This window comes from Streptococcus constellatus, from assembly GCF_902167705.1.
Lineage (GTDB): Bacteria > Bacillota > Bacilli > Lactobacillales > Streptococcaceae > Streptococcus > Streptococcus constellatus_A.
In genome coordinates this window covers 1-57,671 of sequence record NZ_CABHMZ010000026.1, presented here as the reverse complement: position 1 = coordinate 57,671, position 57,671 = coordinate 1, and the positions used below count along the sequence as shown (strand labels likewise).

Below are 57,671 nucleotides of genomic sequence, written 5' to 3'. Positions count from 1 at the left end.
CCGCATACGTCTCAAACTGGACGCTTTGTTTTAGTGCATAATGGCGTTATTGAAAATTATCTAGATATCAAGAATACTTATCTTGCTGGACATGACTTGAAAGGTCAGACAGATACAGAAATTGCGGTTCACTTGATTGGAAAATTCGTTGAGGAAGAGAATTTATCAGTTCTTGAAGCATTTAAAAAAGCTCTTCATATTATCGAAGGCTCTTATGCTTTTGCTTTAATGGATGCAGAGGATGCAGATACAGTTTATGTTGCCAAAAATAAATCACCGCTTTTGATTGGCTTGGGAGAAGGCTACAATATGGTCTGTTCAGATGCTATGGCGATGATTCGTGAAACAAGTGAATTTATGGAAATTCATGATAAAGAATTGGTCATTGTGACAAAAGATAGTGTTCAAGTGCAAGATTATGATGGTAATCCTGTTGAACGTGAAAGCTACACAGCAGAGCTTGATTTGTCTGACATTGGTAAAGGCACTTATCCTTACTATATGCTGAAGGAAATTGATGAGCAGCCAACCGTGATGCGTAAACTCATCCAAGCCTATACGGATGAGAATGAGCAAATTTCAGTAGATCCAGCTATTATCAAAGCTGTTCAAGAAGCCGATCGCTTGTATATTTTGGCAGCTGGAACTTCTTATCATGCTGGTTTTGCGACCAAGCGCATGCTGGAAGAATTGACAGATACACCGGTTGAACTAGGCATTTCTTCTGAATGGGGTTACAGATGGCCATTGCTCAGCAAGAAACCAATGTTTATCCTAATTAGCCAATCAGGTGAGACGGCTGATAGCCGTCAGGTTTTGGTCAAAGCCAATGCTATGGGGATTCCGAGCTTGACGGTAACCAATGTACCAGGTTCAACGTTGTCTCGTGAAGCGACTCACACGATGTTACTTCATGCAGGACCGGAAATTGCAGTAGCTTCCACCAAGGCTTACACAGCGCAAATTGCGACTCTTGCATTCCTTGCGAAAGCAGTTGGAGATGCCAATGGCAATGAAAAAGCGAAGCAGTTTGATTTGGTGCATGAATTATCCATTGTGGCCCAAGCCATTGAGGCGACGCTATCTGAAAAAGACAATATTGACGAAAAAGTGCGTGATTTGCTCGCTACAACACGCAATGCCTTCTATATTGGTCGAGGGCAAGACTATTATGTTGCTATGGAAGCCAGCTTGAAATTAAAAGAAATTTCCTATATCCAGTGTGAAGGCTTTGCTGCTGGAGAGTTAAAACATGGAACGATTTCCTTGATTGAAGACGGTACACCAGTAATCGCCTTGATTTCGTCCGATGAGCAATTGGCTAGCCATACCCGTGGAAATGTGTCAGAGGTCGTAGCGCGTGGTGCAAATGTCTTGACTGTTGTGGAAGAAAATGTAGCAAAAGAAGGAGACGATATTGTTTTAATGTCTGTTCATCCATACCTGTCGCCAATTTCTATGGTCGTGCCAACACAGTTGATTGCCTATTTTGCAACATTGCATCGTGGACTTGACGTAGACAAACCACGGAATTTAGCTAAGTCTGTTACCGTAGAATAGAAAGAAAGGATCATCAAGTACAGTGCTTGGTGATTTTTTTGCCCCATTGAGATAAAGTGGAAATTTGATTTTCATAGATTATGTAAAATATAAACATTTAAACTAGAAAGACTAATATTAAAGCGATTTTTAAAAAAGAAAAACATAAAAATTATGTAAATTTTTTCTAAAAATCTATTGACTTTTTTATTTTTATAGTATATAATTACATTTGTAAACGTAAAGGAATAAAATCCGTTACACTCGTCCAAACAAGATGAAATTCCTAGCTGTGTTCAGTTAAAAGGATTTCATCTCTATTTTGGAAGAGATTAAAAATTATGTAAACTATTGACTGCCTTTTATAAATATAAATCCAAAAGATAGAGTTGCTCACTTTGTCTTATATTTTAAGCAGTTGCAAAAATTATGTAAATTAACAAATGAGGTACAGATATGAATAACAACTACAACAACTTTGATAATATGGATGATCTTTTCAATCAATTGATGGGAAGAATGGGAGGTTTTAATAGTGAAAACCGGCGTTATCTCATCAATGGACGCGAAGTGACACCAGAAGAATTTGCACAATACCGAGCAACGGGAAAACTGCCGAAACAAGCAGTGGAAGGTCAAAATCCGCAAATGCAAACGCAAACGGGCACTCCAAAACAAGATGGCATTTTAGCAAAATTGGGTCGCAATTTGACAGAAGAAGCGCGCCAAGATATGCTTGATCCCGTCATTGGACGCAATAAGGAAATTCAAGAAACAGCTGAAATTCTATCTCGTCGAACGAAGAATAATCCAGTGCTAGTCGGAGATGCTGGGGTTGGTAAGACCGCAGTTGTCGAAGGTTTGGCACAAGCGATTGTCAACGGCGATGTCCCTGCTGCTATTAAAAATAAGGAAATTATTTCTGTAGATATTTCTGGATTAGAAGCAGGTACGCAATATCGCGGCAGTTTTGAAGAGAATATTCAAAATTTGGTGTCTGAAGTGAAAGAAGCTGGCAATGTCATTCTCTTCTTTGATGAAATTCATCAAATCCTCGGTGCCGGAAGTACAGGTGGAGACAGCGGTTCTAAAGGTTTAGCGGACATTTTGAAACCAGCTCTTTCTCGTGGGGATTTAACGGTGATTGGTGCGACGACGCAAGATGAATACCGCAATACCATTTTGAAAAATGCGGCTTTGGCTCGCCGTTTCAATGAAGTAAAAGTAAATGCTCCGTCTGCAGAGGATACTTATAAGATTTTGCAAGGAATTCGTGATTTGTACGAAAAACACCACAATGTTATCTTGCCAGATGAAGTGTTAAAAGCGGCTGTGGACTATTCGATTCAATATATTCCACAACGCAGTTTGCCAGACAAAGCGATTGACCTGGTGGATGTGACAGCGGCTCACTTGGCAGCTCAACACCCTGTTACAGATGTGCATGCAGTGGAACGTGAAATTGCAGAGCAAAAGGCAAAACAAGAAACTGCGGTTGAAAAAGAAGATTTTGAAACGGCTTTGAATGCTAAGATGCGCATTGAAGAGCTGGAAAAGAAAATTGAAAATCATACAGAAGATATGAAAGTGACAGCAACTGTCAATGATGTGGCAGAGTCTGTAGAACGCATGACGGGTATTCCTGTTTCCCAAATGGGCAGCAGCGATATTGAGCGCTTGAAAGAGATGAATGCGCGCTTGAAGACAAAAGTCATTGGACAAAATGAAGCGGTTGAAGCGGTGGCGCGTGCTATTCGGAGAAATCGTGCAGGTTTTGATGAAGGCAACCGTCCGATTGGTAGTTTCCTCTTTGTCGGACCAACTGGGGTCGGAAAAACAGAGCTGGCTAAGCAATTAGCGCTAGATATGTTTGGTACAAAAGACGCGATTATCCGTTTGGATATGTCTGAATACTCTGACCGTACAGCTGTGTCGAAGTTGATTGGTACAACAGCTGGCTATGTGGGCTACGACGACAATAGCAATACGTTGACAGAACGTGTTCGTCGCAATCCATACTCAATCATTTTGCTGGACGAAATCGAAAAAGCTGATCCGCAAGTCATCACGCTGTTACTGCAAGTCTTGGACGATGGCCGTTTGACAGATGGTCAAGGAAATACTGTCAACTTTAAGAATACAGTTATTATCGCTACTTCTAACGCAGGATTTGGCTATGAAAGCTTTACAGGCGATGAAGAAAAGGATATGAAAATTATGGATCGATTGAAACCATATTTCCGTCCAGAATTCTTGAACCGTTTCAATGCAGTCATTGAATTCTCTCATCTTGGTAAAGAAGATTTGGCTGAGATTGTTGAATTGATGCTGGATGAAGTCAATCAAACGCTTGCTAAAAAAGGCATCACTCTGACGGTAACGGATGCCGCAAAAGCTTATCTAGCAGAAGAAGGTTATGATGAAGTCATGGGTGTTCGTCCGCTTCGCCGTGTGATTGAACAACAAATCCGTGACAAAGTAACAGATTATCATCTGGATCATCTGGATGTGAAACATCTTTTGGCAGATCTTAAAGATAATGAATTAGTCATTGAGGAAACAACAGATAATCAAGGTGAAAAATAAATTCCGTTGTTCAAACGCTGAGAAATTTCTCGGCGTTTTTGGCTCCCATATTTTTCACAGTCCAAGAGTGAACAGTTGCTTGTGTAATTCTTGGTCTTTTTGTTACCGCTTACATGGTTTATAATAGGTTTATAAAGAACAAATAAAATAGAAAAAGGAGAGTTAAAATGAACATCATTTTAAACATTCTGAACTGGTTCTCGCAAAACATTTTGCAGAATCCGGCCTTCTTTGTAGGTCTCTTGGTTCTAATTGGCTATGCTCTGTTGAAAAAGCCAGCGCATGATGTCTATGCTGGTTTCATCAAAGCGACAGTTGGTTATATGCTGTTGAACGTTGGTGCTGGAGGTTTGGTAACAACTTTCCGTCCGATTTTGGCGGCTTTGAACTTTAAGTTTAAGATTGGTGCAGCGGTTATTGACCCTTACTTTGGACTAACAGCGGCAAATACAAAGATTGCAGAAGAATTTCCAAACTTTGTCGGAGCAGCAACAACAGCACTTTTGATTGGTTTTGGTGTCAATATCCTGCTCGTTGCTCTTCGGAAAATTACGAAAGTGCGGACGCTGTTCATTACAGGTCATATCATGGTGCAACAAGCAGCAACCGTTTCATTGATGGTTCTTCTCCTTGTTCCTCAATTGCGTAATAGCTGGGGCGTGCTGGCAATCGGTGTCATCTGTGGACTTTACTGGGCAGTTAGCTCCAATATGACAGTAGAAGCAACACAACGTTTAACTGGTGGCGGTGGTTTTGCGATTGGTCACCAACAACAATTTGCTATCTGGTTTGTGGATAAAGTTGCAGACAAATTTGGCAAGAAAGAAGAAAATCTTGACAACTTGAAATTACCAAAATTCTTGTCTATTTTCCACGATACAGTAGTTGCTTCAGCGACGTTGATGTTGGTTTTCTTTGGAGCCATTCTCTTAATCTTAGGTCCAGATATCATGTCAAATGCAAAAGTTATCACATCAGGTACAGTTTACAATCCTGCTAAGCAAGACTTTTACATGTATATCATTCAAACAGCCTTCACGTTCTCCGTTTATCTCTTTGTTTTGATGCAAGGTGTGCGGATGTTCGTAGCAGAATTGACCAATGCCTTCCAGGGTATCTCTAATAAATTGCTTCCTGGTTCATTCCCAGCTGTGGACGTTGCAGCTTCTTACGGTTTTGGTTCACCAAATGCGGTGCTTTCAGGCTTTGCTTTCGGTTTGATTGGACAATTGATTACCATTATGCTCTTGATTGTCTTTAAGAATCCAATTCTGATTATCACCGGTTTCGTTCCAGTATTCTTTGACAATGCAGCGATTGCGGTTTATGCGGATAAGCGTGGTGGCTGGAAAGCAGCGGTTATCCTGTCCTTTATCTCAGGGGTGCTACAAGTAGCGCTTGGTGCTCTCTGTGTGGCGCTTCTCGGTCTTGCTTCTTACGGCGGTTACCATGGAAATATTGACTTTGAATTCCCATGGCTTGGATTTGGTTATCTCTTCAAATACCTTGGTATTGTTGGTTACATTCTTGTCTGTGTATTCTTGCTGGCTATTCCGCAACTTCAATTTGCTAAAGCAAAAGACAAGGAAGCATACTACCGTGGTGATGTTCAAGCAGAAGAAGAATAAAAATAGATTTAAATATTGGAGGAAAATAATATGGTTAAGGTATTAACAGCGTGCGGAAATGGCATGGGTTCATCTATGGTGATTAAGATGAAAGTAGAAAATGCTCTACGTAAACTTGGGCAAACAGATTTCACAGTCAATTCATGCAGTGTGGGCGAAGCTAAAAGTTTAGCTTCTGGTTATGACATCGTCATTGCCTCTCTTCATTTGATTCATGAATTGGACGGACGGACAAATGGCAAATTGATCGGTCTGGATAATCTGATGGACGACAAAGAAATCACTGAAAAACTATCACAAGTACTGGAATGATGCGGCTAGAGGTTTGTCTCAGCCTCGTCGCTTAAGAAATTGATATAGAGGCTTTGGACGTTTGTCCAAGCCTCATTCGCTTAAAAGGATAGGTGAAACTGAAAACGCAGGAAAGTTGAAGTCTATTGTGCTTTTAAAGTAGCAGAGGATTTCTCTTTGCCAATCCGTTTTGAGTTTCCATTTTCTACGAAAGGAAGAAGCCATGAATTTAAAGCAAGCATTGATTGAAAACAAATCCATTCGTTTAGGGCTTTCTGCTTCGACTTGGCAAGAAGCGGTCAAACTTTCTGTTGACCCTTTGATTGAAAGCGGAGCTGTTAAGCCTGAATATTATGATGCAATCATCAAATCCACAGAAGGATATGGTCCTTATTATATTTTGATGCCGGGTATGGCGATGCCACATGCTCGTCCAGAAGCTGGTGTACAAAAAGATGCCTTCTCTTTGGTGACTTTGAAAGAGCCTGTAACTTTCTCAGACGGGAAAGGCGTGAGTGTCTTGTTAGCTCTTGCAGCAACGAGTTCAAAAATTCATACGAGTGTTGCCATTCCGCAGATTATTGCCCTCTTTGAATTGGAAAATTCTATTGACCGCCTATTAGCATGTCAAACAGAAGCAGAGGTTTTAGCCTTAATTGATGAGTCAAAAAATAGTCCTTATTTAGAAGGATTGGATTTAGATAGTTAGTAAATGGTTGTGTTTCAATATATTAGAAAATAGAAAGTGAGAAAATGATGTCAAAACGTCTTCCAAATTTACAAGTTGCACTAGATCATTCAGACTTGCAAGGAGCCATTAAAGCGGCTGTGTCGGTCGGGCATGAAGTGGATGTCATTGAAGCAGGAACGGTTTGTCTCTTGCAAGTCGGCAGTGAGCTGGTAGAAGTGCTGCGCAGTTTATTTCCTGATAAAATCATCGTTGCTGATACTAAATGTGCTGACGCTGGCGGTACGGTTGCTAAAAATAATGCCGTTCGCGGAGCGGACTGGATGACCTGCATTTGCTGTGCGACGATTCCGACTATGCAAGCCGCTCTAAAAGCGATTCAAGAAGAACGTGGCGAGCGCGGTGAGATTCAAATTGAACTCTACGGAGACTGGACTTATGAGCAAGCTCAGACTTGGCTTGATGCTGGAATTTCACAGGCTATTTATCACCAATCACGCGATGCACTTCTTGCTGGTGAAACTTGGGGTGAAAAAGATCTCAATAAAGTTAAGAAATTGATTGAAATGGGCTTCCGCGTGTCTGTAACGGGTGGTTTGAATGTGGACACGCTCAAACTTTTTGAAGGAGTGGATGTCTTTACCTTTATTGCTGGACGCGGCATTACAGAAGCTGAAAATCCAGCAGCAGCTGCGCGTGCTTTCAAAGATGAAATCAAACGAATCTGGGGGTAAGCCATGGCACGTCCGATTGGAATTTATGAAAAGGCGACGCCGAAGCATTTTTCTTGGCGGGAACGGTTAGAATTTGCCAAGGAAATGGGATTTGACTTTGTGGAAATGTCGGTTGATGAAAGCGATGCTCGGCTGGCACGTCTCACTTGGTCCAAAGAAGAACGCCTAGAGCTTGTAAAAGCTATCTATGATACAGGTATGCGGATTCCAAGCATTTGCTTTAGCGGTCATCGGCGCTATCCTTTAGGCTCAGACGATCCTGAGCTAGAAGCAAAATCACTTGAAACGATGAAACAATGTATTGAGTTAGCGCAAGATTTGGGTGTGCGAGTCATTCAATTAGCAGGGTATGATGTTTATTACGAAGAAAAATCCCCAGCCACGCGCGCTCGTTTCTTAAAAAATCTGCGCCGAGCATGTGATTGGGCTGAGCAGGCACAAGTCATGTTGGCTATTGAGATTATGGATGACCCATTTATCAACAGCATTGAAAAATATTTGGCTGTGGCAAAAGAAATCAATTCACCTTATCTTTTCGTCTATCCAGATACGGGCAATGTTTCTGCTTGGCATAATGACCTCTGGAGTGAATTTTATCTTGGTCATCAGGCAATTGCTGCGTTGCACTTAAAAGATACCTATGCCGTGACAGAGCATTCTAAAGGGCAATTTCGCGATGTACCTTTTGGCAAAGGTTGTGTCAATTGGGAAGAAATGTTTGCCGTTTTGAAGAAAACCAATTACCAAGGTCCGTTCTTGATTGAAATGTGGTCTGAAAATTGTGAAACGGTGGAAGAAACCAAAGCCACTATCAAAGAAGCGCAAGATTTCCTTTATCCACTCATTGAGAAAGCGGGGTTATGAAATGTTAGTACCAGAATTACGAGAACGTGTCTATAAAGCCAATATGGAGCTTCCAGAGCATGGTTTGGTGAAATTTACCTGGGGCAATGTCTCGGCGATTGACCGTGAAAAGGGTTTGATTGCCATTAAACCTTCCGGTGTGGCGTATGAAGAATTATCTCCAGAAAATATGGTTGTGACGGATTTGGACGGTAATATTGTCGAAGGAGACTTAAATCCATCGTCCGATTTGCCGACGCATGTCGAGTTGTATAAAGCGTTTCCAGAAGTTGGTGGCATTGTTCATACGCATTCGACAGAAGGCGTGGCTTGGGCGCAGGCAGGGCGTGATATTCCTTGCTATGGCACGACGCACGCTGACACTTTCTACGGGGCGATTCCTTGCGCTCGTGCTCTGACAACTGAAGAAATCAATGGCGAGTACGAAAAAGAAACAGGAAAAGTCATTATTGAAGAATTTGCCAAGCGTGGCTTAGATCCGCTCGCAGTAGCGGGTGTGACCGTCCGCAACCATGGACCATTTGCTTGGGGCAAGGACGAAAAGTCTGCTGTTTATAATGCAGTTGTCCTTGAAGAAGCTGCTCGTATGGCACGCTATACGGAAGCTATCAATCCAACTGTTGCAGAAGTACCGCAAGATCTCAAAGATAAGCATTACTTGCGGAAACACGGAAAGAACGCTTACTACGGACAGAAAAAGTAATTATGAAAAATCAAGGAGGAGGACGACTACCATGATTGAGAATAGTCATGATGTTGGTTCCTCGCCTTGCTTTTCTCATTTTGCTATGAAAAAGCGCTAAAAATGACCAAAATAACGAATAAATTCTTTCAGTCTCATGTGAATGATATGTGAAAAATGTTATAATGGTTTGTAATCCCTTTCAAGGAGTAAATGATGATATTATTGGACCAAACAAGTTGTGACTTACTAAGATACCTCATTCAGTTGGAAGAGCCAGAAACGATTATGACCATTTCACGGGCGACGCATCAATCGCGGAGGAAGATTTATTATCATTTAGAAAAAATCAATGATGCTTTAGCGGAGGCTGGTGAAGTGATTAGTAGCCGTCCGAGAGTAGGGATTGTCTTAACTGCACAGCAAAAGGAATTGTGCCAATCTTTGCTGGAAGGAGTCGATTCTTATAGTTATGTCATGAGCATGACCGAGCGTATGCAGCTGACTGTTCTATATATTTGTGTTGCAAAAGAGCGTGTCACCATTGAAAAACTGATGGAATTGACAGAGGTATCTCGCAATACGGTTTTCAATGATTTGAATGAAATCCGCAATCAATTGGCTTCGGAGCAGTATCAAGTTAATCTCACTTCCACGAAAGCGCAAGGATATTTTTTAAAATGTCATCCGCTCAATAAAATCCAATATGTTCATTCTCTCTTGTACCACATTTTTGTAGAGGGAAACCATAGTTTTGTAACGATTTTAACGGAGAAGATAAAAAACTTTGTCGGTGAAGAAATTCTTCTGTCCGATGACTTACAGGATTTTCTCAATCAAAGAGTGCAAGATGTGGAGCAGGATTTGGGCAAGAAAATCAATCGCCATGAAATCAAATTCATGCTGCAAGTTTTGCCCTATCTACTGTTGAGCTGTCGCAATATGGCTTTGAATGAGGAAGAGCAAGAAGACTTGAAGCGTGAGTTTACCTTGATTCGCAAGCGGATAGAATACCAGGCAGCCAAACATTTGAATCGCAATTTATGGACGACATTTGGCTTTCAGTTAAATGATATTGAGATTTCTCTTTTAGCTGTTCTGTTGCTTTCTTATCGGAAGGACAGGGATATTCATGCAACCAGTCAAGATTTTGTCCAATTAAAAGAAGCAATCGATGAGTTTATTTGGCGGTTTGAAGTCAGTTCGCATTTTGAAATTGAAAATAAAGAAGATTTGTTGCGAAATCTCTTGACACATTGCAAGGCTCTGTTATTTCGTAAAACTTATGGCATTTTGTCTAAAAATCCGCTGACGAGACAAATCAAGGAAAAATATGCGGAGTTGTTTGCAGTCACCAAGTCTTGCTCTGTGATTTTGGAGGAAGCATGGCTCATTTCACTAACCGACGATGAAGTTGCTTACCTTGCTCTTCATATGGGTGGATTTTTAAAGCACAATCATGCTGAAAAACAAGATGCCAAACGAATTTACTTAGTTTGTGATGAGGGAGTCGCTGTGCAGAAATTGCTACTCAAACAATGCTTGTATCATTTGCCGAATGAAGATTTAGGCGCTGTTTTTACGACAGAACAATTCAAAAGCGTTGAAGATATTTTAGATGTGGACTTATTGATTACGACAAATGATGGATTGGAAACCACTCTGCCAACGATACAGGTTCAGCCCATTTTGGATTACGAGGATGTATTGAATATTACTTCTTTTGTGAAAGATCAAGCTCTTTCTACTAAAGGTGTACGATTTAGTTAAGATTTAGAACGACTTTTGTCACAATACCTCAAGGATTCAACTCGCACACAAGAGCTGAAAAATAAAATTCAAAAACTTGTCAACGAAGAATTATTATCAACTTCAACGGAAGAATGAAAGAATAAGATGACTGGCTAGGGATAAAATTCCCTGCTTTTTTAGTTGTGAAAAATAGTCCAATCTTGAACACAGACATGTGCTTTATTTGGTCTTTTTTAATCTATTGAAGGGAGCTATACTAAGAATGTAGAATAAAATATCTTGAGGAGGAACGAACATGCCAAATGTAAAAGAAATCACAAGAGAATCTTGGATTTTATCCACTTTCCCAGAATGGGGAACCTGGCTCAATGAAGAAATTGAAGAAGAAGTTGTGCCAGAAGGCAACTTTGCTATGTGGTGGCTAGGCAACTGTGGTGTCTGGATTAAGACACCTGGCGGTGCAAATGTTGTCATGGATCTCTGGTCCAACCGCGGAAAATCAACCAAAAAGGTCAAAGACATGGTGCGTGGTCACCAAATGGCGAATATGGCAGGCGTACGTAAATTGCAACCAAATCTCCGTGTGCAGCCAATGGTGATTGACCCATTTGCAATTAACGAACTGGACTATTACCTTGTTTCTCATTTTCACAGCGACCATATTGACATCAATACTGCTGCAGCTATCGTCAACAATCCGAAATTAAATCATGTGAAATTTGTCGGTCCTTACGAATGTGGCAAAGTTTGGAAAAAATGGGGTGTTCCAGAAGAACGCATTATGATTATCAAACCGGGTGAAAGCTTCGAGTTTAAAGATATAAAGGTTACAGCTGTGGAATCCTTTGACCGGACCTGCTTAGTGACACTTCCAGTTGACGGTGCGGATGCTCAAGACGGTGAACTGAAAGGGCTTGCTGTAACTGACGAAGAAATGGCGCGTAAGGCAGTCAACTACGTCTTTGAAACACCTGGTGGTACGATTTATCATGGCGCAGATTCTCACTTCTCAAACTATTTTGCCAAACATGGAAAAGATTTCAATATTGATGTAGCGATTAACAACTACGGTGACAATCCAATCGGTATTCAAGACAAGATGACTTCGATTGATTTGCTTCGTATGGCTGAAAATCTGCGTGCCAAAGTCATTATTCCAGTTCACTACGACATCTGGTCTAATTTCATGGCTTCAACAGATGAGATTCTTGCCCTCTGGAAAATGCGCAAAGAGCGCTTGCAATATCAGTTCCATCCATTCATTTGGGAAGTCGGCGGTAAATACACTTATCCGCAAGACAAAGACAGAATTGAATACCACCATCCACGTGGTTTTGATGATTGCTTCGAGCACGATTCAAATATTCAATTTAAGGCTTTACTATAAAAAATTAAGTGGGAATTATCCGTATACATTGCGATATGCGGATAATTTTCATATAATGATAGTGTAGAATATTGCTGCTGAAAGAGTAGTATTATAAAAGGAGAATTCAATGTCAAATTTATCTGTCAATGCCATTCGTTTTTTGGGAATTGATGCTATTGAAAAATCAAAATCTGGGCATCCAGGTGTTGTCATGGGCGCAGCACCGATGGCTTATGACTTGTTTACTAAGCAAATGCGTGTGAATCCAGAAGTACCAAATTGGGTCAATCGTGACCGTTTTATCTTGTCAGCAGGTCATGGGTCTATGTTGCTCTATGCACTTCTTCACTTGTCTGGTTTTCAAGATGTCACAATGGACGAAATCAAGCACTTCCGTCAATGGGGCTCTAAAACGCCTGGACATCCAGAATTTGGACACACGGCTGGTGTAGATGCGACAACTGGTCCACTTGGTCAAGGAATTTCTATGGCAACTGGTTTTGCGCAAGCAGAACGTTTCCTAGCTGCTAAGTATAACCGTGAAGGCTATACGATCTTTGACCACTATACCTATGTCATCTGTGGTGACGGAGACTTGATGGAAGGCGTGTCTGCTGAAGCGGCTTCTTATGCTGGACTGCAAAAGCTAGATAAGCTCATCGTTCTCTATGATTCAAACGACATCAATTTGGACGGAGAAACGAAAGATTCCTTTACAGAAAGTGTTCGTGACCGTTACAATGCTTACGGCTGGCACACAGCTTTGGTTAAAGACGGAACAGACTTAGAAGCGATCAATGCAGCTATTGAAGCCGCAAAAGTTTCTGGCAAACCTTCCTTGCTTGAAGTCAAAACGGTCATTGGTTATGGCGCGCCAAATAAACAGGGCACCAATGCTGTTCATGGAGCTCCTCTTGGTGCAGAAGAAGCAGCTGCTACTCGCAAAGCTCTTGCTTGGGATTATGCACCATTTGAAATTCCAGAAGAAGTGTACGAAGATTATCGTGTTAATGTTGCAGAACGCGGCAAAGCTGCTTATGATGCTTGGGCAAAACTTGTTGAAGAATACAAACAAGCCTATCCTGATTTAGCTGATGAAGTTGCTGCCATTATTGCGGGACAAGACCCAGTTGAGATTCAGTCAGAAGATTTCCCAGTAGTAGAAACAGGTTTCTCGCAAGCCACTCGTAATTCTAGCCAAGATGCTTTGAATGCAGCCGCAAAAGTCCTCCCAACTTTCCTTGGCGGATCTGCTGACCTTGCGCATTCTAATATGACTTACATCAAAGAAGATGGCTTGCAAGACGATGCCCACCGTCTCAACCGCAACATTCAATTCGGTGTGCGTGAATTTGCTATGGGTACTATTTTGAATGGTATGGCGCTTCACGGAGGACTTCGCGTTTATGGCGGTACATTCTTTGTCTTCTCAGATTATGTCAAGGCAGCCGTTCGTTTGTCAGCCCTTCAAGGCTTGCCTGTGACCTATGTCTTTACACATGATTCAATCGCAGTTGGTGAAGACGGTCCAACTCATGAGCCGATTGAGCATTTGGCTGGTCTTCGTGCCATTCCAAACCTCAATGTTTTGCGTCCAGCAGATGCACGTGAAACGCAGGCGGCTTGGTACTTGGCGCTGAAGAGCCAATCAACCCCTACAGCTCTTGTTCTTACGCGTCAAAACTTGACTGTTGAAGCTGGAACTGACTTTGACAAGGTAGCAAAAGGAGCTTATGTCGTGTATGAGACAGCAGGTGGTTTTGATACAATCCTTCTAGCATCTGGTTCTGAAGTCAACTTAGCTGTTGCAGCTGCAAAAGAGTTGGAAGCACAAGGAGAAAAGGTTCGCGTTGTCAGCGTACCGTCAACAGATATCTTTGATGCACAAGATGCCACTTACAAAGAAGCAATTTTACCAAATGCAGTTCGTCGCCGTGTCGCCATCGAAATGGCTGCAACCCAGTCTTGGTACAAATATGTCGGACTTGACGGAGCTGTTATCGGCATTGACAAATTCGGTGCTTCTGCCCCAGCTGCTAAGGTAATGGAAGAATATGGCTTCACCGTTGATCATGTCGTAGAAGTTGTGAAAAATTTGAAATAATTGTTATCGAGAAAAAGAACCGAGGCTTACTTTGCTTCGGTTTTTCTAACTAGAAATGCTATAATGAGAATAGGAAATTTTATCTCGGAGGTATAAAAATGACAAAGGAAAGTATGATTTATCAGCTGTTGGATGAATTGAAAATTTCTTATGATCGTCTGGATCATGAACCAATTTCTTCCGTTATTGAGGCGGCTGAAAAAGGAATTGTCCTACCGGGGCAACAGGTCAAAAATCTCTTTTTGAAAAACAAAAAAGGACGTCAATTTTATTTGGTCATTTTGCGGGACGAAAAAACGGCAGATATCAAACATTTGGCAGAAGTCTTAGATGAAAAACGGTTATCTTTTGCTAATGACAAGGAGCTGGAGGAGCTTTTGCAGGTAGAGCCAGGTGCGGTCACGCCTTTTGGGCTGCTTTTTGATAAGGAAAAGAAAGTTCAACTGATTGTGGACGAGGAAGTTGACCCGCATCTGACAGTTGGTTTTCATCCCTTTGTCAATACGACAACGCTCAATATCGCCTACTCAGACTTTTTGGTTTTTTTGGAAAAAGCAGAGCACACAGCTAAAAGAGTTTGCTGCTAGTCGGGTTTTGTTAGGAGCCTTTTCAGAAATTTCAGCCCCTTCTTGTAAATTCTCTAGGAATTTGCTATAGTAGATAATATATGAAATCTAAAGGAGACTAAAATGGGTAACGGTTTTTCAATTTTAATTATGTTGGTTGCGATGATGGGCTTGATGTTTTTCATGCAACGTTCTCAAAGAAAGCAAGCAGATAAACGCATGGAGAGCTTGAGCAAACTACAAAAAGGATATGAAGTCATTACAATTGGTGGCTTGTATGGTACGGTTGATGAAGTCGATACTGAAAAGAAAACGGTTGTCCTTGACGTAGATGGTGTCTATCTAACATTTGAATTAACAGCTATCAAGACTGTATTGCCTCTCACAGAGGGAATCACAGCAGTTGCAGGAGCTGACGGAAGCGTTGAATGCCCAGAAGATTCAGCTATTGAAGAAGAATAGTATTGTTTTAAGTTAGAAAAAAGAGAGTGGGACAGAAATCAGTAGTTTCTTTGAAACTTGATTTCGTTGTCCCACCTCCGCACAGTTGAGTAGGGTTGTAAAAGTTGCTTTATCAGCGAATTAGAACCCACTCAACCACTGCGTCTTATATAAACAAAGGAGCTGAGCACTTTTGTCCTAGCTTTTTTATTTTTGTTTGAAAGGTTCCTTTTACAACTTACAAAAACAATTCGTATTATACTCTGACGTCACGCCATTTAGTTATTTTTGATTTCCAAACCAAACAATTGACAACAGTTCCTTTAACAGAATATGGTTTTAAAAAAGACAAACCATTTATTTTTATCGTAAAATAATGTGAAACAGGAAGTTGGAATAAAACTTTTCGTCTTGCCAACTTCTTTTTTGATTGAAAAACAAGCATAAATCCCACTTTTATAGGATTTATGATATAATGAAATGTAAAACTTTATTAGGAAAACAAGCAGATGTTTAGTTTTAAGAAAAAAGAAAAGATTGAAGTTCCATTGCAAATACCGAGACATATCGGCATCATTATGGACGGAAACGGACGTTGGGCTAAAAAACGTATGCAACCACGTATCTTCGGGCATAAGTCTGGAATGGAAACTTTGCAAAATGTTACCATTGCAGCCAAGGAGCTGGGGGTTCAAGTTTTGACAGTGTATGCTTTCTCCACAGAGAATTGGTCGCGTCCTGAAAAAGAAGTCAGCTTTATCATGAGCTTGCCAGTTGAATTTTACGATCGATATGTGCCTGAGTTACATCGGAATAACGTAAAAATTCAAATGATCGGAGACACAGAACGTCTGCCTAAGGCAACTTATGAGGCACTTTGTAAGGCAGAAGAATTGACACGACTCAATACAGGTCTAATTCTTAATTTTGCTTTAAATTATGGTGGTCGTGCTGAGATTGTTCAAGCTGTCAAAATGATTGCTCAAGATGTGTTGGATGCTAAGTTCAGTCCGGGCGAGATTGATGAAGAAATGATTGCTAATTATCTACAAACCAGCAATCTGCCTCGATTATTACGCGATCCTGATTTGATTATTCGGACAAGCGGAGAATTGCGTTTGAGTAATTTCTTGCCTTGGCAAAGCGCATATAGTGAGCTGTATTTTACAGATATTTTATGGCCGGATTTTGATGAAAAAGCTTTGAAAGCAGCTATTGAAGAATATAGTAAACGAAATCGTCGATTTGGCGGCGTGTAGGAGAATTTATGGATAAGGATTTACAGAGACGTGTTATTTTTGGCGGAGTAGCGCTTGCTATTTTCATTCCAGTTTTGATGATAGGAGGGCCGCTTCTGCAAATTGGAGTGGGGCTTCTAGCTATGCTGGGTGTTCATGAATTGCTGCAAATGAAAGGGCTGAGAAGTACTACACTAGAAGGTGTTTTAGCCATGTTGGCAGCTTTTGTGCTGGCGATTCCACTTGAAAACTATTTGAAATTTTTGCCGGTAGATGGAAACGTTGTGGCCTATAGTTTAGTTGTTTTTATATTGTTAGGCTCAACTGTTTTGGGGAAACATTACAGTTTTGAAGATGCGGCTTATCCGATTGCTGCTAGTTTTTACGTGGGGATTGGTTTCAATGCCTTGCTAGATGCGCGGGTAGCTGGTTTTGACAAAGTGCTGCTAGCCTTGTTTATCGTCTGGGCAACGGATAGCGGAGCTTACTTGGTTGGACGGAGATATGGTGTGCGTCGCTTGGCTCCTCTTGTTTCTCCAAATAAGACTGTAGAGGGCAGCCTAGGTGGGATTGCTTCAGCAGTCCTTGTGACATTTATTTTTATGTTATTTGATAGAAATGTTGCCGCACCTCATCATTTACCAGCCATGCTTCTTTTTGCTGTATTCTTTAGTATTGCAGGTCAGTTCGGTGATTTGGTAGAGAGTGCGATTAAACGTCATTTTGGAGTCAAAGATTCGGGTAAGTTTATCCCAGGACATGGCGGTGTTTTAGATCGTTTTGATAGCATGTTATTTGTCTTTCCTTTGATGCATTTCTTTGGATTGTTCTAATGAGAAAGATAAAAATCTCCAATTTTAAAGTTCACGGTGTAATCAATTAACGACGCAGTAGCTGCTTGGTTACATCACGACTTTGAGATTGGAGATGACATTTGCAAAGCAAGTTACTCTTTGCTCACTATTTAATCTCGGAAGAGCCCCTAATGTTGAAGTTGACAAGATTGAGACGATGGACTAAAAATTTTTAAGATTTGTTTTGTCTTATTCTCTTCTTTTGTGAAATTCATATATAAGCAAAACTTAAGCAAAATGGGGTATCTTTGCTTTGCTATAAAATAAAACTAAGTAAAATCAATTATGAGAACGTAGAAAGGTTGGTGTAATGCAGTCAGGTATTATAGGAATCATTACCTTTATCATTATTTTTGGAATTATTGTGGTCGTCCATGAATTTGGGCATCTCTATTTTGCGAAAAAATCAGGCATTCTGGTGCGGGAGTTTGCTATTGGAATGGGACCCAAAATTTTTGCACATATCGGAAAAGACGGCACGGCCTATACCATTCGGATGTTACCGCTTGGTGGCTATGTTCGTATGGCAGGTTGGGGTGAAGATTCAACAGAAATTAAAACAGGAACACCTGCTAGTTTGACCTTAAATGAAGCAGGCAAGGTTATCCGAATCAATCTTTCGGGCAAGAAAATCGACCAAACTGCTCTGCCCATGAATGTAACGGGCTTTGATTTGGAAGACAAGCTTGAAATCACTGGTTTGGTATTAGACGAACAAAAAACATATGCGGTTGACCATGACGCAACAATCGTAGAAGAAGATGGCACAGAAGTTCGTATTGCGCCGCTTGATGTGCAGTATCAAAATGCTAGTTTAGTTGGTCGTCTCATTACCAACTTTGCAGGACCGATGAACAATTTCATTTTAGGAATTGTAGCTTTTCTGCTGTTGATTTTCATGCAGGGAGGCGTTGCAGACCAGCATACAAATCATGTTCGTGTCTTACAGGGCGGTGCCTTGGCTCAGGCTGGTGTAAAAAATAATGATCAAATTTTAAAAGTTGGTCAAGCAGAAATCAAGAATTGGTCAGATTTGACCCAAGCTGTTCAGTCCGAAACGAAAAACAATAAAGGGCAGTCAGAACTAAACGTGACGGTTAAAAGCGGAAATAAAGTTCGTGAGCTGACAGTTAAGCCTAAAAAAGAGCAAGGCAGATATTTATTAGGAGTGATGCCGGGCTTGAAATCAGACTTTCCGTCTATGATTGTGGGTGGATTTAGCATGGCTTGGAACGCTAGTTTCCGCATCTTTGACGCTTTGAAAAATTTAATTTTCCATCCAGATATCAATAAACTGGGCGGACCTGTGGCGATTTACAAAGCCAGCAGTGAAGCGGCTAAAGGCGGTCTTGAAAGTGTTATCACTCTCTTAGCTATGCTTTCTCTGAATATCGGCATTTTTAATCTCATTCCTATCCCAGCGCTTGACGGTGGAAAGATTGTGCTCAATCTTCTTGAAGCCATTCGGCGTAAGCCATTGAAGCAAGAAACAGAAACCTATGTCACTTTAGCAGGTGTCGCCATCATGGTGGTGTTGCTGATTGCGGTGACCTGGAATGATATTATGAGAACCTTCTTTTAAAAGGTGAATTCTAAATAATAAATAAAAGGAAGAATTTATGAAACAAAGTAAAATGTTAATCCCAACACTGCGGGAAATGCCTAGTGATGCGCAGGTCATTAGTCATGCCTTAATGCTACGTGCGGGTTATGTCCGTCAAATATCAGCAGGTGTTTATTCTTATTTGCCATTGGCTAATCGCGTGATTGAAAAAGCAAAAAAAATCATGCGAGAAGAATTTGAAAAAATCGGTGCGGTCGAAATGCTGGCTCCAGCCCTTCTTAGTGCTGATCTTTGGCGTGAATCAGGTCGTTACGATACTTATGGTGAGGATCTCTATAAATTAAAAAATCGCGAAGGTTCAGACTTTATCTTAGGACCAACTCATGAAGAAACATTCACTGTAATTGTACGGGATTCTGTAAAATCTTATAAGCAATTACCGCTCAATCTTTATCAGATTCAGGCTAAATACCGTGATGAAAAGCGTCCTCGCAATGGATTATTGCGGACACGTGAATTTATCATGAAAGACGGTTATAGCTTCCATGCCAATTACGATAGTTTAGATGTGACTTACGATGAGTATAAGACTGCCTATGAGAATATTTTCACACGAAGTGAGGTTGATTTCAAAGGAATTATCGGTGACGGTGGTGCTATGGGTGGGAAGGATAGCCAAGAATTTATGGCCATTACACCTGACCGTACAGACCTTACGCGCTGGGTTGTCTTGGACAAGTCAGTCACTAGCTTTGATGAAATTCCGACAGATGTACAAGAAGCAATCAAAGAAGAATTGACGAGCTGGTTGGTGTCTGGTGAAGATACTGTTGTGTATTCAAGCGAGTCAAGCTATGCTGCAAATTTGGAAATGGCAACAAATGAATACAAACCAAGCAATCGTGTCGTGGCAGAAGAGGAATTGACTCGTATAGAGACCCCAGATTGCAAGTCAATTGATGAAGTCGCTGCTTTTCTTCATGTTGATGAAAGCCAAACAATTAAAACGTTGGTTTATATTGCTGATGAGAAACCGATTGTAGCGCTTCTTGTTGGGAATGATCAACTGAATGAAGTCAAGCTGAAAAATTATCTAGGTGCTGATTTTTTTGAACCAGCAAGTGAAGAAGAAGTTCGTGAATTATTTGGAGCCAACTTTGGTTCTCTTGGACCTGTTCATCTTCCAGAAGATGTTCAAATTATCGCTGACCGCAAGGTAGAGGACGTTCGAAATTCGGTGGTTGGTGCCAATGAAGACGGTTATCATTTGACCGGTGTCAATCCGGACCGCGATTTCACAGCAGAATATGTGGATATTCGCGAGGTGCGTGAAGGAGAAATTTCACCAGACGGACAAGGCGTCTTGAAATTTGCACGTGGCATTGAAATTGGACATATTTTTAAATTAGGAACTCGTTATTCAGAAAGTATGAATGCGGCTGTTTTAGATGAAAATGGTCGTGCAGTTCCTGTTGTAATGGGCTGCTATGGTATTGGTGTCAGCCGTCTCTTATCAGCTGTTATGGAGCAACACGCACGTCTCTTCGTCAATAAAACACCAAAAGGAGACTATCGCTATGCTTGGGGAATCAATTTCCCGAAAGAATTAGCACCGTTTGATGTGCATCTAATCCCTGTAAATGTCAAAGATGAAGAAGCTCTTGCTTTGACAGAACAACTAGAGGCAGAACTAGTCAAGGCTGGTTATGAAGTCTTAACAGATGACCGCAATGAGCGTGCTGGTGTGAAATTCAGCGATAGTGACTTGATTGGGCTACCAATCCGTGTGACTATCGGGAAAAAAGCTGCAGATGGAATCGTTGAAGTTAAAATCAAAGCAACTGGCGATACTATTGAAGTCAATGGAGAAAATCTTCTTGAAACTCTTGAAATTTTAGTGAAGAAAAATGATTAAATAGGTCCGAAACAAGAACTAAATTATAATTCAAAAAATAGGCACAATCTTAATTTGACTTATAGTCCTAAAGAGATTGTTTCTATTTTTATTTTTTGAATGAACACTTTGTTTCAATTTATTAAAAAAACTGTTGTGGGATAAAGATGGACTGTTAAGAAAATTCTTATTTTACTTTATTTCATTTTCTCCTATTTTAGGTATAAAAGATAACCTTTTAGGGCATTTCCTGGTAAAATCGTTGAAATTTTTTATACTAAAAAGGTAGAAAAAGGAGTTAAAATGAAAAACATAAAAAATATTCTTCAAATGAGCTTGCTGATCGTTCTAACACAGATTACCTTGGTATTGTTGACGACACCTTTATCCAAATCGTTAACCTTTCAGCAGTCCAGTTTTGTATTTTTGTTCATTTTGTTTTTTTGTGGACTACTTTATTTTCGTTATTTTTCCAGAGAATTAACTGATTTTAAATCAGAGATATTGGTTGCTCGTTACTGGCCCTTACTACGTTTTTCCTATCTTATGATGGTATTTATCAATGCGATAGGAGCTTATCTGATGATTGTAGAAGGTTTGGCAGAAGTCTCAGAAAGTCAGAAATTGTTTATGAGCCTTTTCATTCACTCCTCTCTTTTTTTACTAGGTGTTGATGTAGTTGCGCTCGTTCCTGAAGTGCGATCCTATGTTGTTCGCTTTCTATTTTTAAAAGGTCAAGCACGAGCGAGTTTTATTATAGGAAGTTTGATATTTATTGTTTTACGAAATCCAGCTGATTTGGTATGCTTTATCATTTATACAGCTTTGGGGTTATTACTTTCTTTTGTTATTCCAAAGTCAAGTCTTCGTTTAGAATTCTCTATTTTTAGTCATTTAGTGCGTAATAGTGTTTCTCTTCTTTTCTTGCTCATTTTTTGGTAAATCTTTTTGTAGAAATCTCACTTCTATGATAAAATGAGAGCATTATAGATTGGATAAGAAAGATGATGAAAGAAAAAGAAGAACAACACTTAGAATGGTTGCAGCAGCATCAAACAACAGAACCACATTTGGGCTTAGAAAGAGTGAGGCGGCTTTTAGCATTGCGGGGGAATCCGCATTTGCAAGTATCGGTCATTCATGTTGCTGGTACCAATGGAAAAGGATCAACAATTGCGCATTTACGTCAGCTTTTGCAAGCAAAGAAGCTACGTGTTGGAACGTTTACATCACCTTATCTGATGTCTTATAATGAACAAATTGCCATCAATGGAGTGTCTATTTCTGACCAAGATTTTCATTCTTTATTGCAAACCTATCAGGGCTTATTAAAAAAACAGGCAGATGATACGATTTTACAGGAAATAACAGAGTTTGAAATTATCACAGTTTTGGTTTATGAGTATTTCCTTCAGCAACAGGTAGATGTGGTTATCATGGAAGTAGGGCTAGGTGGTTTATTGGACAGCACCAATGTATGTCAACCGGATTTAACAGCTATTACGACAATTGGACTTGATCACACGGCAATTTTAGGAACAAGCTTAGCAGACATTGCAGAGCAGAAAGCCGGTATTATCAAAGAGGGTGTGCCGTTGGTGACAGGAAAGATTGCTTCCGAACCACTGGCAGTTATTCACAATAAGGCTCAACAACTTCAGTCTCCTCATGTTTGTTATGGGCAAGGCTATCAGGTGGAGCCTGTGCAAAGTTCGGCAGAGGGAGAAGAATTCTTGTTTTCAAACGCATGTAGGCTGAAAGAAGGCTATCAGAGTGCTCTTTTTGGTGTTCATCAAGTTGAGAATGCGGGATTGGCACTTGAATTGTGCGATCACTATTGCTACTTGAAAGGTTTGCCGTTGTTAAGGCAAGATGAGATAAGACGGGCATTGAAACAAACGTATTGGCCTGCTCGTTTGGAAAAAATTTCAACTGCACCTTTGATTTTTCTAGATGGTGCACACAATCCTCATGCAATGAAAGCACTGATTGCTTCTATAGAAAGCCATTTTCCAGATTATCAAAAAAAGGTTTTATTTTCTTGTATTCAGACAAAAGATGTACAAGAAATGATTGCTTTGTTAAAAGAGGTTCCACAAGTACAATTATTACTAACTTCATTTGCTGATGTACGAAGTTTTTCAAAAGAAGAGATGCAAGGTTTGGCAAAGAATGAAAAGCTTGCCTTTGTTAATTGGGAGCATTATTTAACACAGTATCAAAGAGATGAACACGAAGAGAAAGAGCTGTTGCTTATCACAGGCTCTCTTTACTTCCTTGCAGAAGTCAGAAAATATCTACTGAATGATAGATAAAAAATAATTTTCTAACTAATTAAAATATGATAGAATAAAAGAGCAATTCATTTGCACAGAGTAAGTGGTCTGCGTTAAGTGTGTATGGATGGGATGTTGCCATACAACGAAACTTTTGTGCGGTAGGCCATTGCATCCGCTGTCGATCAGACGGCTCCCGAATAGAAAAGGAGCGAACTATGAAAAAGAATTCGCCTAAGTTGTCGGTGCAACTTTTGGTTGCCCTTGCTATGATTGTGGCTCTCTGCTTTGTGTTGGAGAAGTTCTCAGTCTTTGTTATTCCTAATTTATGGAAGTTAAGCCCTGCCTTTATTAGCTATACCCTTATGGGAACGATTGCTGGTCCATTATTGTCTGGTCTGGTTTCTGCTGTTTACGATGTAGCCTCTTTCTTTTTTGTAAATCAAGGTCATCCATTTATTATCTGGTTTACATTGATTGAAGCGCTGCAAGGTATGCTCTATGGTTATTTCTTTTATGGAAAAGAATTGAAAGTAGAGCGCAAGAAAGACTGGTTGTGGGTTACATTAGCCACATTAGCTATTATGGGAGTGGGAACATTTACATTGATACCACTAGTTCTACATTTGCAATATAAGGTACCATTTTTTGCTCTATATGCAGCTCGGGCTTGGTCAGTTTTTGAAATTCCTTTACGAGTATTTGTGACGATGCTCATTGTTCCGCAGCTGCAACGGATTCCTGAGTTTCGTAAGTTGATGGGCTTAAGCAATAAGTAAAAATGATGAATAAACATCCAAAAGAGACCGAACATGACGTTCAGTCTCTTTACTTCTAATAGCAAAAATACATTGAGACAGTAAAGTTTGAAGCTGGGAAAAAAGTTCCTAGCTTCAAACTTTAATAACGTGTAATCAAATCAACAGTTGAGCGATCCAACTTCTTAACCAGAGCTTGTAAGAAAGCTTGAGCTTGGAGAAAGTCGTCCATTGCATAGAGCGTTTGATGAGAATGAATATAGCGTGCACAGACACCGATAGTAGTTGAAGGTACGCCGCCATTTTTCAGATGTGCTGCACCTGCATCAGTACCGCCTTTGCCACAGTAGTATTGATATTTGATACCTGCCTCTTCTGCGGTTGTCAAAAGGAAGTCTTTCATATTTGGTAGCATGAGATGTCCTGGATCGAAGAAACGAATTAAGGTTCCTTCTCCGATGGCACCTTGATCGCCATAAATGTCACCAGCCGGAGAACAGTCCACCGCAAGGAAAACTTCTGGGTCAAATTTAGTCGTTGAAACATGAGCACCACGTAAGCCAACTTCTTCTTGGACGTTTGCCCCAACATAAAGTTCGTTGTCAAGTTTTTCTCCAGCCAGAGCTTGAACTAGTTCACTCACCATGAGAACACCGTAACGATTATCCCAAGCTTTAGAAATGATATTTTTGCCGTTGACTGTGAGGATAGCGGAACTGTCTGGCACAATCGTGTCACCGGGACGAATCCCGTAGCTTTCAGCTTCCGCTTTGTCAGCAAACCCACCGTCAAAAACGATGTCTTCAATCCTTGGTAGACTTGGTCCACCTGTTCCACGTGTCAAATGCGGTGGAATGGAGCCTGAAATAACAGGAATTTCGTCTCCTGTATGAGTAAATAATTTAAAGCGTTGGCTGCTGACAACCAGTGGATTCCAACCTCCGATTTGAACGACTCGGAAAGTTCCGTCTGTTCTGATTTCACTCACCATGAAGCCAACTTCGTCCATGTGTGCAGCAACGAGTATACGTGGCGCATCAATAGCTTCTGAATGTTTCACTCCGAAAATGCCTCCTAGGCCGTCTGTTACGACTTCGTCCACATGAGGGGTGATTTTTTCACGCAAATAATCACGAACAGGCGCTTCGTGCCCTGAAATAGCAGAGATTTCTGTCACTTCTTTAATTTTTGAAAATAATTCTGACATCATTAACCTTCTTTCTGCTCTTATTTTATCATTTTCTATCATAGTTGGGTAGCGTTCAAAGATAAAAAACAATAGTGTTTCGATTTGTCCCAATTTATCTTTTGTGTTAAAATATTGTCATGAAAGCTAAAAAGATTCTATTAACAACGGCTGCACTTGCGGGAGTAGGGATTGCAGCTTATGCTACTAAAAAAACGTTGGATGAACGAAAAGAAGCTGAGCAGCGTGAGCAATTAGTTGCTGACATTCGGGAAAGGTTATCTGAATTAGGTCCAATTGCTACACTGTATGTGCAATTATATAAGTCAGATGAACACCAATTGGTTGGTGGTGTGGTGTACGAAGATGATCGGCACTTTACATTTGTGTATGAAAATGGCGAATTGAGCTATGAGGAAGAGCAATGATGATTCCAGCAACTATCGAAGAATTAGCAACATTAGTAAATCGTGAAGGAAAAACTGTTTTCCTTTTCACAGCTGACTGGTGCGGAGATTGTCGTTTTCTAAAACCATTGCTGCCTGAAATCGAAGCAGAAAATCCCGATTTTACCTTTGTTGAGGTTAATCGTGATGACTATATGGAAGTTGCCAAAAAATGGAATATCTATGGCATTCCTAGCCTGGTAGTCTTAGAAAATGGGCAAGAAATTGGTCGTTTTGTTAATCGAGAGCGAAAAACGAAGATGCAAATCAATGAATTTTTAGCACAGTTAGTATGAATTGTATATAGTGGAGGAACAATGATTTTTACATATAATAAAGAGCATGTTGGCGATGTGTTGATGGTGATTGTTGCAGACAGTCAAGATGCTAAGTTATCTGCTGAACGCAAAGGTGATGTGGCGCGTGTCTATCGCCAAGATACTGGAGAAACGGTTGCTTGGAATATTTTTTGGGTTTCCAATCTTTTTAATATCACTGATCGCGGACAAGTTTTCCTGACTGATGAAGAAATTTCAATTCTTAACCAAGAATTGAGTCAAGCAGGTTTTGAGCCAGAATTAGTCAATGATCTTACTCCAAAATTTGTAGTAGGTGAAATTGTTGAAATGGAAGCACATCCGGATAGTGACCATCTCAATATTTGTCAAGTAAGAGTCGCAGCAGAAAAAGTAATTCAAATCGTAGCAGGAGCGCCTAATGCTAAAGTGGGTCTCAAGACGATTGTGGCATTACCTGGTGCTATGATGCCAAAAGGAAACTTGATTTTTCCTGGTGAACTGCGTGGAGTAGCGAGTTTTGGTATGATGTGCAGTCCTCGTGAGTTGCAACTACCAAATGCCCCACAAAAGCGCGGAATTATTGAATTAGCAAGCTCAGAAGTAGTAGGAACAGCTTTTGATCCAATCAAACATTGGCAAGAATAAGTACAAATTAATCGTGAATTTTCACGATTTTTTCTTTTTTCTTACGAATAAATAGTTAGGAGGAAAAGAAAATGTATAATAAAGTAATTTTAATTGGTCGCTTGGTTAATACACCAGAGTTAAATAAAACAGCTAATGATAAATCTGTGGCGCGTGCAACACTTGCTGTTAATCGCCGATATAAAGGACAAAATGGCGAGCGAGAAGCGGATTTTGTAAACGTCATTGTTTGGGGCAAATTAGCCGAAACCTTAGCAAGTTATGCAACAAAAGGAAGCTTAATTTCTCTTGATGGAGAACTTCGTACTCGCCGTTATGAGAAAGACGGTGTGACACATTATGTAACAGAAGTACTTTGCAACGGCTTCCAGTTATTAGAAAGTCGTGCCCAACGAGCTCTTCGTGAGAATAATACAGGTGCAGACTTGGCAGATTTGGTTCTAGAAGAAGAGGAATTGCCATTTTAATAAAGATAAGGGAGTGGGACAGAACTAAAAATCGAAAATTTTTAGTTCGTAGTCCCACCCCCGCAAGGGTGGTTAGGTGCTCTTCCGAGCTTGAAAAGCGAATGAAGAGCCCAATCACCTACTGCGTTATTCGTTTATTACTAAATCTGATAGAAGCTGGGACACTTTTTGCCCAGCCTCTATTTTTAGTTGGTGAAAAATAATCAACATTCTATACTTTTAACAAAGTACGAATAACATGCACAATATAGAAACCAACAATCTGAAAAGATGTTGCATTTAGTTTCAACTTGAGTCTAAAAACAAGAAAGTGAGAGGGATTTTTCAAGTTTTTCACACTTCTTTTTCTTGTCGAAGTTTTGTTTTTTTGTATAAATATAATATAATAAACCTAGCTAAAACAGAGTTTTCTGTTTAAGATTGCTGTTGATAAGGAGAAAAAATGAGAGCAGGTAAAGGAAAAAAGCAATATCGCAATTGTCGTAAATATCTATTATTTTCTCTATTAGTTTTTGTTTTGACGGGCTTAGTTTTTCTCTATGTAAAGGGAATGTCATCAGATAGTAAACAGGTCAAGATAGGAGCAACCTATATGACGATGAATAATGATTTTTATAAAACTTTAAATGCGGAGATTGAGAAAAAAACGAATCAACAGGGCAATCGGCTTTATGTGCGAGATCCAGAACTAGACGAAGACAAGCAAAGCCAGCAGATTGATTATTTTGTTCAAGAAAAAGTGAATGTCATTGTCATTAACCCCGTTAAAAGCGATAGTTCAAAAATTATTGCATCTTTGAGGAAAGCTAAAAAGGCAGGTATTAAAATTATTGTTGTAGATGCACCGATTAGTAAGGAAGCCAAGGTTGATACAACTATTGTATCTGATAATTATCAAGCAGGCGTGTTAATCGCAAATGATATGATGAAACGATTATCAAGTGCGAAGATTTTACTGTTGGAACATCGTAATGCAGTGTCTGCGATGGACCGAATTCAAGGATTTTTAGACACGATTAAAGGACATCCTGCTTATCAGGTGGTCTCTGAGCGAGAGACATTGGGGCAAACAGAAGAAAGTATGCCTCAAGTAAAAAAAGCCCTGAATGAAGGGATGCAATTTAATGTGGTCATGTCTTTAAATGATCGTGCAGCTGTCGGAGCTCTTGCGGCTATAAAAGATCAAGGTGTGACAGATAAGATGGCAATCTATGGCGTAGATGGCTCACCTGATATTAAAAATTTCTTGGCAAATACCAATGATATTCAAGGGACGGTTGCTCAGTCTCCGATTCAAATGGGCAGAAAGGTGACAGAAGTGATTGAGCGCATGATGAAACATCAAGCTTACAAAGAGGAATATCTCATTCCTGTTCGTTTAGTAAATAAAGAGAATATCGCTCAATATACAATTACAGGGTGGCAATAATGAGACAAAATAGAAGTATCTTTTATAGCAAAATTGCTTTGATGGCCATCAATTTTATTGCCATTGTTTACAATGCCTCTATTTATCTTTTTGCAACGAATTATGTAGTGGCAAAAGGATATGCTCATTCACTGTTAGGACGTTTAGATGCTATACCAGGATCGCCGAGTTTTAGCTTTTGGATGTCTATTGCTTTTTATGCTTGCTTATTGTTGGTTTTTTATTACCGTGAGAAGCATCCAAATCAGCTATCCGTTTATGATAAAGTAACTATTATTGAGATTTTGCTGATGTTAGTTATCTTTTCTGTCTTGCATTCTTCTTATAATGGTCTGATTCTCTTAGTTTTTGCAGATATTTTTTATGGTTCCAAAGAATTTAACACCTCAAAAGATCGGAAATACTGGTTTTCCTTTATCATTTTGAGTTTTACCATGTTACTCTTATCCAACTATGATTTAATGTCGCTTTTTGTTAAATTGCCTTCGTTAGATACTTATATTCGCTTTTGTCCAGAATCGATTCGCATGGTCCTCCTTTTTGGAAAGAATTTTCTCTTTTCACTGAATCTAGTTGTCTTTATGATTTCTCTACTATTCTATATTTTATCTGCGATGACCGAAAAACATCATATTGAAGAAGAGCTACGCATGGCCGCACAAGCCAATCGCGAGTTGAATAGTTATTTAGCCTTATCTGAAAAAATCGCAGAAGACCGTGAAAGAAAGCGAATCGCTAGAGAAATTCATGATACGCTAGGGCATGCTTTGACAGGGATTTCTGCGGGGATTGATGCAGTTAAAGTATTGGTGGATATTGACAAAAATCGTGCTAAGGAACAGTTAGAAAATGTTTCTGTGGTTGTACGAGATGGTATCCGTGATGTACGAGGTTCACTCAATAAAATGCGACCTGGTGCTTTAGAAAATAATAGCTTAAAGGAAGCGTTGTTCAAAATTATTCGAGAATATGAAGCCATTTCTAATTTGGAAATTCATTTTCGCTATGAATGGGCCACAATTGATTTGGATGTTGCAAAAGAAGATATTGTCTTTCGGGTGATTCAAGAGTCCATTACCAATTCGGTACGGCATGGGCATGTCAAAACGGTTTGGATTGAGTTATTAGAAGAAGAGAATTATATCATGTCTATACAAGATGATGGAGTTGGTTTTGACGAGCTTCACTATGGTTATGGTCTAAAGCAAATGCAGGAACGCCTAGCGATTATTGGCGGTAGTGTCCATTTTGAAAAGCGTAATGGCTTTTATACCTATATTAAAATTCCGAAAATAGGAGGAAAGAATGATTAAAGTTTTAATTGCAGATGATCAGGCCTTGATTCGTGAGTCTTTACAGATTGTTTTATCGGCACATCCAGATATTGAAGTAGTGGGAATAGTCGGAGATGGCAAAGAAGTGCTTGACAAACTGCATCATGTACACCCTGATGTGATTTTAATGGACATTCGAATGCCTGTTATGGACGGTGTTCTCTGTACAAAGGCAGTTAAAGAACACTATCCAGATATCAAAATTATTATTCTAACAACTTTTGATGACGATGATTTCATTTTTTCTGCTTTAAAATATGGTGCTTCTGGTTATATCTTAAAAGGAGTTTCTACTGAAGAATTGCACCAAGCTATTCAAACAGTTTACAAGGGCGGTGCTATGATTAACCCCAACATTGCTACCAAAGTGTTTAAAATTTTTTCACAAATGGCGCAGTCCAATTTTGCTATTTCTGTTGCGGAAGAAAATGTGGAAGACATGAGTCAGACCGAGTGGAAGATTATTCAACAGATCGGTTTTGGGGTATCAAACAAAGAAATCGCAGCCAAGTTATTCTTATCTGAAGGGACAGTGCGGAATTACTTGTCAGGCATTCTGACAAAGCTAAACTTGCGTGATCGCACACAATTAGCTATTTGGGCTGTGCAGACAGGAGTTACCCAGCGTGATTTTAGTAAGGATAGGGACAAATGAAGTGGAAATTTCGATATTTGGTAATTTTAATTTCAAGCTTTTTCTTAGTTGCTCTTGGTTTTGTTTTATGGACATCTACTCAGAAGAAAATGTTGCGAATTGGGGTTTATGCTGGCAGCAGCTGGGACGTTCCAAATAGTCGCGAAAATAGAGTGTTAGATAATACGATTCGACAATTTGAAAAGTCACATCCCAACGTCAAAGTCGTCTATGAGAGCGGCATTCCTAAAAAGGACTATGATAATTGGCTGGCAGAAAAGATTCTAAAAGGTGAACAACCAGATGTGTTTATGGTGCCTGAAAATGATTTTTCTATGTTAGCGGCTTCTGGAGCATTCAAATCCTTGGACTCTTTGCTTAGTAAAGAAGAAGTTGCAGCTTACTATCCAGTTGCCTATCAAGCTGGGCAATATCAGGGACACAGTTATGCTTTGCCAATTGAAAGCAATCCTGTCATGATGTGTGTCAATAAAGATTTGCTGGAAAAGGAAGGCATTTCGATTCCTGATTCCAATTGGACTTTAGAAGACTTATATGCAATTTGTCAAAAAGTTACAAAGGATACAAACGGTGACGGTCTGATTGACCAGTATGGCATTACGGATTATACTTGGAAACAGGCCTTGGTAGCTTATAATGGGCATTTGAGAAATCAAAGTGGTGTCAATGTTGATAGTGTGGAAATGCATCAAGCTTTGTCCTTTATCAGCAAATTAACTTCATTGAATCAACGGTACAAGGTAACATCAAATGATTTTGATGAAGGCAAGGTTGCTTTTTATCCTATGAGTTTGGCGCAATATCGGACTTATAAACCTTATCCTTATCATGTAGCAAAGTATTCTAGATTTTCTTGGACTTGTATTCCCATGCCAGCTGCTAAAGCAGGCATTCCTGCAACACAAGTGAAAACGTCCCTTTTTGCCATGTCTTCAAAGACAAAACAAGATAAATTAGCTTGGGAATTTATGAAATTATTGTGTCAAAATCAAAAAACTCAACAGAATTTATTTGAAAAGTCGCAAGGAACATCTGTCTTGCTATCAGTTGTTAAAAGCAGTCAGACGAAAAAGATTTTACAAGCAGATGATTTTGGTCTGAATTCATTGACTTCTCAAAGATTGGATCATATGATGAAACATTCTGTCTTAGATATTAGTCGAGATGTGGATTATCACTCTCTGGAACGCATTGTTCACTTACTCGAAAATGCTCTCAAGAACAATGAAATCGACAGTCGCTTGCCAAGTATTCAAAGAGAAATGGAAGAAACAGGCAAATAGAAGTTTAACAGTATTAAAAAGAAAATAGCTAAGTGAGTATTGAGCTGCGCCCCAAAAGTTAGATTTTTGAGTCTAACTTTTGGGGCGCAGTTCAGCTCAAAGTTGGCTATTTTTTATTTTTGAAAATCTAGATGACAAATGTCACATTCTAATTAACAATTGTCATCTTTACAAAGTGACATTTGACAATATGAAACCGGTTCCATATTTAGTAAAATAAAGACAGGAAATGAAGGAGGAAAGAACATGAAATATCTGGTACTAGTCAGTCATGGTGGACTAGCAGAAGGAGTACAAAGCTCGCTTAAGATGTTTGCTGGTGATAAGACAGATCAAGTCATTGCAGTAGGATTAAAAGAAGGCAAGTCTGTTGATGATTTTGCTCTTGATTTTCGTCAAGCATTATCCGGTCTTAGTGTAGAAGATACGGTTTTGGTATTAGCAGATATTGTCGGAGGAAGCCCTTTGACAACAGCTTGCAACGTTTTAGCGGAACTTGACAAGTTAAATACTGCAGTCGTACTTGGTGGTCTCAATTTAACAATGGGACTCACAGGTTTAGTGATGAAAGATATGCTAGAAGGAAAAGAATTGACACAAGCAATTCTCTCAGAAGCTTCCGCAGCATTGCAAGAATTTGATGTGACTTCTAGTGATGAAGAGGATGAAGACGATATTTAAAGAGTGGAAAAAGGAGATGTATCATGACAATTTCATTTGTGCGTATTGATGACCGTATGATTCATGGTCAAACAGTAACTCGCTGGGCAAAGGAATATCCTTGTGACGGTTTAGTTGCTGTCAATAATGCTGCAGCAGGAAATGCAGTTTTAAAGCAAGCCTATAAAGCAGCTTCTAATAAAAAAACATTTGTTTGGACAAAAGAAGCATGGAAAGAAAAATCACAAAAGGTATTGGATTCCGATAGTCGCTATTTCTTGATTACTAAAAATCCAATTGATATGAAAGAAATACTAGTTGATCAAGGTTTTGTTCCTAGTGATATCAAAGAAATTATTGTTGGTCCAGCCAATGACCGTCCAGGAGCTATTAAATTAGGAAACAACCAATCCATCACACAAGAGGAAGCGGAAGCACTTGAAGCGATTCAAAAAGCTGGCTATAAAGTGAAATTCCAACTCTTGCCAGATGTGTCTATTGGCTACTGGGACGATTTCAAATCTAAATTTGGTTTTTAACAAAATATAATAAGCATTAAGGAGGCTTTATTATGACAATTTCGTGGTTTCAAGCCGCTTTATTAGGGTTATTTGCCTGTCTATCATCCATGCCTGGCCTAGGTGGTACATCCATTGGTAACTATACTCTTGGACGCCCACTTGTAGGTGGTCTCGTTTCAGGACTGATCCTAGGAGATGTGAAATTAGGTATCATCTGTGGGGTTGCGATGCAACTTGTTTACATCGCTTTGGTAACACCTGGCGGTACTGTTTCAGCTGACGTTCGTGCGGTTTCTTATATTGGGATTCCTCTGGCAATGGTTGCTATTCAATCACAAGGACTGTCACTTGACTCTGCAGATGCTGCTAACTTGGCTAAATCAATGGGAACACTCGTTGGTACAGTCGGTACAGTTCTTTTCTATGGTACAGCTACTATGAATCTACTTTGGCAACATATTGGCTGGAAAGCTGTTGAAAAAGGTGAATTTAAACGCTTATATGTGGTAGACTGGGGCTTCCCATGGATTTCCCATTTAGTATTCTCATTCTTGCCAACGCTTATTATGTGTAAATTAGGTGCCGATGCGGTTACTGCTTTAAAAACAGCTCTTCCATTGGATGGTATTCCAATGAAAACCCTCTTTACGGTCGGCTCTCTCCTTCCATGTGTCGGAATTGCCATCCTCTTAAAACAAATCGTTGAAAAAGCTGTTGATTTCATTCCATTCTTTGTTGGATTTACTTTAGCAGCTTCATTAGGACTTAACCTTGTATCTTGTGCAGTCATTTCATTAATCTTTGCAGTATTATTCTATGAAATTCAAATGGCGAAAAATGTAAGAGCACAAGCGGCTGCTAGTGCAAGTTTTGATGATGACGATGAGGAGGATATTTAAAATGGTTAAATTAATGAAAAAAACATTAGGAAAATCTTTTCATCATTGGTATTATGGGAACTTAACTTGCTTCTCACAAGAACACATGCAAACCTTTGGATATCTGGCTTCAATGCTACCAATTGTGGAAGAATTATATTCTAAAAAAGAAGATCAAGCAAAAGCAATGCACACCTACACCGCATTCTTTAACACGGAGCCGCAATTAGGTGCATTGATTGTAGGGATTACAGCAGGTTTAGAAGAAGCGCGTGCGAATGGGGCTGATGGAGTAGATGATGAAACAATCAACGGTCTTCGTGCTGGTCTCATGGGACCTGTTGCAGGAATTGGTGATTCACTGATTGTTGGTACCTTGATTCCGATTATACTAGGTATTGCTCTCGGTTTGTCAAATGGTGGCTCACCACTTGGTGCGATTTTCTATATCGTGGTTTGGAACTTGCTCGCCTACTTTGGTATGAAATTCGCCTACTTTAAAGGGTACGAACTAGGAGATAAAGCAGTTGAATTTCTTGTAGGTCCTCAAGGACAAGCTATCCGTAAGTCTGTGTCTATCATTGGTGGTATGGTCATCGGTGCGGTTGCAGCGACATGGGTACCTGTTAAGACAGCTTTCAAATTGAAAGATTCTTCAGGGAAAGCCTTCTTGGTTTTACAAAGCCAATTAGACGGTGTTTATCCAGGTTTATTGACAGCTTTGTTTATCGTCTTTTGCTGGTGGTTAATGGCTAAGAAAAATCTCTCACCTATCAAAGTAATGTTGCTTCTTGTAGTAATTGCTTTCCTTGGTGTATTGGTTGGCTTCTTCAACCCAGGATTGAAATACTAAATAGGAGAAAAATATGACAGAACAAGAATTGATTCAAGGATATGAAACGGAAATTCAATACCAAAAACACATGATTGAAAATCTAGGGCGTTGGTTTAGTCTCTTCTTTACTATTGCTAGTATCGGTCTTGTTCTGGTTTATTTCTTCCGTCAGACCAATTTTATTGCCTTTATTGCTGGAACGATCCTAGCGGTCCTAGGGATTCTAGCAATGCTTGTCTTTGGTTATGGTATTTATAAAGGACGATTGAATCTTAAAAAAGTTATTGACGATTTTGAAGAAAAATTAAGATTGGTCTAATGAAGACTTATTTGCTTTCCCCTTAAAAACTTTGTCGTTTGACAGAGTTTTTTTCTTGACTATTTCTGACCAAGTGATACAATAGAAAATGTAAACATTAGCACTCGTGTATATAGAGTGCTAAAACAAGATATTGGAGGTAAACAAATGCTTAAACCATTAGGCGACCGTGTGGTCCTAAAAGTAGAAGAAAGAGAACAAAAAGTTGGTGGCTTTGTCATTGCAGGAGCAGGACAAGACGCAACGAAGACGGCAAAAGTTATAGCTGTCGGGGAAGGAATTCGTACGCTCAACGGTGAACTCGTTGCTCCAAGCGTGAAGGCCGATGATACTGTTCTCGTTGAAAGCCATGCAGGAATTGAAGTCAAAGACGGCGAAGAAAAGTACCTCGTTGTCAATGAGACAAATATTCTAGCGATTGTTGAATAAATTAAACATTTATAGAAAGAGGAATTGTAAAAATGGCAAAAGATATTAAATTTTCAGCAGATGCAAGAAGTGCTATGGTACGTGGTGTCGATATTTTGGCAGATACCGTTAAAGTAACCTTAGGACCTAAAGGACGCAATGTTGTTCTTGAAAAATCATTTGGCTCACCACTCATCACAAATGACGGTGTGACTATTGCAAAAGAAATTGAACTCGAAGATCATTTTGAAAATATGGGCGCTAAGTTGGTGTCAGAAGTTGCTTCAAAAACTAATGATATCGCTGGTGACGGAACAACTACTGCGACTGTCTTGACCCAAGCCATTGTCCGCGAAGGAATCAAAAATGTAACGGCTGGTGCAAACCCAATTGGCATTCGTCGTGGTATTGAAACAGCTGTTGCAACAGCTGTTGAAGCCTTAAAAGCAAATTCTGTTCCGGTTTCTAATAAAGAAGCGATTGCGCAAGTTGCGGCTGTTTCATCACGTTCTGAAAAAGTCGGAGAATACATTTCTGAAGCTATGGAAAAAGTTGGCAACGACGGTGTCATCACTATTGAAGAATCAAAAGGAATGGAAACAGAGCTAGATGTTGTTGAAGGTATGCAGTTTGACCGTGGCTATCTTTCTCAATACATGGTAACAGATAATGAAAAAATGGTTGCTGATTTAGATAATCCATATATCTTGATTACAGATAAGAAGATTTCTAATATCCAAGAAATTCTTCCTTTGTTGGAAAATATTTTAAAAACAAGTCGTCCATTATTGATTATCGCAGATGATGTAGACGGTGAAGCTCTTCCAACTCTTGTGTTAAATAAAATCCGCGGTACTTTCAATGTAGTCGCTGTGAAAGCGCCAGGCTTCGGAGACCGTCGTAAGGCTATGTTAGAAGATATTGCGATTTTGACTGGCGGTACAGTGATTACAGAAGATCTTGGTCTAGAATTGAAAGATGCAACCATTGAAGCACTTGGACAAGCCTCAAAAGTGACTGTCGACAAAGATAGCACAGTGATTGTGGAAGGTTCAGGAGCTGCTGAAGCGATTGCTAACCGCGTGGCTGTCATTAAATCGCAAATTGAAAGTGCTACATCTGAATTTGACAAAGAAAAACTACAAGAACGTTTAGCAAAATTGTCAGGTGGTGTGGCAGTCATCAAAGTGGGTGCTGCAACAGAAACAGAACTCAAAGAAATGAAACTCCGCATTGAAGATGCCCTCAATGCAACTCGCGCCGCTGTTGAAGAAGGAATTGTCTCAGGTGGTGGAACAGCCTTTGTGAATGTTTTAAATGCTGTTGAAGCCTTAGACTTATCAGGTGATGAAGCAACAGGTCGTAATATCGTTCTTCGTGCTTTGGAAGAACCTATTCGACAAATCGCTATCAATGCAGGATTTGAAGGCTCGATCGTCATTGACCGTTTGAAAAACTCTGAAGTTGGTACAGGCTTTAATGCTGCAACTGGTGAATGGGTCAACATGATTGAAGCAGGTATCATTGACCCAGTCAAGGTTACTCGTTCTGCCCTTCAAAATGCTGCGTCAGTAGCTAGCCTTATTTTAACAACAGAAGCAGTTGTTGCTAGCCAACCAGAACCAGCTAGCCCAGCTCCAGCAATGGATCCAAGCATGATGGGTGGCATGATGTAATTTAAGATATAGAGAGTTTAAAGAGTAAAACAAGCTAGAAAATCAACGAATTATTTGATGAATAAGAGAAGATTTGTTTTTCTCATACAGCTCTTAACGATGTTTAATGTTGCACGAGATTGCTTTTATGTTGAAGCGCAAACGTGCTTTTGAAGGATATAAAAAGCGAAGTGAGTTTGGATTTGATAAATCCAAACTCACTTTTTTTTTAAGTTTTTAGCTGGGGTATATGTACGATCAATACAAAGAGAGCCAAAAGAACCAGAACTTTATTTTTCTTGCTTGATAAATTAGTGCTGTTTGAAAAAGTTATTCTCTTTTGTCTATTTGTCTCCGCTCCTTTTCTGTGGTAAAATAGTGATACATTTCTAAGGAGAAAACAATGATTGATGTTGAAGAAATTCTGAGTAAAATGAATCCCAACCAAAAAATAAACTATGATCGTGTCATGCAGCAAATGGTCAAAGTTTGGGAATCAGATCAGAAGCGTCCTACGATTTTGATGCATACTTGTTGTGCACCCTGTTCGACCTATACTCTGGAGTATTTGACCCAGTATGCGGATGTGACGGTTTATTTTGCTAATTCAAATATTCACCCTAAGGCAGAATATCAGCGTCGTGCCTATGTTGCACAAAAATTTGTTCATGATTTCAATGAAAATACTGGTAATCATGTTCGATACTTAGAAGCTCCCTATGAGCCACAGGAATTTTTCCGGACAGTACATGGCTTGGAAGAAGAGCCGGAAGGTGGCGATCGTTGTAAAGTTTGCTATGATTATCGCTTAGATAAGACAGCACAAGTGGCTGTTGATTTGGGATTTGACTATTTTGGAAGCGCCCTGACCATCAGTCCTCATAAAAATTCGCAGACGATCAATAGTGTTGGAATAGAAGTACAGAAAGTTTATGCAACGCAGTATCTTCCTAGTGATTTCAAGAAAAATCAGGGTTATAAACGCTCGGTTGAAATGTGTGAAGAGTACGACATTTATCGACAATGCTATTGTGGTTGTGTTTTTGCAGCACAGGCACAAGGAATTGACCTCATTCAGATAAAAAAAGATGCAGTAGCTTTTTTGAAGGGGAAAGATTTAGAAAAAGATTATTCGCATATTAAATTTACTGTCACAAATGGAGAATGCTAAAAATAACACTTGTACTAGAGTTGATCGTGTTTCTTCTTACAAGGTTGTTTTTGTTTGTACATTTAGAAGTTTTATATCTTGACGTCATCAATATATTGTGTTATTATTTTTTTTAGCACAATATATGGTGTTTTTATTGAAGTTGATGACCTGATATTAGATAGATTTTGGAGGTGCAGGAAGATAGTGATTATTTTAGCGGGCATGATTGGGGTAGGTAAGACGACCTACACTTATCGATTAGCCGAGGAATTAGGAACGCAGCCATTTTTTGAACCGGTAGAAGAAAATCCTATTTTGGATAAATATTATGAAGACCCAGATAAATATGGCTTTGCTTTGCAGATTTATTTTCTAAATAAACGCTTTAAAATGATCAAAGCGGCTTATCATGACGACAATAATATTCTAGATCGTTCTATTTATGAAGACGCTTTGTTTACTTATATCAATACACTCAAGGGAAGTATCAGTGAGCAAGAGTATGGTATCTACTTGGAACTTTTGGACAATATGATGGAAGAAATCCAAGGTCTGCCTAAGAAAGCGCCAGATTTGTTGATTTATTTAGATGGTAGTTTCGACCATATTATGAACAATATCAAAAAACGCGGTCGCAATTATGAGCAACCAAATGAAGAAAATGGACTAGCTGACTACTATCAACTGCTTTATAAGCATTATCAAAATTGGTATGAGGATTACAACTACAGTCCTAAAATGAGAATTGCAACAGATGATTTAGATATTGCAAATCCAAATGACTGGAATCACGTCTACCAACAAATTCAACAAAAAATGAAAACGATTGGGCTTGAAAAATGAGTCTAATAAAGAAAGTTTCGAAATAGCTTCGAGATTTTTGTATACATCAATAAAAAAGAGAGACAGATGATAACTGATCGACAAACGAAAATTCTTCAAGAAGCTAGAGATTTTGCTTATGCTGAACTGAAAGACGAAACAAGCGGACATGATTGGTGGCATATTGTACGTGTCACAAATATTGCTGTAGAAATTGCCAAACAAGAACGAGCAGATGTTTTTATTTGTGAGCTAGCTGCCTTACTACATGATATAGCTGACGGGAAGTTAAATGAGAGTGAAGAAGTGGGCTTGCAAAAGGTTGAGCAATGGCTACAGAATCATCAGGCTTCAGAGGCGGAAATAGCTCATGTGTTAGAGATTGTTTCAACAATGTCATTTAAAGGTGATTATCAACAGAAGAATATCAGCACTTTGGAGGGAAAAATTGTTCAAGATGCCGACCGATTGGATGCGATTGGAGCGATTGGAATAGCGCGAGCTATGGCTTATTCAGGTCATATAGGGAGACCGATTCACGATCCAGATTTGCAGCCGAGAGAAAACATGACATTGGAAGAATATCGTACTGGGAAGAGTTCAGCTATCATGCATTTCTATGAGAAATTACTCAAATTAAAAGACATGATGAATACCGCTGCTGCTCAAAAAATGGCAGAAAGTAGACATCGCTTTTTGGAAGAATACTTAGATCAATTCTATGCTGAATGGAATGCGAAAAAGTGACAAATAAGATATGAAAAAGCTGAGAATGTAACTTCCCAGCTATTTTAATATACCCAAAATGGCAGCTAGATTATTTACGAAAGGCATCAACGATATAGGTAAAACCAGCAATTAAAAATGCAAAAGCAACGGCATAAATGACAAAGACGCTTGTAGCTATTGGATTGAACAAAATGACTAATCTAAGCAGAAATACAAGTAGCGCCACCCACATGATGTGATTGCCAATAGCAGAGAAAATCAGTCCTAGACAATTACCTTTAAAGAAAGCAATAATGGCTTCTACAATTAACTAAATTCCTAAAATGGTTGGAATGATGACAGGTAAGGTCACAATCCATAGGCAACGAGGTAAAGAGCTAAGAGCAGGTTGATAATCTTTGAAAAAGATAAATAGGTGAGCGAAGCTCTTTTAGCACAGAGAAATAGTTTAAAATAGCCGCTATAGAAGCAACCAATAAACCAAATGCAATCCACCAGCTGTAAGCAACAAGATTAGCTGCTGGCTCTGTAAATAGAAAAAGTGTTAATAAAGCAAGAACAGTTCCTGCAAGAAATAGCAATAAACAATTAGAAAATTTCATATCTACATCCCCTATATAGTATAGTTTGAGAATGAAAGCATTTTAACTCTTTTGATGGGAGATGTCAAGAAAGGAAATAGATAGTTTGAGAATTTTAGTATGGCTTTTTGTGGAACAAAAAAGGCTGTTTTATTATTTTTTGTAACTATAACAAGGTTAGAAGATTATAAGTGAGAACAACAAAAAAGCCTATCATATAGGCTTTCTACTTAAATTTTATTATGCCCCCTACAGGGCTCGAACCTGTGACCCATGGATTAAGAGTCCACTGCTCTACCAACTGAGCTAAGGAGGCAACAGAAAAAGCTGTATTGGTGCCGAACTTTCACGATTTGTATTGAACCCGCGCAATTAAGCAGGTGGGCAACTCGCTCTAACTGAAGCTGCTTCCGCGTGAAACGGCCTGCAAGCTGTTAGAAATCTTTTGTTTCCCTAATAATACAAAAAATAGTCGGTCAACACTTAAGTGTGAAGTCGTACACCACAGCGTTTCTATAATTATGATACCACAATTTTTGAAAAATTCAAGAGAAAAAATTGATTTTTTGCAAACGATACCACGATTTTTTAGTGGTTTTTGAGTTGATCAATCTTATTTTTAGTCATTCCAAGGGCTCGTTCGTACTTTCCATTTTCGTTCGGAGTGAAATAATCGGCGTTTTTTATTTTTTCAGGAAGATAGTTTTGCTGTACCCAGTTACCAGGATAGTTATGTGGATATTTGTAATCTTTAGCATTTCCCAGCTCCTTACTGCCAGCGTAGTGACCGTCTCGTAGATGGCGAGGGATAGCGAGATTTCCGTTCTGGCGCAAGTCAGAGAGTGCTTTGTCTATGGCTACGTAGGCCGAGTTGGACTTAGGAGAAAGTGCTAGGTCAATGACAATGTTGGCAATGAGGATGCGAGCTTCTGGGAACCCAATTTTTTGAGCGGCTTCAAGTGCGGTCACTGTATGAATCTGAGCATCGGGATTTGCCAAACCAATGTCTTCATAAGCAATGACCGTCAGGCGTCGTGCGAGGCTGGGAAGGTCTCCAGCTTCAATCAAGCGAGCTGCATAATGGAGACTGGCATTGACATCAGACCCCCGAATAGACTTCTGTAAGGCGGACAGGACGTCATAGTGACCATCCCCGTCCTTGTCCATAGTGATGTAGCTCTTTTGTAGGCTGTTTTCCATAATATCTAGAGTGATATGGCGAACGCCTGAATTATCCGCTGAGGTAGAGAGGACTGCTAAATCTAGAGAATTAAAGGCTGAGCGCAGATCTCCATTCGTGGAAGTGGCAATGAAGTCCAGTGCGTCATCATCTAATTGGACAGGAAAATCAAAACCTCGTTCGGTGTCTGCCAAGGCTGTTTGAATAGCTTGTTTAATATCGTCATTTGTCAGAGGCTCCAGCTCGAAAATCTGTACCCGGCTGCGAATAGCGGGAGTGACGGAGAAAAAAGGATTTTCTGTTGTGGCACCAATCATGATGATTAGACCGTTTTCTAACAGAGGGAGGAGGAAGTCCTGCTTTGTCTTATCCAAACGGTGAATCTCGTCTAAAAGTAGCACCAAACCACCAGAGAACTTGGCTTCTTCCGCAATCTCTTGCAGACGCTTCTTACTATCAACGGTAGCATTAAAGGTCCGAAAAGCAAATTTTGTAGTACCAGCGATGGCAGAAGCAATGGAAGTCTTACCGATGCCGGGCGGTCCGTAGAGAATCATAGAAGACAGACGATTGGCTTCCACCATGCGACGAATAATTTTTCCTTCGCCGACCAGATGTTTCTGACCGATGACCTGATCAATATTTTTAGGTCGCATGCGGATAGCTAAATTTTCTGGCATACGTTTTCCTCCTTACTGGTATTCTTTTCAACTGTTGTGATTTATGTTACTATAGTTGTATCTATTTTAACACATTTTAAAGGATTGGAGAGAGGCTGGCTATGGTTAAATATGGATTTTTGGATATATTAAATGAAGAAATGGGGCAATGCTTTCCATTTGACTATGAGATAAACTGGGATAAGAAGAATCATGCCGTAGAAGTGTCCTTTCTCTTAGAAGTACAAAATGCAAATGGCATCGAACTGTTAGATGTGGATGGAGAAAGTAGCACAGAAGACATTTTCTTTGAAGAAAGCGTTCTCTTTTATAATCCTGCTAAGTCTCACTTTGAAACAGAGGATTATCTAACAGTTGTTCCTTACGAGCCAAAAAAAGGTTTGTCTCGTGAATTCTTGACCTACTTTGTGGATTTTTTGAAGCAGACAGCCGAAGAGGGATTAGATGCTCTCATGGATTTTCTGGCAGATCCAGCGGCAGAGGAATTTGAAATTGTCTGGAATAATAAAGCTTTTGAAAAAGCCAGAGCAGATTTGAAAGAGACGGACTTTTATCCCTATCCGAGATACTGAAATACAAGCTGCCTAAGAAGAACACTGATTTTACGGAGGTAGGGAAGAATGAGTGATATGACTGTTTTGTATCAAACGTTTGATTTTTCAGGTTGTAAAATTGCTTTGCTGTATGGCGATACAATTTTAACCATTTTAAGAGACGATATTCCCACTATTTCTTATCCCAATATGTGGGATTTTCCTGGCGGTGGGAGAGAAAAGGAAGAAACGCCTTTTGAGTGTATCAAGCGAGAAGTTTTTGAGGAATTAGGCATTACGATTAAGGAAAGCTCAATTCTTTGGGTCAAAGCCTACCAAGGCATTGTCAATCCGGCTAAGACCTCTGTGTTTATAGTGGGAGTGATTAGCCAGAAGGAGATTGCTCAGATTGTCTTTGGTAATGAAGGACAGGGCTACAAATTGGTAAATATAGAAGAATTATTAGCAGACGAAAACGTCATTCCACAGTTGAAAAGTAGATTGAGAGATTATTTGGAGGAGGTTCAAAGATGATTTATATAGAACAAGCAGAAGCTACAGATTTAGAAACCATTGTCAGTATTCAGCGGGCTGCTTTTAAGGCAGTTTATGACAAATATCAGGATGAGTATGATCCTTATCTGGAAGAGCGGGAGCGCATCCAGTGGAAGCTGGCAGAACGTCCTAATAGCTTTTATTATTTTGTCAAGGATGATGAGGAAGTGTGTGGGTTTATCCGTATCCAGACCAACGATGAGCAGACAGAGTGTTGGCTGGGAACAGCGGCGATTCTGCCCGATTATCAAGGCCGGGGAATTGGTTCAGCAGGTTTGAAACTTGTAGAGGAACAGTTCTCAGCTGCCAAACAATGGGATTTGTGCACTGTCTTGCAGGATGAGGCTATGGTGGGCTTTTATGAGAAAAATGGCTACCGGAAAACCCATATCAAGCCGGAAAAAGAGGATATGGATATGGTTTATATGACCAAAACAATTGAGTGAAATAAGGAGTGAGTAATGGATACATGGCAGGAATTAACGATTGAGGTAGATAGGGAATCCGAGGAAGCGACAGCCAATATTCTGATTGAGTCAGGCTGTCAGGGCGTGGCTATTGATGACAGTGCGGACTATTTGGGTCAGGTGGGTATCTATGGGGAGATTTTCCCAGAGGTTAAGCAAGAGAAACAGGTCCGAATCACTGGCTACTATCCTGATACGGTAGATATGGAGGTGGTCAAGGCCCAGGTCCACGCCCGGCTGAAAGAGCTAACAGACTTTGGCTTAGAAACGGGTCAGGTCTGTTTGACTCAGCAAGAATTGGCAGAGCAAGATTGGGTGGACAATTGGAAAAAATATTTTGAACCAGCTCGGATTACCCATGATTTGACTATCGTGCCATCTTGGACGGACTATGAAGCGGGACTGGGAGAGAAGCTGATTAAGCTGGATCCCGGCATGGCCTTTGGCACAGGGACTCATCCAACGACCAAGATGAGTCTCTTTGCCTTAGAACAAGTACTACGAGGTGGTGAGACGGTGCTGGATGTAGGGACAGGTAGTGGAGTCCTTTCTATAGCAAGCTCACTCTTGGGTGCAAAAAAGATTTATGCGTATGATTTAGACGAAATAGCTGTACGTGTGGCGCAGGAGAATATTGAACTGAATGCAAATATGGAGAATATTCAGGTAGCTACTGGCGATCTCTTGCGGGGTGTGGATATTAAAGCGAATGTCATTGTAGCCAATATTTTAGCGGATATTCTGGTAAATCTGACTGATGATGCATACCGTTTGCTCAAGAATGAAGGCTACCTGATTATGAGTGGCATTATTTCCGAGAAATGGAACATGGTAAGAGAGTCGGTTGAAGCTGCTGGATTTTTCTTAGAAACTCATATGATACAAGGCGAATGGCATGCCTGTGTATTTAAGAAAACACAGAATATTTCCGGCGTGATAGGAGGCTAAATGCAGCAGTATTTTATCAAGGGAGTCGTCCAATCCCCACTGACTGTGAGGGACAAGGATACAGTGAAGCATATGTTTTCTGTTATGCGTTTGGTAGAAGATGATGAGGTAGTGCTGGTTTTTGAGGATGGTATTAAACGCCTAGCAAGAGTTGCAGATAGAGAGCGCCATGTGCTGAATCTGGTAGAAGATTTACCAGACAACGCGGAGCTGCCGATTCATGTGACGATTGCTTCTGGCTTTCCCAAAGGAGACAAGCTGGAATGGGTAGCTCAGAAAACGACGGAACTGGGTGCAGCTGCTATCTGGGCCTTTCCGGCCGACTGGTCTGTTGCCAAGTGGGACGGTAAGAAACTTGCTAAAAAAGCAGACAAACTAGAGAAGATTGTTTTGGGAGCAGCAGAGCAGAGCAAACGCAATTGGGTACCAGAAGTTCGACTTTTCGAGAAGAAAATGGATTTTTTAGATTGTTTGAGCCAGTTTGACCGCGTCATTGTAGCTTATGAGGAATCTGCTAAAGAGGGAGAGTCTGCTGCTTTGGTCAAGGTTGTGACTGGACTCAAAAAAGGAAGTCGGATTTTATTTGTTTTTGGTCCAGAAGGCGGTCTGTCTCCAGCAGAAATTGCCACATTGGAAGAGACAGGAGCGATACTGGCAGGGCTGGGTCCACGTATCTTGCGGACAGAGACAGCTCCACTTTACGCATTAAGTGCGGTTAGTGTTTTGACAGAGTTGATGTAGCCGGAAAGTTTCATTGATCGAGCTCATTTCCATTGTTCTTAGCTCCTAACTTTGGTATAATATAAGTGAAATATCTAGTTTAGCTAGAAAGGATGGAAGTACGGAAACAAATCTGCTGGCTAGATTGCGAAAACTGCTTTTGCTTGGTAAGGAGAGGAGGTTCATCATGTCTTTATCTACCTTATTTGAGCTGTTTATTGCTATTTTAGGTGTTGTATCAGCTTGCTATCTCATTTATGCTTATGTTGAATTTATCGGAGATATGCTACATGCAGAAAAGCATCACCTCTTCCATCACAACCCGCCTATTTAAAGGCGGGCTTTTTACCTGAAATGGTGCCATGTTCTTTTTCCTAGTATTGGGGAAATGGTATTGAATCTGCAGCTTTTAGGTATTTCTTATGATTCTATTGCTTTCTTCTGTATTTCCTTGTTTTCATATCGGTCTAAAAATGATAAAATGGTAGGAAGAACTGGAGAGAGAAAATGCCAAAAGAAGTGAATTTGACGGGCGATCAAGTGGTCGCTCTTACTAGAAAATATTTATCATCAGAAGACGTCACCTTGATTCAAAAAGCTCTTTTTTATGCGGTAGATCGGCATCGGGGGCAATTTCGCCAATCAGGTGAGCCATATATCATCCATCCGATTCAAGTGGCAGGGATTTTAGCTAAGCTAAAGTTGGATGCGGTCAGTGTCGCTTGCGGTTTTTTACATGATGTTGTAGAAGACACAGCTGCAACTTTGGACGATTTGGAAGGCGAATTTGGACATGATGTGCGCGTGATTGTCGATGGTGTGACCAAACTTGGTAAAGTCAAGTATATGTCTCACGAGGAACAGTTGGCTGAAAACCACCGCAAAATGCTAATGGCGATGTCCAAGGATATCCGTGTCATTTTGGTAAAACTAGCAGACCGTTTGCACAATATGAGAACACTTAAGCACCTGCGCAAAGACAAACAGGAACGCATCTCACGCGAAACCATGGAAATTTATGCTCCATTAGCTCATCGTTTGGGGATTTCGAGCGTCAAATGGGAACTAGAAGATTTGGCTTTTCGATATTTGAATCCGACAGAGTTTTATAAGATTTCCCACCTGATGAAGGAAAAACGTCGGGAACGTGAGGATTTAGTTGACGAAGTGGTTCACAAGATTGAAACCTATGCTTCTGAGCGCAATCTTCATGGGCAAATCTATGGTCGCCCTAAACATATTTACTCCATTTATCGGAAAATGCAGGACAAGAAAAAGCGTTTTGATGAGATTTATGACTTGATCGCTATTCGTTGCATTTTAGATACGCAAAGTGATGTGTATGCTATGTTGGGCTACATTCATGAACTCTGGCGACCAATGCCCGGACGTTTTAAAGATTATATTGCTAATCGCAAGGCAAATGGTTACCAGTCAATCCATACGACCGTCTATGGGCCTAAGGGACCGATTGAGTTTCAAATTCGGACCAAAGAAATGCACGAAGTGGCAGAATACGGGGTTGCTGCACACTGGGCCTATAAAAAAGGTATTAAAGGGCAGGTTGATAGCAAAGAATCGGCGATTGGGATGAATTGGATTAAGGAGATGATGGAACTCCAAGACCAGTCCAATGATGCACAGGATTTTGTGGATTCCGTCAAGGAAAATTACCTTGCTGAAGAAATCTATGTCTTCACGCCGGATGGTGCTGTTCGTTCGCTGCCAAAAGACTCAGGACCGATTGATTTTGCCTATGAAATCCATACAAAAGTGGGTGAAAAAGCGGTTGGTGCAAAGGTAAATGGTCGCATGGTGCCCTTGACTACGAAGTTAAAAACAGGGGACCAAGTTGAGATTATTACCAGTTCCAATTCCTTTGGACCGAGTCGTGACTGGATTAACCTTGTTAAGACTAGCAAGGCACGCAATAAAATTCGTCAATTTTTCAAAAATCAAGACAAGGAATTATCCATTTCTAAAGGTCGAGAACTTCTGCAAGCACAATTTCAAGAAAATGGCTATGTGGCTAACAAATACATGGACAAAAGACACATGGAAGAAGTCCTGCAAAAAACGAGCTACAAAACAGAGGAAACTCTTTTTGCGGCGATTGGTTTTGGTGAAGTTAGTGCTGTTTCGATTTTTAATCGTTTGACAGAAAGAGAACGCCGTGAAGAAGAGCGTGCTAAAGCAAGAGCTGAAGCAGAAGAGCTTGTTAAGGGCGGTGAAGTCAAGGTTGAAAACAAGGACACCCTCAAGGTCAAACATGAGGGCGGCGTCATTATCCAAGGTGCGTCAGGGCTTTTGATACGGATTGCCAAATGTTGTAATCCAGTTCCTGGTGATGAGATTGTCGGGTACATTACAAAGGGGCGCGGGGTTGCCATTCATCGTAAGGACTGTATGAATCTACGAGCGCAGGAAAATTATGAGCAGCGCTTGATTGATGTCGAATGGGAAGACAATAGTTCTGTTAAGGAATACACTGCTCACATTGATATATATGGTCTCAATCGCACTGGCCTTTTGAATGATGTCTTGCAAGTCTTGTCCAACACAACCAAAAATATTTCCACCGTCAATGCACAGCCAACCAAAGATATGAAATTTGCCAATATCCATGTTTCTTTCGGAATTGCTAATCTATCTATGCTGACAACAGTAGTTGATAAGATTAAGAGTGTGCCGGAAGTCTATTCGGTTAAACGGACAAATGGCTAAGTGAGAACAGCAGAGCAGAAAGATTCTACTCAAGCAATCTCTTGTGATTTTTTCTCAATATAAAAATAGGAAGTTCAAAATGAAAATAGTGATTCAGCGTGTGAAGCGAGCTTCGGTATCAATTGATAGCGAACTTTACAATCAGATTCAGCAAGGACTGCTGTTACTAGTCGGTGTAGCACCAGATGATGCTCAAGAAGATGTAGAATATGCAGCAAGAAAAATTGCCAATATGCGGATTTTTTCAGATAAAGAAGATAAAATGAATTTATCTGTCGAAGATGTGAAAGGAGAAATTCTCTCTATTTCTCAATTTACCCTTTACGCAGATACAAAAAAAGGGAATCGTCCAGCTTTTACAGGCGTTGCTCAACCAGACTTGGCTAGTCAATTGTATGATGATTTTAACGAATTGCTAGGTCGAGAAATACCTGTTAAAACAGGTGTTTTCGCAGCTGATATGCAGGTTGAGTTAATCAATGACGGACCGGTGACGATTGTGTTAGATACGAAGAATCGTTGAGAAAATGATAAATAAAACCGAGTCTGGAACACTTTTGTTCCAGACTCGGTTACTTTCTAGAATAAAACTCAATACGAAGTAGTTGAGTGACCTCTAATGCACTGATGTTAGAAGCTTTGACAGTCCCTCTTCCTTTTAGAGCGTTTCCACATAAAGTTGTTGGGCAATCGTTGAATTGATTTGCAGCTCTTTTTCATTTACTTTGAGCAAATATAGTTGAACATAAGGATCGTATTGCTCCAGAATCAGCGTATCTCCCAGATGTAAATCGTGTTTTTCCAAATATTTTAATAATTCAAACTCATCATGAACTCTTGCTAAGCGATAGACTCCAGCATTTTGGACTTGGTTTAACGTTAACTGGTATTTTTCAACCAGTAATTCACCTTTTTGGGGAATGGTCCCGCCATGAGGACAAGTTTCTGGGTAATCCAACATTTTTTCCAATCGCTCGACAAATAATTCTGAAACAGTGTGTTCTAAGACTTCTGCTTCTTCATGGATTTGATCTGTTGTAGTGTATTGTAAATTATGCACTAGAAAGTATTCAATTAAACGATGTTTGCGATATAGTTCAGAGACAAGGTGAAGACCAAGATTGGTTAATAAATAGCCCTTAATCTTGTCTTTGATAATTAATTTTTCAGCAATCATCTTTTTAATCATTTCTGTGACAGCTGGAGGAGATACTTGCATTTGAGCAGCAATTTCTTTATTTGTAATTTTTTGACGATGCGTACCAATCTCGTAAATACATTTGAGGTAATCTTCTTTGTTTGGGGTCATGTTGTTTACTCCTTATCGTATTAAGTATACCAAAAATACCTGAAGAATACAGCCGTTAGCCATTTGCTTAGTAGAATGAAGTATTGGCTATTTAAGGAAAATTCAAGTAAAAAGGAACTGGCAATCAATTCCGGCTCCTTTTTCCATTTCTTATTTGCTAAGACCTTCAGCAATTTTATCCAAATTCCATTTCATCATGTCGTAGTAACTATCACCTTTTTCACCTTTTTCAGCGATTGAATCAGTGAAAATCTTGGCATAAATTGGAATTTTTGTATCTTTTGAAACAGTCTTCATTGGACGGTCGTCGACACTACTTTCGACAAAGAGTGAAGGCACTTTTGTTTTACGAAGTTTTTCAACTAAAGTTTTGATTTGGTCTGGAGTTCCTTCTTCTTCTGTGTTAATTTCCCAGATGTAGGCAGAAGGTACGCCGTAGGCTTTAGAGAAGTATTTGAAGCAACCTTCGCTGGTAACAATCATTTTCTTTTCAGCAGGAATATTATTGAATTTTGCTTTTGCTTCCTTGTCCAATGTTTCAAGTTTTGCAGTATAAGCTTTCAGATTCTTTTCATAAGTTTCTTTGTTTTTAGGATCTTTTTCAATCAAACGTTTTGCAATGTTTTTAGCATAAATAATTCCGTTTTCAAGATTGAGCCAAGCATGAGGATCTTCTTTCCCTTTTTCATTTTGACCTTCCAGATAGATAACATCCACTCCGTTACTTACAGCATAGTAATCTTTGTTCTCAGTCTTTTTCGCATTTTTGACCAATTTTGTAAACCAAGCATTTCCGCCGGTTTCCAAATTGATACCATTGTAGAAAATCAAATCAGCTTTTGATGTTTTTTTCACATCTTCTGGTAATGGTTCGTATTCATGTGGATCTTTTCCGATAGGAACGATACTGTGCAGATTGATTTTATCACCAGCGATATTTTTGGTAATATCAGCGATGATCGAGTTGGTAGCAACAACATTCAATTTTGAAGATTTGTTGGTAGAAGTTCCTTTTTGACCAGCGCAGGCAGCAAGCCCGACGATGGCTAAAAACAGAACGGCGATAAAACCTAATTTTTTCATATAAGGTTCTCCTTTAATAAATGAAATACTAATTTTATTTTAGCTTGGGTTTATTTTTTAGTTTGTTAAATCGTTGTTTTGGAGCGATAAAGAAACTAATGGCAAAGATAATGGCGGATGTCAGTACAATGCTTGAGCCAGCCGCAACATTAAAGGTATAGCCAATGAAAAGTCCTAAGACAGATGCAATTGCCCCCAAGCTAGAAGACAAGATAATCATCGTTTTAAGACTGTTAGCGTAAAGATAAGCAGTAGCAGCAGGTGTAATCAGCATAGCAACAATCAAAATTGTTCCCACGCTTTGCATAGCTGTAACTGCAACCAGCGTCAAGAGAATCATTAAGAGATAATGATAAAAGTTGACTGGCATCCCCATCGCTTTTGCCAGAAGTGGATCGAAAGATGTAATCAATAATTCTTTGAAGAATAGTCCAATAATAATTAGAACAGCGATTCCTACACCAATTGTAATCCACATATCAATGTCTTGCACAGCTAAGATATTTCCAAAAAGAATATGGAAAAGGTCGGTTGAACTATTAGCAACTCCAATCAAAATGACTCCAAGAGCTAAAAAGGAACTAAAAGTTATTCCAATGGCAGTATCACTTTTGATAATTGAATTTCCTTTAATATAAGTAATAATGACCGAAGCTAAAAGTCCAAAAACAATGGCTCCGATAAAGAAGTTGATTCCTAAAATAAAGGAGAGTGCAACTCCTGGCAAGACTGCGTGTGAAATGGCATCGCCCATCAAGGACATGCCTCTTAGGATAATGAAGCAACCAACTGCTCCAGCAACAATCCCGATGACAATGGCCGTAATCAGTGCATTTTGTAGAAAATGGAAATTTTGTAGTCCATCAATAAATTCTGAAAACATATTAGAGACCTCCATTCACAAAAAGCTGAGAGCCATAGGCTTTTTTCAAGTTTTCTTCTGTGAAAGTTGATGAAGTTTCTCCAATGGCAATGAGTTCTTTATTCAAAATTAAAACTTGATCAAAGTAATGTGGGACTTTTCCTAAGTCATGGTGAACAATGAGAATCGTTTTTCCTTGTTCTTTTAGACTGCGTAGCGTTGTCATGATGATTTCTTCACTGATTGAATCAATTCCAACGAATGGTTCATCCAGAAAGATACAGTCAGCTTCTTGTACTAGACAGCGCGCAATCAAGACCCGTTGAAATTGCCCTCCTGACAATTGGCTGATTTGGCGTTCAGCATAATCCTCTAAGCCGACAATGCGTAACGCATTTGTCACCTTCTCCCATTCTTTATTTGTTAACCTGTGGAAAAGTTTCACTTTTGGATACAGTCCAAGCGACACACATTCTTTCACTTTGATTGGAAAGTTGTAGTCAATGTGAATTTTTTGTTCCACATAAGCTACATGGCTAAGTACTTTTGAGAATTCTTTATCATCAAGGTAAGTTTGTCCAACATGATCAATGATGCCCAACATTCCTTTTAAAAGGGTTGATTTACCAGCTCCGTTGGGACCAATAACTCCCATGATAGTTGGGCCTTGGATTTCCAAAGAAATCTGATTGAGAGCAAGTGTTTCCTGATAAGAAACACTTAAATTTTCGATACGTATCATTTTATACACCCCTACAGTTAATATACATTAAAATAAAAATTAAGTCAAGTTAATTTTTAGAATTTTTAAGAAAAATCAGAAGTGAGGTTTGGCATAAAAATCTCTTTTGATAAAAGTTTGATTATTCAGAACTTTTTTGATAGGATTAAGATAAAACAATGAAAGCGAGAACAAGATGACACGTTTACAAGATGACTTTTTTAATTATGTCAATGGTGAATGGGAAAAAACTGCTGTGATTCCTGAGGACAAGCCTGTGACAGGTGGATTTATGGATTTGGATCAAGATATTGAAAAATTGATGCTAGCAACAACTGATAAATGGTTAGCAGGTCAAGATGTTCCAGAAGATCCAATTTTGCAAAATTTTGTGAAATACCACCGTTTGGTGGCAGATTTTGACGGACGGGAACGAGCAGGAGTTACCCCTGCAATGCCGCTTGTGGAAGAATATAAAGCTTTAAGTTCTTTCAAGGAGTTTGCAGCGAAGATTGCTGAGTATGAAATGGCTGGAAAGCCGAATGCTTTTACTTTTGACGTCGCGCCAGACTTTATGAATGCTAAAATGAATGTTCTCTGGGCCGATGCACCTGGAATCATTTTACCAGATACGACCTATTATGAAGAAGGAAATGAAAAAGGCAAGGAATTGCTGACAATCTGGCGCAAGATGCAGGAAGAATTATTACCTAAATTTGGCTTTTCAGCAGAAGAAACAAAAGATATTTTGGATAAATATCTGGAATTAGATGCTAAATTAGCTAAGTATGTCCTTTCCAATGAAGAAACTTCAGAATATGTGAAGTTATATCACCCTTATGATTGGGCAGATTTCACGAAGCTCGCTCCAGAATTGCCACTTGATGCAATTTTTACAGAGATTTTGGGACAAAGCCCAGACAAGGTGATTGTTCCTCAAGAGCGTTTTTGGAAAGAGTTTGCAGCGGAATATTATTCAGAAGAAAATTGGGAATATTTGCATGCAGCACTGAAATTATTCTCTACTGGAGCATGGACTTCCTTGCTAACAGAAGAAATTCGCGTCCTTTCAGGCACCTATGTGCGTGCTATTTCAGGCGTTCCAGAAGCTCGTCCAAAAGAAAAAGCAGCTTATCAACTAGCACAAGCACCCTATAACCAAGCCCTCGGTCTTTGGTATGCAGAAGAGAAATTCTCACCAGAAGCCAAAGCAGATGTGGAACATAAGGTCAAGACGATGATTGATGTCTATAAATCACGCTTAGAAACAGCTGATTGGCTTGCTAAGGAGACACGGGACAAGGCCATTGTCAAACTCAATGTTATCACTCCACATATTGGTTATCCAGAGAAATTGCCAGAAACCTATGCGAAAAAAGTGATTGATGAACAGCTCGGTTTAATTGAAAATGCTCAAAATTTAGCGAAAGTAGCCATTGCACACACTTGGAGTAAATGGAACAAAGAAGTGGATCGCAGTGAATGGCACATGCCAGCTCATCTGGTAAATGCCTACTATGATCCACAACAAAATCAGATTGTTTTTCCAGCCGCTATTCTTCAAGCACCTTTTTATGATTTGCATCAATCTTCATCAGCAAATTATGGCGGAATCGGTGCAGTAATTGCGCATGAAATCTCTCATGCTTTTGACTCAAACGGTGCTTCCTTTGACGAGCATGGTAGCCTTAAAAATTGGTGGAAGCCAGAAGACTACGAAGCTTTCACAGCTCGGACTCAGAAGGTGATTGAGCAATTTGACGGACAAGATTCTTACGGAGCTAAAGTCAATGGGAAGCTGACTGTTTCAGAAAATATTGCAGACCTCGGTGGGATTGCGGCAGCGCTGGAAGCAGCTAAGAAAGAAGCTGACTTCTCTGCGGAAGAATTTTTTACCAACTTTGCTCGTATCTGGCGCATGAAAGCTCGTCCAGAATATATGCAAATGCTAGCAAGTGTAGATGTGCATGCTCCCGGAAAACTTCGGACGAATGTTCAATTGCCAAACTTTGATGATTTCTTTACAACTTTTGATGTTAAAGAAGGCGACGGCATGTGGCGCAAACCAGAAGATCGCGTGATTATTTGGTAATTTCAACGTTTGTTAGTAGCAGAAGAATATAAAAAGTTCTCAAATGAAAATTGACCTGTACCCCAAAAGTTAGATAAAAAATCTAACTTTTGGGGTATTTTTTATGAATTAAGTTACAAAGACAAAATCCATGTCAAGGGGGAAGTTTAAAAAAATTTAAAGCAAAATCTCCAGCAAAAGTTAATTGAGATTAGTCACACAATAAATTCAGTTAGTCAAAGCACGCTTTTCTCTAATTATGCCTTTTAAAATCGCTTAAAAATGGTATAATAATAACATCACAAAATTGGAGTGAATCAATGACTTTTTATAATCACAAATCAATTGAAAGAAAATGGCAGACCTATTGGGCTGATAATCAGACGTTCAAAACAGGAACGGATAGTGCAAAACCAAACTTTTATGCGTTGGATATGTTCCCCTACCCATCTGGTGTTGGTCTTCACGTAGGACACCCAGAAGGCTATACTGCAACTGATATTCTTAGCCGTTTCAAACGTGCGCAAGGTTATAACGTTCTTCACCCAATGGGGTGGGATGCTTTCGGTCTTCCAGCTGAACAATACGCAATGGATACGGGAAATGATCCTGCTGAGTTTACGGCAGAAAATATTGCCAACTTCAAACGTCAAATCAATAGCCTTGGTTTCTCATATGACTGGGATCGCGAAGTCAATACAACTGACCCTAACTACTATAAGTGGACACAGTGGATTTTTACAAAATTGTATGAAAAAGGTTTGGCATACGAAGCTGAAGTACCAGTAAACTGGGTTGAAGAACTAGGAACGGCCATTGCCAACGAAGAAGTCCTTCCCGATGGTACATCTGAACGTGGTGGTTATCCAGTTGTTCGTAAACCAATGCGTCAATGGATGCTTAAAATCACAGCTTATGCTGAACGCCTCTTGGAAGATCTAGATGACCTTGATTGGCCAGAATCTATCAAAGATATGCAACGGAACTGGATTGGTAAATCAACTGGTGCTAACGTGACTTTTAAAGTCAAAGATACAGACAAAGATTTCACCGTATTTACAACTCGTCCAGATACATTATTTGGTGCGACTTACGCTGTTTTAGCGCCAGAACATGCTCTTGTTGATGCTATTACAAGTCCTGAGCAAGCTCAAGCCGTTGCCGATTATAAACGTGCGGCTAGCCTTAAATCTGACCTCGCTCGTACAGATCTTGCCAAAGAAAAAACAGGTGTCTGGACTGGTAGCTATGCTATTAACCCGGTTAATGGTAAGGAAATTCCAATCTGGATTGCCGATTATGTGCTTGCTAGCTATGGGACAGGAGCTATTATGGCAGTTCCTGCGCATGATGATCGCGACTGGGAATTTGCAAAACAATTCGATTTGGATATCATTCCAGTTCTCGAAGGTGGAAATGTTGAGGAAGCAGCCTATACAGAAGACGGTCTTCACATCAACTCTGGTTTCCTAGATGGTCTTGATAAAGCGCAAGCTATTGATAAAATGGTTGAATGGCTTGAAGCAGAAGGTGTTGGCAACAAGAAAGTCACTTACCGTTTGCGTGATTGGCTTTTCTCACGTCAACGTTATTGGGGGGAACCAATCCCAATCATTCATTGGGAAGATGGCACAACAACAGCTGTTCCAGAAGATCAACTACCACTTGTATTGCCAGTAACAAAAGACATCAAACCTTCAGGAACAGGTGAAAGTCCACTTGCTAACTTGACAGACTGGCTGGAAGTTACGCGTGAAGATGGTGTCAAAGGCCGTCGCGAAACGAACACCATGCCGCAATGGGCAGGTTCAAGCTGGTATTATCTGCGCTACATTGACCCACACAATACGGAAAAATTAGCTGATGAAGAACTGCTTAAGGCATGGTTACCAGTTGATATTTACATTGGTGGTGCAGAACACGCTGTGCTTCACCTTCTTTACGCTCGTTTCTGGCATAAATTCCTTTATGATTTAGGTGTCGTTCCAACTAAAGAACCATTCCAAAAACTCTTTAACCAAGGGATGATTTTGGGAACAAGCTATCGCGATCACCGTGGCGCCCTTGTAGCGACAGATAAAGTTGAAAAACGTGACGGTTCTTTCTTCAATATCGAAACAGGTGAAGAATTGGAACAAGCTCCAGCTAAGATGTCTAAATCTTTGAAGAATGTTGTTAATCCAGATGATGTAGTGGAGCAGTATGGTGCAGATACTCTTCGCGTTTACGAAATGTTTATGGGGCCGCTGGATGCATCTATTGCTTGGTCTGAAGAAGGACTTGAAGGCTCACGTAAATTCCTCGATCGTGTTTATCGTTTGTTGACAACAAAAGAAATTGTGGCTGAAAATAATGGTAATTTGGATAAAGTTTATAATGAAACTGTCAAATCCGTTACAGAACAACTTGAAGCCATGAAATTCAATACAGCTATCGCTCAATTAATGGTTTTCATTAATGCTGCAAACAAAGAAGACAAACTTTTTGCTGATTACGCTAAAGGTTTTATACAATTGTTAGCACCATTTGCGCCACACCTTTCAGAAGAATTGTGGCAAACATTGACACAATCTGGTGAATCAATTTCATATGTTCTTTGGCCAACATGGGACGAAGCCAAGTTGGTTGAAAACGATGTAGAAATCGTTGTTCAAATCAAAGGTAAAGTTCGTGCGAAACTTGTTGTACCAAAAGACTCAAGCCGTGAGGAACTTGAAAAACTTGCTCTTGCCAACGAAAAAATTCAAGTAGAAATTGCTGGCAAGCAAGTCATCAAAGTCATTGTCGTACCTAACAAATTGGTTAATATTGTTGTGAAATAAAAAATTCTAGCAGAAGTTAATTTCTGCTAGAATTTTTTATAAGCTTAGAAAAGCGTATGTTAGCTGTAGTCTTTTTCTGTTTATAAACACTATACCTCGAAGAAAAACTTGCTGCACTTGCTCTTGAAAATTATGGTAAAAAGTAAGAAAATGATGACTAGTTTATAAGAACAATTCATTCTCTTTCTTTATGAATATTATTTTTAAGGAGTTATCATACAAGCAAAAAAAGTAGAGTTTACTGAGCTTTTCTATGACTTAGTCTTTTGTTTATGCTATTTCTAAAATGATGGAGCTAATCCATCATTTGCATCATAGGATGATTAGTTATACGAGTTTTATGTCCTTTATAGCTTGTCTCATCGTGCTGGTAACACTTGGATGATTCAGACGGTATACGAACCGCTATGGGGAGAATTCCTTTGTGAACATTTCCTTTATGATGGTTCGGATGGTTATGGTATTAGGTCTGTCCAACACATTCACAGATGATTGGTCTGCGTTATCCGATTTGGTGGGGACGTCCGCCACGCCTTATCCAAACAGTAATGGAAAGTCTAGATTTAGCTGGTAAACGAGTCGCAACTTTTGCAACTTCAGGTGGTTCGACTTATAGTGAGGCACAAATTGTTATTGATCAAATGATGAAAAATAGTACTCAAGGGCGTGTATTGTCTAGCACAACAGATGCTATCAAATGGCTGACAGATATTGATTTTTAATTGTAGGTTTGCTGCTAATTATTGTAGCGAGCATTATTACTGTTTTTTATAAAAGATAAATTGCAAGAATAAGTGCAACATTTACTCTAACTCATCCACTAGAGCTTCATAAGCAGTTCTGTAAGCTAAACATTTTCGTGG

Annotated in this window: 54 protein-coding genes, 1 tRNA gene, 1 other RNA gene, 2 pseudogenes and 1 riboswitch (1 of these 59 running past the window's edge); of the genes and pseudogenes, 49 read left to right on the top strand and 9 right to left on the bottom strand. The window is 39.7% G+C overall.

Annotated elements, in window-relative coordinates; translation table 11 throughout:
• From glmS to FQ204_RS07465, 20 genes and pseudogenes are all read left to right on the top strand, one after another.
• Window positions 1–1,560 carry the 3' portion of a glutamine--fructose-6-phosphate transaminase (isomerizing) gene (gene glmS, locus FQ204_RS07560; RefSeq protein WP_144210359.1) on the top strand. 255 nt of this gene lie to the left of the window's left edge, so only the last 1,560 of its 1,815 coding nucleotides appear in the window; its start codon lies off the left edge, out of view; the stop codon is at window positions 1,558–1,560.
• A gap of 435 nt (window positions 1,561–1,995) precedes the next feature.
• Window positions 1,996–4,125 carry an ATP-dependent Clp protease ATP-binding subunit gene (locus FQ204_RS07555; protein WP_144210357.1) on the top strand — a complete coding sequence of 710 codons (2,130 nt, stop codon included), beginning with the start codon at window positions 1,996–1,998 and terminating at the stop codon, window positions 4,123–4,125.
• 167 nt (window positions 4,126–4,292) lie between these two features.
• Window positions 4,293–5,753 (top strand): PTS ascorbate transporter subunit IIC, encoded by a 1,461-nt coding sequence (locus FQ204_RS07550; protein WP_144210355.1) that lies wholly within the window; start codon window positions 4,293–4,295, stop codon window positions 5,751–5,753.
• A gap of 30 nt (window positions 5,754–5,783) precedes the next feature.
• Entirely contained in the window at window positions 5,784–6,065 is a 282-nt protein-coding gene (locus FQ204_RS07545) for a PTS sugar transporter subunit IIB (RefSeq protein ID WP_003032305.1), read from the top strand.
• A 202-nt stretch (window positions 6,066–6,267) separates the two neighbouring features.
• Window positions 6,268–6,753 (top strand): PTS sugar transporter subunit IIA, encoded by a 486-nt coding sequence (locus FQ204_RS07540; protein WP_106101052.1) that lies wholly within the window; start codon window positions 6,268–6,270, stop codon window positions 6,751–6,753.
• Window positions 6,754–6,800: 47 nt separating this feature from the next.
• The gene (locus FQ204_RS07535) at window positions 6,801–7,466 is read left to right on the top strand and encodes a 3-keto-L-gulonate-6-phosphate decarboxylase UlaD (protein WP_144210508.1); all 666 of its coding nucleotides are present in this window, start codon (window positions 6,801–6,803) and stop codon (window positions 7,464–7,466) included.
• 3 nt (window positions 7,467–7,469) lie between these two features.
• Window positions 7,470–8,330, top strand: a complete 861-nt coding sequence (locus tag FQ204_RS07530; protein WP_144210353.1) for an L-ribulose-5-phosphate 3-epimerase — start codon at window positions 7,470–7,472, stop codon at window positions 8,328–8,330.
• 1 nt (window position 8,331) lies between these two features.
• Window positions 8,332–9,033 (top strand): L-ribulose-5-phosphate 4-epimerase, encoded by a 702-nt coding sequence (locus tag FQ204_RS07525; protein WP_144210351.1) that lies wholly within the window; start codon window positions 8,332–8,334, stop codon window positions 9,031–9,033.
• A 195-nt stretch (window positions 9,034–9,228) separates the two neighbouring features.
• Window positions 9,229–10,899: pseudogene (locus tag FQ204_RS07520) on the top strand (BglG family transcription antiterminator).
• 160 nt (window positions 10,900–11,059) lie between these two features.
• Window positions 11,060–12,151, top strand: a complete 1,092-nt coding sequence (ulaG, locus tag FQ204_RS07515) for an L-ascorbate 6-phosphate lactonase (protein ID WP_144210349.1) — start codon at window positions 11,060–11,062, stop codon at window positions 12,149–12,151.
• 109 nt (window positions 12,152–12,260) lie between these two features.
• Window positions 12,261–14,237, top strand: coding sequence for a transketolase (gene tkt, locus FQ204_RS07510; RefSeq protein ID WP_144210347.1), 1,977 nt, complete (start codon window positions 12,261–12,263; stop codon window positions 14,235–14,237).
• 98 nt (window positions 14,238–14,335) lie between these two features.
• Complete coding sequence (locus tag FQ204_RS07505) at window positions 14,336–14,824, top strand: prolyl-tRNA synthetase associated domain-containing protein (RefSeq protein WP_144210344.1); 489 nt, start codon at window positions 14,336–14,338, stop codon at window positions 14,822–14,824.
• A 102-nt stretch (window positions 14,825–14,926) separates the two neighbouring features.
• Window positions 14,927–15,265: a preprotein translocase subunit YajC gene (gene yajC / locus FQ204_RS07500; protein WP_144210342.1), complete on the top strand. Its 339-nt coding sequence runs from the start codon at window positions 14,927–14,929 to the stop codon at window positions 15,263–15,265.
• A 488-nt stretch (window positions 15,266–15,753) separates the two neighbouring features.
• Complete coding sequence (locus FQ204_RS07495; protein WP_144210340.1) at window positions 15,754–16,503, top strand: isoprenyl transferase; 750 nt, start codon at window positions 15,754–15,756, stop codon at window positions 16,501–16,503.
• 8 nt (window positions 16,504–16,511) lie between these two features.
• A complete protein-coding gene (locus FQ204_RS07490; protein ID WP_144210338.1) occupies window positions 16,512–17,315 on the top strand; it encodes a phosphatidate cytidylyltransferase in 804 nt (267 codons plus the stop codon).
• 331 nt (window positions 17,316–17,646) lie between these two features.
• Window positions 17,647–18,918 carry a M50 family metallopeptidase gene (locus FQ204_RS07485; RefSeq protein WP_144210336.1) on the top strand — a complete coding sequence of 424 codons (1,272 nt, stop codon included), beginning with the start codon at window positions 17,647–17,649 and terminating at the stop codon, window positions 18,916–18,918.
• 37 nt (window positions 18,919–18,955) lie between these two features.
• A complete protein-coding gene (locus FQ204_RS07480; protein ID WP_144210334.1) occupies window positions 18,956–20,815 on the top strand; it encodes a proline--tRNA ligase in 1,860 nt (619 codons plus the stop codon).
• Between the two features lie 282 nt (window positions 20,816–21,097).
• On the top strand, window positions 21,098–21,736 hold the full coding sequence (locus tag FQ204_RS07475; protein WP_144210332.1) for a CPBP family intramembrane glutamic endopeptidase: 639 nt from the start codon (window positions 21,098–21,100) through the stop codon (window positions 21,734–21,736).
• A gap of 65 nt (window positions 21,737–21,801) precedes the next feature.
• A complete protein-coding gene (locus tag FQ204_RS07470) occupies window positions 21,802–23,109 on the top strand; it encodes a bifunctional folylpolyglutamate synthase/dihydrofolate synthase (RefSeq protein WP_186286711.1) in 1,308 nt (435 codons plus the stop codon).
• A gap of 54 nt (window positions 23,110–23,163) precedes the next feature.
• Window positions 23,164–23,253: riboswitch (THF riboswitch) on the top strand.
• A gap of 35 nt (window positions 23,254–23,288) precedes the next feature.
• Entirely contained in the window at window positions 23,289–23,849 is a 561-nt protein-coding gene (locus FQ204_RS07465; RefSeq protein WP_006268441.1) for a folate family ECF transporter S component, read from the top strand.
• A gap of 121 nt (window positions 23,850–23,970) precedes the next feature.
• Here the strand turns inward: FQ204_RS07465 and pepA are convergent, their stop codons facing one another.
• Window positions 23,971–25,035, bottom strand: coding sequence for a glutamyl aminopeptidase (pepA, locus tag FQ204_RS07460; RefSeq protein WP_144210328.1), 1,065 nt, complete (start codon window positions 25,033–25,035; stop codon window positions 23,971–23,973).
• A 119-nt stretch (window positions 25,036–25,154) separates the two neighbouring features.
• Here pepA and FQ204_RS07455 point away from each other — a divergent pair, with 119 nt between their 5' ends.
• The 18 genes from FQ204_RS07455 to FQ204_RS07370 all read left to right on the top strand — a co-directional run bounded on the left by FQ204_RS07455 (window position 25,155) and on the right by FQ204_RS07370 (window position 39,570).
• Window positions 25,155–25,442 (top strand): DUF4651 domain-containing protein, encoded by a 288-nt coding sequence (locus tag FQ204_RS07455; RefSeq protein WP_144210326.1) that lies wholly within the window; start codon window positions 25,155–25,157, stop codon window positions 25,440–25,442.
• Window positions 25,439–25,756, top strand: coding sequence for a thioredoxin family protein (locus FQ204_RS07450; protein WP_003070744.1), 318 nt, complete (start codon window positions 25,439–25,441; stop codon window positions 25,754–25,756). Before FQ204_RS07455 ends, FQ204_RS07450 begins: the two co-directional genes overlap by 4 nt.
• 21 nt (window positions 25,757–25,777) lie before the next feature.
• Window positions 25,778–26,404, top strand: a complete 627-nt coding sequence (gene ytpR, locus FQ204_RS07445; RefSeq protein ID WP_049481515.1) for a YtpR family tRNA-binding protein — start codon at window positions 25,778–25,780, stop codon at window positions 26,402–26,404.
• 71 nt (window positions 26,405–26,475) lie between these two features.
• Complete coding sequence (locus FQ204_RS07440; RefSeq protein ID WP_003070740.1) at window positions 26,476–26,871, top strand: single-stranded DNA-binding protein; 396 nt, start codon at window positions 26,476–26,478, stop codon at window positions 26,869–26,871.
• Between the two features lie 442 nt (window positions 26,872–27,313).
• Complete coding sequence (locus tag FQ204_RS07435) at window positions 27,314–28,300, top strand: substrate-binding domain-containing protein (RefSeq protein ID WP_144210324.1); 987 nt, start codon at window positions 27,314–27,316, stop codon at window positions 28,298–28,300.
• Window positions 28,300–29,613: a sensor histidine kinase gene (locus FQ204_RS07430; RefSeq protein ID WP_144210323.1), complete on the top strand. Its 1,314-nt coding sequence runs from the start codon at window positions 28,300–28,302 to the stop codon at window positions 29,611–29,613. The genes FQ204_RS07435 and FQ204_RS07430 overlap by 1 nt, the downstream gene beginning before the upstream one ends.
• Window positions 29,606–30,289 (top strand): response regulator transcription factor, encoded by a 684-nt coding sequence (locus FQ204_RS07425; RefSeq protein WP_144210321.1) that lies wholly within the window; start codon window positions 29,606–29,608, stop codon window positions 30,287–30,289. Before FQ204_RS07430 ends, FQ204_RS07425 begins: the two co-directional genes overlap by 8 nt.
• A complete protein-coding gene (locus FQ204_RS07420) occupies window positions 30,286–31,572 on the top strand; it encodes an ABC transporter substrate-binding protein (protein ID WP_144210319.1) in 1,287 nt (428 codons plus the stop codon). Before FQ204_RS07425 ends, FQ204_RS07420 begins: the two co-directional genes overlap by 4 nt.
• 246 nt (window positions 31,573–31,818) lie before the next feature.
• The gene (locus tag FQ204_RS07415; RefSeq protein ID WP_003070731.1) at window positions 31,819–32,253 is read left to right on the top strand and encodes a PTS sugar transporter subunit IIA; all 435 of its coding nucleotides are present in this window, start codon (window positions 31,819–31,821) and stop codon (window positions 32,251–32,253) included.
• 23 nt (window positions 32,254–32,276) lie between these two features.
• On the top strand, window positions 32,277–32,771 hold the full coding sequence (locus FQ204_RS07410; RefSeq protein ID WP_144210317.1) for a PTS system mannose/fructose/N-acetylgalactosamine-transporter subunit IIB: 495 nt from the start codon (window positions 32,277–32,279) through the stop codon (window positions 32,769–32,771).
• A gap of 32 nt (window positions 32,772–32,803) precedes the next feature.
• Window positions 32,804–33,652 (top strand): PTS mannose/fructose/sorbose/N-acetylgalactosamine transporter subunit IIC, encoded by an 849-nt coding sequence (locus tag FQ204_RS07405; RefSeq protein WP_003028530.1) that lies wholly within the window; start codon window positions 32,804–32,806, stop codon window positions 33,650–33,652.
• Between the two features lies 1 nt (window position 33,653).
• Window positions 33,654–34,484, top strand: a complete 831-nt coding sequence (locus FQ204_RS07400; protein ID WP_144210315.1) for a PTS system mannose/fructose/sorbose family transporter subunit IID — start codon at window positions 33,654–33,656, stop codon at window positions 34,482–34,484.
• A 13-nt stretch (window positions 34,485–34,497) separates the two neighbouring features.
• Window positions 34,498–34,785 carry a hypothetical protein gene (locus tag FQ204_RS07395; RefSeq protein WP_003039055.1) on the top strand — a complete coding sequence of 96 codons (288 nt, stop codon included), beginning with the start codon at window positions 34,498–34,500 and terminating at the stop codon, window positions 34,783–34,785.
• A gap of 147 nt (window positions 34,786–34,932) precedes the next feature.
• Window positions 34,933–35,214, top strand: coding sequence for a co-chaperone GroES (gene groES, locus FQ204_RS07390; RefSeq protein WP_003070727.1), 282 nt, complete (start codon window positions 34,933–34,935; stop codon window positions 35,212–35,214).
• Between the two features lie 32 nt (window positions 35,215–35,246).
• Complete coding sequence (gene groL, locus FQ204_RS07385; RefSeq protein WP_003070725.1) at window positions 35,247–36,869, top strand: chaperonin GroEL; 1,623 nt, start codon at window positions 35,247–35,249, stop codon at window positions 36,867–36,869.
• Between the two features lie 382 nt (window positions 36,870–37,251).
• Complete coding sequence (locus tag FQ204_RS07380; RefSeq protein WP_126441759.1) at window positions 37,252–38,019, top strand: epoxyqueuosine reductase QueH; 768 nt, start codon at window positions 37,252–37,254, stop codon at window positions 38,017–38,019.
• Between the two features lie 186 nt (window positions 38,020–38,205).
• A complete protein-coding gene (locus FQ204_RS07375) occupies window positions 38,206–38,844 on the top strand; it encodes a deoxynucleoside kinase (protein ID WP_126441758.1) in 639 nt (212 codons plus the stop codon).
• 66 nt (window positions 38,845–38,910) lie between these two features.
• Window positions 38,911–39,570: an HD domain-containing protein gene (locus tag FQ204_RS07370; protein WP_144210313.1), complete on the top strand. Its 660-nt coding sequence runs from the start codon at window positions 38,911–38,913 to the stop codon at window positions 39,568–39,570.
• Window positions 39,571–39,640: 70 nt separating this feature from the next.
• Here FQ204_RS07370 and FQ204_RS07365 read toward each other — a convergent pair.
• The 4 genes and pseudogenes from FQ204_RS07365 to FQ204_RS07350 form a co-directional block, all read right to left on the bottom strand.
• A pseudogene (locus tag FQ204_RS07365) lies at window positions 39,641–40,154 on the bottom strand (DUF308 domain-containing protein).
• Between the two features lie 222 nt (window positions 40,155–40,376).
• Window positions 40,377–40,449: transfer RNA gene (locus FQ204_RS07360), tRNA-Lys, on the bottom strand.
• A gap of 4 nt (window positions 40,450–40,453) precedes the next feature.
• Window positions 40,454–40,647: non-coding RNA, 6S RNA (gene ssrS / locus FQ204_RS07355), on the bottom strand.
• Between the two features lie 74 nt (window positions 40,648–40,721).
• Window positions 40,722–41,993: a replication-associated recombination protein A gene (locus FQ204_RS07350; protein ID WP_115263503.1), complete on the bottom strand. Its 1,272-nt coding sequence runs from the start codon at window positions 41,991–41,993 to the stop codon at window positions 40,722–40,724.
• A gap of 101 nt (window positions 41,994–42,094) precedes the next feature.
• Between FQ204_RS07350 and FQ204_RS07345 the strand changes: the two genes are divergently transcribed.
• The 8 genes from FQ204_RS07345 to dtd all read left to right on the top strand — a co-directional run bounded on the left by FQ204_RS07345 (window position 42,095) and on the right by dtd (window position 48,463).
• Window positions 42,095–42,565, top strand: coding sequence for a DUF3013 family protein (locus FQ204_RS07345; protein WP_003070713.1), 471 nt, complete (start codon window positions 42,095–42,097; stop codon window positions 42,563–42,565).
• Between the two features lie 48 nt (window positions 42,566–42,613).
• Window positions 42,614–43,060: an NUDIX hydrolase gene (locus FQ204_RS07340; RefSeq protein WP_144210311.1), complete on the top strand. Its 447-nt coding sequence runs from the start codon at window positions 42,614–42,616 to the stop codon at window positions 43,058–43,060.
• Entirely contained in the window at window positions 43,057–43,527 is a 471-nt protein-coding gene (locus FQ204_RS07335) for a GNAT family N-acetyltransferase (RefSeq protein ID WP_144210309.1), read from the top strand. The genes FQ204_RS07340 and FQ204_RS07335 overlap by 4 nt, the downstream gene beginning before the upstream one ends.
• A 15-nt stretch (window positions 43,528–43,542) precedes the next feature.
• On the top strand, window positions 43,543–44,496 hold the full coding sequence (gene prmA, locus FQ204_RS07330; protein ID WP_144210307.1) for a 50S ribosomal protein L11 methyltransferase: 954 nt from the start codon (window positions 43,543–43,545) through the stop codon (window positions 44,494–44,496).
• Window positions 44,497–45,237, top strand: coding sequence for a 16S rRNA (uracil(1498)-N(3))-methyltransferase (locus FQ204_RS07325; protein WP_144210305.1), 741 nt, complete (start codon window positions 44,497–44,499; stop codon window positions 45,235–45,237). It abuts the gene before it with no gap.
• 166 nt (window positions 45,238–45,403) lie between these two features.
• Entirely contained in the window at window positions 45,404–45,550 is a 147-nt protein-coding gene (locus FQ204_RS10515; RefSeq protein WP_003028899.1) for a hypothetical protein, read from the top strand.
• 173 nt (window positions 45,551–45,723) lie between these two features.
• Window positions 45,724–47,940: a RelA/SpoT family protein gene (locus FQ204_RS07320; RefSeq protein ID WP_039677638.1), complete on the top strand. Its 2,217-nt coding sequence runs from the start codon at window positions 45,724–45,726 to the stop codon at window positions 47,938–47,940.
• 79 nt (window positions 47,941–48,019) lie between these two features.
• Entirely contained in the window at window positions 48,020–48,463 is a 444-nt protein-coding gene (gene dtd, locus FQ204_RS07315) for a D-aminoacyl-tRNA deacylase (protein WP_144210303.1), read from the top strand.
• Between the two features lie 135 nt (window positions 48,464–48,598).
• On the opposite strand, the gene FQ204_RS07310 is transcribed toward dtd, so the two are convergent.
• The 4 genes from FQ204_RS07310 to FQ204_RS07295 form a co-directional block, all read right to left on the bottom strand.
• A complete protein-coding gene (locus tag FQ204_RS07310; RefSeq protein ID WP_144210301.1) occupies window positions 48,599–49,249 on the bottom strand; it encodes a metal-dependent transcriptional regulator in 651 nt (216 codons plus the stop codon).
• Window positions 49,250–49,399: 150 nt separating this feature from the next.
• Entirely contained in the window at window positions 49,400–50,332 is a 933-nt protein-coding gene (locus FQ204_RS07305) for a metal ABC transporter substrate-binding protein (protein ID WP_144210299.1), read from the bottom strand.
• Window positions 50,333–50,366: 34 nt separating this feature from the next.
• Window positions 50,367–51,215 (bottom strand): metal ABC transporter permease, encoded by an 849-nt coding sequence (locus tag FQ204_RS07300; protein ID WP_003037625.1) that lies wholly within the window; start codon window positions 51,213–51,215, stop codon window positions 50,367–50,369.
• Between the two features lies 1 nt (window position 51,216).
• On the bottom strand, window positions 51,217–51,936 hold the full coding sequence (locus FQ204_RS07295) for a metal ABC transporter ATP-binding protein (RefSeq protein WP_003074230.1): 720 nt from the start codon (window positions 51,934–51,936) through the stop codon (window positions 51,217–51,219).
• Between the two features lie 175 nt (window positions 51,937–52,111).
• Here FQ204_RS07295 and FQ204_RS07290 point away from each other — a divergent pair, with 175 nt between their 5' ends.
• The 3 genes from FQ204_RS07290 to FQ204_RS07280 all read left to right on the top strand — a co-directional run bounded on the left by FQ204_RS07290 (window position 52,112) and on the right by FQ204_RS07280 (window position 57,530).
• A complete protein-coding gene (locus tag FQ204_RS07290) occupies window positions 52,112–54,007 on the top strand; it encodes a M13 family metallopeptidase (protein WP_144210297.1) in 1,896 nt (631 codons plus the stop codon).
• A 299-nt stretch (window positions 54,008–54,306) separates the two neighbouring features.
• Window positions 54,307–56,808, top strand: coding sequence for a leucine--tRNA ligase (gene leuS / locus FQ204_RS07285; protein WP_144210295.1), 2,502 nt, complete (start codon window positions 54,307–54,309; stop codon window positions 56,806–56,808).
• Window positions 56,809–57,296: 488 nt separating this feature from the next.
• Window positions 57,297–57,530 (top strand): flavodoxin, encoded by a 234-nt coding sequence (locus FQ204_RS07280; protein ID WP_144210293.1) that lies wholly within the window; start codon window positions 57,297–57,299, stop codon window positions 57,528–57,530.
• The last annotated feature ends 141 nt before the right edge of the window (window positions 57,531–57,671 follow it).

Bases quoted from the DNA above. Each gene is read 5' to 3' on its own strand.
- FQ204_RS07555 (WP_144210357.1), top strand. From the start codon at position 1,996: ATGAATAACAACTACAACAACTTTGATAATATGGATGATCTTTTCAAT.
- FQ204_RS07550 (WP_144210355.1), top strand. From the start codon at position 4,293: ATGAACATCATTTTAAACATTCTGAACTGGTTCTCGCAAAACATTTTG.
- FQ204_RS07545 (WP_003032305.1), top strand. From the start codon at position 5,784: ATGGTTAAGGTATTAACAGCGTGCGGAAATGGCATGGGTTCATCTATG.
- FQ204_RS07540 (WP_106101052.1), top strand. From the start codon at position 6,268: ATGAATTTAAAGCAAGCATTGATTGAAAACAAATCCATTCGTTTAGGG.
- FQ204_RS07535 (WP_144210508.1), top strand. From the start codon at position 6,801: ATGTCAAAACGTCTTCCAAATTTACAAGTTGCACTAGATCATTCAGAC.
- FQ204_RS07530 (WP_144210353.1), top strand. From the start codon at position 7,470: ATGGCACGTCCGATTGGAATTTATGAAAAGGCGACGCCGAAGCATTTT.
- FQ204_RS07525 (WP_144210351.1), top strand. From the start codon at position 8,332: ATGTTAGTACCAGAATTACGAGAACGTGTCTATAAAGCCAATATGGAG.
- ulaG (WP_144210349.1), top strand. From the start codon at position 11,060: ATGCCAAATGTAAAAGAAATCACAAGAGAATCTTGGATTTTATCCACT.
- tkt (WP_144210347.1), top strand. From the start codon at position 12,261: ATGTCAAATTTATCTGTCAATGCCATTCGTTTTTTGGGAATTGATGCT.
- FQ204_RS07505 (WP_144210344.1), top strand. From the start codon at position 14,336: ATGACAAAGGAAAGTATGATTTATCAGCTGTTGGATGAATTGAAAATT.
- yajC (WP_144210342.1), top strand. From the start codon at position 14,927: ATGGGTAACGGTTTTTCAATTTTAATTATGTTGGTTGCGATGATGGGC.
- FQ204_RS07495 (WP_144210340.1), top strand. From the start codon at position 15,754: ATGTTTAGTTTTAAGAAAAAAGAAAAGATTGAAGTTCCATTGCAAATA.
- FQ204_RS07490 (WP_144210338.1), top strand. From the start codon at position 16,512: ATGGATAAGGATTTACAGAGACGTGTTATTTTTGGCGGAGTAGCGCTT.
- FQ204_RS07485 (WP_144210336.1), top strand. From the start codon at position 17,647: ATGCAGTCAGGTATTATAGGAATCATTACCTTTATCATTATTTTTGGA.
- FQ204_RS07480 (WP_144210334.1), top strand. From the start codon at position 18,956: ATGAAACAAAGTAAAATGTTAATCCCAACACTGCGGGAAATGCCTAGT.
- FQ204_RS07475 (WP_144210332.1), top strand. From the start codon at position 21,098: ATGAAAAACATAAAAAATATTCTTCAAATGAGCTTGCTGATCGTTCTA.
- FQ204_RS07470 (WP_186286711.1), top strand. From the start codon at position 21,802: ATGAAAGAAAAAGAAGAACAACACTTAGAATGGTTGCAGCAGCATCAA.
- FQ204_RS07465 (WP_006268441.1), top strand. From the start codon at position 23,289: ATGAAAAAGAATTCGCCTAAGTTGTCGGTGCAACTTTTGGTTGCCCTT.
- pepA (WP_144210328.1), bottom strand. From the start codon at position 25,035: ATGTCAGAATTATTTTCAAAAATTAAAGAAGTGACAGAAATCTCTGCT.
- FQ204_RS07455 (WP_144210326.1), top strand. From the start codon at position 25,155: ATGAAAGCTAAAAAGATTCTATTAACAACGGCTGCACTTGCGGGAGTA.
- FQ204_RS07450 (WP_003070744.1), top strand. From the start codon at position 25,439: ATGATGATTCCAGCAACTATCGAAGAATTAGCAACATTAGTAAATCGT.
- ytpR (WP_049481515.1), top strand. From the start codon at position 25,778: ATGATTTTTACATATAATAAAGAGCATGTTGGCGATGTGTTGATGGTG.
- FQ204_RS07440 (WP_003070740.1), top strand. From the start codon at position 26,476: ATGTATAATAAAGTAATTTTAATTGGTCGCTTGGTTAATACACCAGAG.
- FQ204_RS07435 (WP_144210324.1), top strand. From the start codon at position 27,314: ATGAGAGCAGGTAAAGGAAAAAAGCAATATCGCAATTGTCGTAAATAT.
- FQ204_RS07430 (WP_144210323.1), top strand. From the start codon at position 28,300: ATGAGACAAAATAGAAGTATCTTTTATAGCAAAATTGCTTTGATGGCC.
- FQ204_RS07425 (WP_144210321.1), top strand. From the start codon at position 29,606: ATGATTAAAGTTTTAATTGCAGATGATCAGGCCTTGATTCGTGAGTCT.
- FQ204_RS07420 (WP_144210319.1), top strand. From the start codon at position 30,286: ATGAAGTGGAAATTTCGATATTTGGTAATTTTAATTTCAAGCTTTTTC.
- FQ204_RS07415 (WP_003070731.1), top strand. From the start codon at position 31,819: ATGAAATATCTGGTACTAGTCAGTCATGGTGGACTAGCAGAAGGAGTA.
- FQ204_RS07410 (WP_144210317.1), top strand. From the start codon at position 32,277: ATGACAATTTCATTTGTGCGTATTGATGACCGTATGATTCATGGTCAA.
- FQ204_RS07405 (WP_003028530.1), top strand. From the start codon at position 32,804: ATGACAATTTCGTGGTTTCAAGCCGCTTTATTAGGGTTATTTGCCTGT.
- FQ204_RS07400 (WP_144210315.1), top strand. From the start codon at position 33,654: ATGGTTAAATTAATGAAAAAAACATTAGGAAAATCTTTTCATCATTGG.
- FQ204_RS07395 (WP_003039055.1), top strand. From the start codon at position 34,498: ATGACAGAACAAGAATTGATTCAAGGATATGAAACGGAAATTCAATAC.
- groES (WP_003070727.1), top strand. From the start codon at position 34,933: ATGCTTAAACCATTAGGCGACCGTGTGGTCCTAAAAGTAGAAGAAAGA.
- groL (WP_003070725.1), top strand. From the start codon at position 35,247: ATGGCAAAAGATATTAAATTTTCAGCAGATGCAAGAAGTGCTATGGTA.
- FQ204_RS07380 (WP_126441759.1), top strand. From the start codon at position 37,252: ATGATTGATGTTGAAGAAATTCTGAGTAAAATGAATCCCAACCAAAAA.
- FQ204_RS07370 (WP_144210313.1), top strand. From the start codon at position 38,911: ATGATAACTGATCGACAAACGAAAATTCTTCAAGAAGCTAGAGATTTT.
- FQ204_RS07350 (WP_115263503.1), bottom strand. From the start codon at position 41,993: ATGCCAGAAAATTTAGCTATCCGCATGCGACCTAAAAATATTGATCAG.
- FQ204_RS07345 (WP_003070713.1), top strand. From the start codon at position 42,095: ATGGTTAAATATGGATTTTTGGATATATTAAATGAAGAAATGGGGCAA.
- FQ204_RS07340 (WP_144210311.1), top strand. From the start codon at position 42,614: ATGAGTGATATGACTGTTTTGTATCAAACGTTTGATTTTTCAGGTTGT.
- FQ204_RS07335 (WP_144210309.1), top strand. From the start codon at position 43,057: ATGATTTATATAGAACAAGCAGAAGCTACAGATTTAGAAACCATTGTC.
- prmA (WP_144210307.1), top strand. From the start codon at position 43,543: ATGGATACATGGCAGGAATTAACGATTGAGGTAGATAGGGAATCCGAG.
- FQ204_RS07325 (WP_144210305.1), top strand. From the start codon at position 44,497: ATGCAGCAGTATTTTATCAAGGGAGTCGTCCAATCCCCACTGACTGTG.
- FQ204_RS10515 (WP_003028899.1), top strand. From the start codon at position 45,404: ATGTCTTTATCTACCTTATTTGAGCTGTTTATTGCTATTTTAGGTGTT.
- FQ204_RS07320 (WP_039677638.1), top strand. From the start codon at position 45,724: ATGCCAAAAGAAGTGAATTTGACGGGCGATCAAGTGGTCGCTCTTACT.
- dtd (WP_144210303.1), top strand. From the start codon at position 48,020: ATGAAAATAGTGATTCAGCGTGTGAAGCGAGCTTCGGTATCAATTGAT.
- FQ204_RS07310 (WP_144210301.1), bottom strand. From the start codon at position 49,249: ATGACCCCAAACAAAGAAGATTACCTCAAATGTATTTACGAGATTGGT.
- FQ204_RS07305 (WP_144210299.1), bottom strand. From the start codon at position 50,332: ATGAAAAAATTAGGTTTTATCGCCGTTCTGTTTTTAGCCATCGTCGGG.
- FQ204_RS07300 (WP_003037625.1), bottom strand. From the start codon at position 51,215: ATGTTTTCAGAATTTATTGATGGACTACAAAATTTCCATTTTCTACAA.
- FQ204_RS07295 (WP_003074230.1), bottom strand. From the start codon at position 51,936: ATGATACGTATCGAAAATTTAAGTGTTTCTTATCAGGAAACACTTGCT.
- FQ204_RS07290 (WP_144210297.1), top strand. From the start codon at position 52,112: ATGACACGTTTACAAGATGACTTTTTTAATTATGTCAATGGTGAATGG.
- leuS (WP_144210295.1), top strand. From the start codon at position 54,307: ATGACTTTTTATAATCACAAATCAATTGAAAGAAAATGGCAGACCTAT.
- FQ204_RS07280 (WP_144210293.1), top strand. From the start codon at position 57,297: ATGATTGGTCTGCGTTATCCGATTTGGTGGGGACGTCCGCCACGCCTT.